Origin of the sequence: Streptomyces sp. 3MP-14 (assembly GCF_006334905.2) — a bacterium.
GTDB lineage: Bacteria > Actinomycetota > Actinomycetes > Streptomycetales > Streptomycetaceae > Streptomyces > Streptomyces triticirhizae.
In genome coordinates this window covers 282,328-339,106 of sequence record NZ_VDLZ02000007.1, presented here as the reverse complement: position 1 = coordinate 339,106, position 56,779 = coordinate 282,328, and the positions used below count along the sequence as shown (strand labels likewise).

At 74.0% G+C, this 56,779-nt stretch carries 48 protein-coding genes, 2 tRNA genes, 1 pseudogene and 1 riboswitch (2 of these 52 running past the window's edge); of the genes and pseudogenes, 18 read left to right on the top strand and 33 right to left on the bottom strand.

Features of this window, described 5'->3' with window-relative positions:
• Positions 1-527 carry the 5' portion of a TetR/AcrR family transcriptional regulator gene (locus tag FH609_RS14510; RefSeq protein ID WP_193318103.1) on the bottom strand. The gene continues 133 nt to the left of window position 1, outside the view, so the window shows 527 of its 660 coding nt (coding positions 1-527); the start codon lies at positions 525-527; the stop codon falls past the left edge of the window.
• Positions 528-671: 144 nt separating this feature from the next.
• Between FH609_RS14510 and FH609_RS14505 the strand changes: the two genes are divergently transcribed.
• Together FH609_RS14505 and FH609_RS14500 are read left to right on the top strand one after the other, a co-directional pair.
• Positions 672-1,616, top strand: coding sequence for a zinc-binding dehydrogenase (locus FH609_RS14505; protein ID WP_139674318.1), 945 nt, complete (start codon positions 672-674; stop codon positions 1,614-1,616).
• Between the two features lie 57 nt (positions 1,617-1,673).
• Entirely contained in the window at positions 1,674-2,342 is a 669-nt protein-coding gene (locus FH609_RS14500; RefSeq protein ID WP_139674321.1) for an MOSC domain-containing protein, read from the top strand.
• Positions 2,343-2,902: 560 nt separating this feature from the next.
• On the opposite strand, the pseudogene FH609_RS31660 reads toward FH609_RS14500, so the two are convergent.
• Positions 2,903-4,159 (bottom strand): annotated as a pseudogene (locus FH609_RS31660) (MFS transporter); the annotation flags it as partial.
• A gap of 214 nt (positions 4,160-4,373) precedes the next feature.
• On the opposite strand from FH609_RS31660, the gene FH609_RS14490 reads away from it, so the two are divergent.
• Positions 4,374-5,138: a hypothetical protein gene (locus tag FH609_RS14490; protein WP_139674328.1), complete on the top strand. Its 765-nt coding sequence runs from the start codon at positions 4,374-4,376 to the stop codon at positions 5,136-5,138.
• Here FH609_RS14490 and hutI read toward each other — a convergent pair.
• The 4 genes from hutI to hutU form a co-directional block, all read right to left on the bottom strand.
• A complete protein-coding gene (hutI, locus tag FH609_RS14485; RefSeq protein WP_139674475.1) occupies positions 5,078-6,247 on the bottom strand; it encodes an imidazolonepropionase in 1,170 nt (389 codons plus the stop codon). The two genes, FH609_RS14490 and hutI, sit on opposite strands and share 61 nt — an antisense overlap.
• Before the next feature lie 146 nt (positions 6,248-6,393).
• Complete coding sequence (locus tag FH609_RS14480) at positions 6,394-7,746, bottom strand: formimidoylglutamate deiminase (RefSeq protein ID WP_139674330.1); 1,353 nt, start codon at positions 7,744-7,746, stop codon at positions 6,394-6,396.
• Positions 7,737-8,924 carry an allantoate amidohydrolase gene (locus FH609_RS14475; protein WP_139674478.1) on the bottom strand — a complete coding sequence of 396 codons (1,188 nt, stop codon included), beginning with the start codon at positions 8,922-8,924 and terminating at the stop codon, positions 7,737-7,739. The genes FH609_RS14480 and FH609_RS14475 overlap by 10 nt, the downstream gene beginning before the upstream one ends.
• 149 nt (positions 8,925-9,073) lie before the next feature.
• Positions 9,074-10,906 (bottom strand): urocanate hydratase, encoded by a 1,833-nt coding sequence (gene hutU, locus FH609_RS14470; RefSeq protein WP_226961665.1) that lies wholly within the window; start codon positions 10,904-10,906, stop codon positions 9,074-9,076.
• Positions 10,907-11,116: 210 nt separating this feature from the next.
• Here hutU and FH609_RS14465 point away from each other — a divergent pair, with 210 nt between their 5' ends.
• The gene (locus tag FH609_RS14465) at positions 11,117-12,424 is read left to right on the top strand and encodes a diaminopimelate decarboxylase (RefSeq protein WP_139674332.1); all 1,308 of its coding nucleotides are present in this window, start codon (positions 11,117-11,119) and stop codon (positions 12,422-12,424) included.
• Between the two features lie 179 nt (positions 12,425-12,603).
• On the opposite strand, the gene FH609_RS14460 is transcribed toward FH609_RS14465, so the two are convergent.
• Entirely contained in the window at positions 12,604-13,446 is an 843-nt protein-coding gene (locus tag FH609_RS14460) for a MurR/RpiR family transcriptional regulator (protein ID WP_139674335.1), read from the bottom strand.
• A 146-nt stretch (positions 13,447-13,592) separates the two neighbouring features.
• Between FH609_RS14460 and FH609_RS14455 the strand changes: the two genes are divergently transcribed.
• On the top strand, positions 13,593-14,027 hold the full coding sequence (locus FH609_RS14455) for a hypothetical protein (protein ID WP_139674338.1): 435 nt from the start codon (positions 13,593-13,595) through the stop codon (positions 14,025-14,027).
• 420 nt (positions 14,028-14,447) lie between these two features.
• On the opposite strand, the gene FH609_RS14450 is transcribed toward FH609_RS14455, so the two are convergent.
• Positions 14,448-15,878, bottom strand: a complete 1,431-nt coding sequence (locus FH609_RS14450; RefSeq protein ID WP_139674341.1) for a cystathionine beta-synthase — start codon at positions 15,876-15,878, stop codon at positions 14,448-14,450.
• Between the two features lie 130 nt (positions 15,879-16,008).
• On the opposite strand from FH609_RS14450, the gene FH609_RS14445 reads away from it, so the two are divergent.
• The 4 genes from FH609_RS14445 to FH609_RS14430 all read left to right on the top strand — a co-directional run bounded on the left by FH609_RS14445 (position 16,009) and on the right by FH609_RS14430 (position 20,057).
• Complete coding sequence (locus tag FH609_RS14445; protein WP_139674344.1) at positions 16,009-17,097, top strand: SGNH/GDSL hydrolase family protein; 1,089 nt, start codon at positions 16,009-16,011, stop codon at positions 17,095-17,097.
• 69 nt (positions 17,098-17,166) lie between these two features.
• Entirely contained in the window at positions 17,167-18,375 is a 1,209-nt protein-coding gene (locus tag FH609_RS14440; protein ID WP_139674347.1) for an acetyl-CoA C-acetyltransferase, read from the top strand.
• A 311-nt stretch (positions 18,376-18,686) separates the two neighbouring features.
• Complete coding sequence (locus FH609_RS14435; RefSeq protein ID WP_139674350.1) at positions 18,687-19,622, top strand: hypothetical protein; 936 nt, start codon at positions 18,687-18,689, stop codon at positions 19,620-19,622.
• A gap of 108 nt (positions 19,623-19,730) precedes the next feature.
• Positions 19,731-20,057, top strand: coding sequence for a hypothetical protein (locus FH609_RS14430; RefSeq protein ID WP_139674353.1), 327 nt, complete (start codon positions 19,731-19,733; stop codon positions 20,055-20,057).
• 125 nt (positions 20,058-20,182) lie between these two features.
• Here the strand turns inward: FH609_RS14430 and FH609_RS14425 are convergent, their stop codons facing one another.
• Both FH609_RS14425 and FH609_RS14420 read right to left on the bottom strand, forming a co-directional pair.
• Complete coding sequence (locus FH609_RS14425) at positions 20,183-21,037, bottom strand: Bax inhibitor-1/YccA family membrane protein (RefSeq protein WP_139674357.1); 855 nt, start codon at positions 21,035-21,037, stop codon at positions 20,183-20,185.
• 583 nt (positions 21,038-21,620) lie between these two features.
• Positions 21,621-21,702, bottom strand: a tRNA-Leu gene (locus FH609_RS14420).
• 409 nt (positions 21,703-22,111) lie between these two features.
• On the opposite strand from FH609_RS14420, the gene FH609_RS14415 reads away from it, so the two are divergent.
• Positions 22,112-22,900, top strand: coding sequence for an ABC transporter ATP-binding protein (locus tag FH609_RS14415; protein WP_193318104.1), 789 nt, complete (start codon positions 22,112-22,114; stop codon positions 22,898-22,900).
• 44 nt (positions 22,901-22,944) lie between these two features.
• Here FH609_RS14415 and FH609_RS14410 read toward each other — a convergent pair whose 3' ends face one another.
• The 12 genes from FH609_RS14410 to FH609_RS31645 all read right to left on the bottom strand — a co-directional run bounded on the left by FH609_RS14410 (position 22,945) and on the right by FH609_RS31645 (position 36,060).
• Positions 22,945-24,237: an SAM-dependent methyltransferase gene (locus FH609_RS14410; protein ID WP_139674363.1), complete on the bottom strand. Its 1,293-nt coding sequence runs from the start codon at positions 24,235-24,237 to the stop codon at positions 22,945-22,947.
• 225 nt (positions 24,238-24,462) lie between these two features.
• Positions 24,463-25,884 carry an NAD(P)/FAD-dependent oxidoreductase gene (locus FH609_RS14405; protein ID WP_139674366.1) on the bottom strand — a complete coding sequence of 474 codons (1,422 nt, stop codon included), beginning with the start codon at positions 25,882-25,884 and terminating at the stop codon, positions 24,463-24,465.
• A 418-nt stretch (positions 25,885-26,302) separates the two neighbouring features.
• Positions 26,303-27,259 (bottom strand): Ppx/GppA phosphatase family protein, encoded by a 957-nt coding sequence (locus FH609_RS14400; RefSeq protein ID WP_139674481.1) that lies wholly within the window; start codon positions 27,257-27,259, stop codon positions 26,303-26,305.
• Between the two features lie 2 nt (positions 27,260-27,261).
• Entirely contained in the window at positions 27,262-27,798 is a 537-nt protein-coding gene (locus FH609_RS14395) for a DUF501 domain-containing protein (protein WP_226961650.1), read from the bottom strand.
• Between the two features lie 96 nt (positions 27,799-27,894).
• Entirely contained in the window at positions 27,895-28,410 is a 516-nt protein-coding gene (locus FH609_RS14390) for an FtsB family cell division protein (RefSeq protein WP_139674370.1), read from the bottom strand.
• A gap of 153 nt (positions 28,411-28,563) precedes the next feature.
• On the bottom strand, positions 28,564-29,844 hold the full coding sequence (eno, locus tag FH609_RS14385; RefSeq protein ID WP_139674373.1) for a phosphopyruvate hydratase: 1,281 nt from the start codon (positions 29,842-29,844) through the stop codon (positions 28,564-28,566).
• A gap of 284 nt (positions 29,845-30,128) precedes the next feature.
• Positions 30,129-30,788, bottom strand: coding sequence for a transglycosylase family protein (locus FH609_RS14380; protein WP_139674376.1), 660 nt, complete (start codon positions 30,786-30,788; stop codon positions 30,129-30,131).
• Between the two features lie 3 nt (positions 30,789-30,791).
• Positions 30,792-30,940: riboswitch (cyclic di-AMP (ydaO/yuaA leader) on the bottom strand.
• A gap of 360 nt (positions 30,941-31,300) precedes the next feature.
• Positions 31,301-32,197, bottom strand: a complete 897-nt coding sequence (locus FH609_RS32290) for a transglycosylase family protein (RefSeq protein WP_139674379.1) — start codon at positions 32,195-32,197, stop codon at positions 31,301-31,303.
• Between the two features lie 102 nt (positions 32,198-32,299).
• Positions 32,300-33,595: a cytochrome P450 family protein gene (locus FH609_RS14370; RefSeq protein ID WP_139674484.1), complete on the bottom strand. Its 1,296-nt coding sequence runs from the start codon at positions 33,593-33,595 to the stop codon at positions 32,300-32,302.
• A 43-nt stretch (positions 33,596-33,638) separates the two neighbouring features.
• Positions 33,639-35,018: a sensor histidine kinase gene (locus tag FH609_RS14365; protein ID WP_139674382.1), complete on the bottom strand. Its 1,380-nt coding sequence runs from the start codon at positions 35,016-35,018 to the stop codon at positions 33,639-33,641.
• Between the two features lie 101 nt (positions 35,019-35,119).
• On the bottom strand, positions 35,120-35,497 hold the full coding sequence (gene crcB / locus FH609_RS14360; protein WP_139674384.1) for a fluoride efflux transporter CrcB: 378 nt from the start codon (positions 35,495-35,497) through the stop codon (positions 35,120-35,122).
• A complete protein-coding gene (locus tag FH609_RS31645) occupies positions 35,494-36,060 on the bottom strand; it encodes a fluoride efflux transporter FluC (RefSeq protein ID WP_405379144.1) in 567 nt (188 codons plus the stop codon). Before FH609_RS31645 ends, crcB begins: the two co-directional genes overlap by 4 nt.
• A gap of 258 nt (positions 36,061-36,318) precedes the next feature.
• On the opposite strand from FH609_RS31645, the gene FH609_RS14350 reads away from it, so the two are divergent.
• A tRNA-Gln gene (locus FH609_RS14350) sits at positions 36,319-36,390 on the top strand.
• A gap of 20 nt (positions 36,391-36,410) precedes the next feature.
• On the opposite strand, the gene mfd is transcribed toward FH609_RS14350, so the two are convergent.
• Entirely contained in the window at positions 36,411-39,953 is a 3,543-nt protein-coding gene (gene mfd / locus FH609_RS14345; protein ID WP_139674390.1) for a transcription-repair coupling factor, read from the bottom strand.
• Between the two features lie 133 nt (positions 39,954-40,086).
• Positions 40,087-40,566 (bottom strand): OsmC family protein, encoded by a 480-nt coding sequence (locus tag FH609_RS14340; protein ID WP_139674393.1) that lies wholly within the window; start codon positions 40,564-40,566, stop codon positions 40,087-40,089.
• 293 nt (positions 40,567-40,859) lie between these two features.
• Between FH609_RS14340 and FH609_RS14335 the strand changes: the two genes are divergently transcribed.
• Positions 40,860-41,513 (top strand): HNH endonuclease family protein, encoded by a 654-nt coding sequence (locus FH609_RS14335; RefSeq protein WP_139674396.1) that lies wholly within the window; start codon positions 40,860-40,862, stop codon positions 41,511-41,513.
• A 138-nt stretch (positions 41,514-41,651) separates the two neighbouring features.
• A complete protein-coding gene (locus FH609_RS14330) occupies positions 41,652-42,092 on the top strand; it encodes a VOC family protein (protein WP_139674399.1) in 441 nt (146 codons plus the stop codon).
• Positions 42,093-42,267: 175 nt separating this feature from the next.
• Here the strand turns inward: FH609_RS14330 and FH609_RS14325 are convergent, their stop codons facing one another.
• Complete coding sequence (locus FH609_RS14325; protein ID WP_264372792.1) at positions 42,268-43,107, bottom strand: NAD(P)-dependent oxidoreductase; 840 nt, start codon at positions 43,105-43,107, stop codon at positions 42,268-42,270.
• Between the two features lie 201 nt (positions 43,108-43,308).
• On the opposite strand from FH609_RS14325, the gene FH609_RS14320 reads away from it, so the two are divergent.
• On the top strand, positions 43,309-43,755 hold the full coding sequence (locus FH609_RS14320; protein ID WP_139674405.1) for a winged helix-turn-helix transcriptional regulator: 447 nt from the start codon (positions 43,309-43,311) through the stop codon (positions 43,753-43,755).
• Here FH609_RS14320 and FH609_RS14315 read toward each other — a convergent pair.
• A complete protein-coding gene (locus FH609_RS14315) occupies positions 43,710-43,940 on the bottom strand; it encodes a hypothetical protein (protein WP_139674408.1) in 231 nt (76 codons plus the stop codon). The genes FH609_RS14320 and FH609_RS14315 overlap by 46 nt on opposite strands.
• Before the next feature lie 97 nt (positions 43,941-44,037).
• A complete protein-coding gene (locus FH609_RS14310) occupies positions 44,038-44,652 on the bottom strand; it encodes a dihydrofolate reductase family protein (protein WP_139674411.1) in 615 nt (204 codons plus the stop codon).
• 211 nt (positions 44,653-44,863) lie between these two features.
• Here FH609_RS14310 and FH609_RS14305 point away from each other — a divergent pair, with 211 nt between their 5' ends.
• The 3 genes from FH609_RS14305 to FH609_RS14295 are packed head-to-tail and all read left to right on the top strand — an operon-like array spanning position 44,864 to position 47,099.
• Complete coding sequence (locus tag FH609_RS14305) at positions 44,864-45,460, top strand: SRPBCC family protein (RefSeq protein WP_193318107.1); 597 nt, start codon at positions 44,864-44,866, stop codon at positions 45,458-45,460.
• Positions 45,457-45,783, top strand: coding sequence for a YciI family protein (locus tag FH609_RS14300; RefSeq protein WP_139674417.1), 327 nt, complete (start codon positions 45,457-45,459; stop codon positions 45,781-45,783). The genes FH609_RS14305 and FH609_RS14300 overlap by 4 nt, the downstream gene beginning before the upstream one ends.
• A complete protein-coding gene (locus FH609_RS14295) occupies positions 45,783-47,099 on the top strand; it encodes an RNA polymerase sigma factor (RefSeq protein WP_139674420.1) in 1,317 nt (438 codons plus the stop codon). Before FH609_RS14300 ends, FH609_RS14295 begins: the two co-directional genes overlap by 1 nt.
• Positions 47,100-47,847: 748 nt before the next feature.
• On the opposite strand, the gene FH609_RS14290 is transcribed toward FH609_RS14295, so the two are convergent.
• From FH609_RS14290 to FH609_RS14270, 5 genes are all read right to left on the bottom strand, one after another.
• Positions 47,848-48,894 (bottom strand): methyltransferase, encoded by a 1,047-nt coding sequence (locus FH609_RS14290; protein ID WP_139674424.1) that lies wholly within the window; start codon positions 48,892-48,894, stop codon positions 47,848-47,850.
• Positions 48,895-49,004: 110 nt separating this feature from the next.
• On the bottom strand, positions 49,005-50,006 hold the full coding sequence (locus tag FH609_RS14285; protein WP_226961662.1) for a BtrH N-terminal domain-containing protein: 1,002 nt from the start codon (positions 50,004-50,006) through the stop codon (positions 49,005-49,007).
• A 59-nt stretch (positions 50,007-50,065) separates the two neighbouring features.
• Positions 50,066-50,263: a hypothetical protein gene (locus FH609_RS14280; protein WP_139674430.1), complete on the bottom strand. Its 198-nt coding sequence runs from the start codon at positions 50,261-50,263 to the stop codon at positions 50,066-50,068.
• A gap of 65 nt (positions 50,264-50,328) precedes the next feature.
• Positions 50,329-51,558, bottom strand: coding sequence for a D-mannonate dehydratase ManD (gene manD, locus FH609_RS14275; protein WP_139674487.1), 1,230 nt, complete (start codon positions 51,556-51,558; stop codon positions 50,329-50,331).
• A 173-nt stretch (positions 51,559-51,731) separates the two neighbouring features.
• Positions 51,732-53,738, bottom strand: coding sequence for a cellulase family glycosylhydrolase (locus FH609_RS14270; protein WP_139674433.1), 2,007 nt, complete (start codon positions 53,736-53,738; stop codon positions 51,732-51,734).
• 219 nt (positions 53,739-53,957) lie between these two features.
• Between FH609_RS14270 and FH609_RS14265 the strand changes: the two genes are divergently transcribed.
• Positions 53,958-55,037 carry a LacI family DNA-binding transcriptional regulator gene (locus FH609_RS14265; RefSeq protein WP_139674436.1) on the top strand — a complete coding sequence of 360 codons (1,080 nt, stop codon included), beginning with the start codon at positions 53,958-53,960 and terminating at the stop codon, positions 55,035-55,037.
• A 1,497-nt stretch (positions 55,038-56,534) separates the two neighbouring features.
• On the opposite strand, the gene FH609_RS14260 is transcribed toward FH609_RS14265, so the two are convergent.
• A protein-coding gene (locus FH609_RS14260) for an alpha/beta fold hydrolase (RefSeq protein WP_139674439.1) crosses the window boundary here: on the bottom strand, positions 56,535-56,779 show its end. The gene runs 511 nt beyond the window's last position; only the last 245 of its 756 coding nucleotides appear in the window; the start codon falls outside the window, past its right edge — the gene reads right to left on this strand; the stop codon is at positions 56,535-56,537.

Below are 56,779 nucleotides of genomic sequence, written 5' to 3'. Positions count from 1 at the left end.
GCCCACCGCCAGGCCGACAGCACCAGTTCCAGCAGCAGCCGCAGGCGCACCGCGTCCTCGGGGACGGCGGCCGGGTGTCGGGAGGCGGTCAACTCCAGTACGCGCTCGGTGGTCTCGGCGCAGTTGCGCAGGCTGTGCCCGGCCAGCGCCGGAGTCCGCTCGGCCAGCGTCCGGCTGGCGCGGAACCGGGCGGCCCAGCCCTCGTCCATCGCCGCGACGGCGGCGAAGAGCGCGTCCTGGAACTCGACCAGCGGGGCAGCCCCGGCCGGGCGCTCCTCGAACGCCGCCGCGTAGGCCGCCCACAGCTCCTGCTCGGGGGCGAGCGCGACGTCCTCCTTGGAGGCGAAGTTCCGGAAGAAGGTGCGCTGGGAGACCTCCACGGCCTCGACCAGCTCGTCCAGCGTGGTCTCGGCGAAACCCTGGGCGGTGAACCGGCGCAGGGCCTCCGTCACCAGGGCCCGCCGGGTGCGGAGCTTCTTGCGCTCGCGCAGGGGCAGCCCGGCCTCCGAAGTCTCCCGATCGGTCACCCGGGCAGCTTACCGAGCGGGCACCCCAGGTCGGGAGGCCAGGCCCCATCAGACGCCGGCGAGACGCGAAGGTTGGTCAGTGGCTTTTGCCGGTCACCGGCATTATGCTCCGGAGGCGAACTCACCCAGCGAACGGAGACCCTGATGCGCGCCTGGACGACCGACCCCGAGGCGGCCCGGGGAGGGCTCACCCTGACCGAGGTCCCGGACCCGCGCCCCGCCGCCGACGAGGCGCTGATCCGGGTGGCGGCCTTCTCGCTCAACTTCGGCGAGGTGACGCATCTGGTGCCGAACAGCCCGCCGGGCACGGTGCTCGGCTGGGACGCGGCCGGCGTGGTCGCCCGGGCGGCGGCCGACGGCTCGGGGCTGCCGGAGGGAACCCGGGTCGTCACCCTGGGTGCGGCCGGCGCCTGGGCCGAACTGCGCGCGGTGCGGACCGACGCGATGGGCGTCGTGCCGAACGACCTGGACCTGGGCGCGGCCAGCGCCCTGCCCGTCGCCGCCGGCTCGGCGCTGCGCGCGCTGCGCCGCCTGGGCCCGATCCTGGGGCGGCGGGTGCTGGTCATCGGGGGCGGCAGCGGGGTGGGGCGGTTCGCGGTGCGGCTGGCCGCCCTGGGCGGGGCGCGGGTGATCGCCAGCACCACCGACCCCGAGAAGGAGGCGTTGCTCACGCAACTGGGCGCGCACGAGGTGGTGTTCGGCGCCGCCGGCGTCGAGGAACTGGCCCGGCGCCCGGTGCACGGGGTGATCGACATGGTGGGCGGCGACCATCTGGTCGCCGGCTACCGGGTGTTGGCGCCGGGCGGCGTGCTGATCGCCCTCGGGCACACGGCGGGGCAGCCCGAGGCGTTCCGGGTGGGCGACTTCGAGGGCCCGCTGGGGCACGACCGGATGATCACCTCCTTCTATCTGCTCGACGACCGGGTGGGGATCGGCGCGGATCTCGGCTGGCTGGCGGGGCTGTTGGGGAGCGGCGAGCTGGGCGCGAACATCGGCTGGCGCGGCGACTGGACGCGGCTGCCGGAGGCCACGGCCGCCCTGACCGACGGGGCGGTCGCCGGCAAGGCCGTGCTCGACGTGACCGGTTGACGGGGGCGTGGGGAAACCCCCGTGCGGGCCGGGAGAAGGCCCCGTTAGGGTGCCGACATGTCACCCATACTGCTCACCGTCAACGCCGGCAAAAGCGCCGCCGTCGCCCGCACCGACGCCCCCAGCGGGCTGACGGGCATCGACAAACGCCCGGTCGACGGCGAGGTCGCGGTCAGCGCGCCGGGGCCCAGGGGAGTGGGCGGCAGCGGGCTCGCCGGGGACTCCATCGCCGACCTGCGCCACCACGGGGGCGATGACCAGGCGGTGTACACCTACGCCAGGGAGGACCTGGACCACTGGGCCGCCGAGTTGGGCCACCCCCTGGAGAACGGGGTCTTCGGCGAGAACCTGACCACCGAGGGCATCGACGTCAACGACACCCGGGTCGGTGAACGGTGGCGGGTGGGCGACGAGTTGCTGCTGGAGGCCACCTCACCGCGCATCCCCTGCGCGACGTTCGCCGACTGGATCGGCGAGCGCCGCTGGGTCAAGCGGTTCGCGGAGGCCGCCCGCCCCGGGGCGTACTTCCGGGTGCTGCGCCCGGGCACGATCCGGGCGGGGGACCGGATCGAGGTGGTGCACCGGCCGACCCACGAGGTGTCCGTGGCCTTCGCCTTCCGCGCGCAGCTCGGCGAACGGTCGCTGCGGCCCCGCGTCCTCGCGGCCGGACCCGCACTGCACTCGGAGCTGTACCGCAACGCCACCGCCTGGGCCGAGAACGCCTGACTCACCGCTCCTTCCGGTCGTTCTCCCGGCTCTTCCGGCTCCCCCGGTTCCCGGTGTGCTGGTCGTGGGCCTCCTTTGTCGTCCGTGGCTGGACCGGTATCTCCGCTCGGTTCTCGTCTCGGGCCTCGTCTCGGTTGTCGTCTCGGGCCTCGGGTGTCTCCGTCCGGCTCTCGTCCCGATGGTCCGCACGGCCGTCCCCTCGGCCCCGGGGGTAACTCCGTTCGGCTGTCCGCTCCCCTGTCCGCTCCCCTGTCGGACACTCCGCCGTCGGGCAGGCCCCTGTCAGGTCCGTTCCCGTCGGGCGCGCCACCGTCACGCTCGTCCTCGTCAGGTGCGTCCCCGTCAGGTGCGTCCCCGACGGCCTCCGCGATGGAGGCGTCGATCAGCCGCTCGGTGAGCCGGCGGCGCACATAGACCGCGAGGACCGCCAGCACCAGCCCGGTCAGCAACAGCGGGGAGCGCAGCGCTGCCTCCCGGCCCCAGTGCGGCTCGGCCAGCGTCACCAGCAGGCCGCCCAGCGCGGCGCCGAGCGGGATGGTGCCCCAGCCCAACAGCCGGTAGACGCTGTTCACCCGGCCCAACAGTCGGTCAGGTATGAGGGTTTGGCGCAGCGAGACGGTGGTCACGTTCCACAGGACCACGACGAAGCCCAGCACGCTCATCACCGAGCCGACCAGGAACGCGTTCGAGGCCAGGCCGGTGATCGCGAAGACCAGCGTCTGCACCACCGCCAGCAGCGTCAGGCTCCGGGCCCGGCCGATCGCCCGAACGACGCGACCGGCGAGCAGGCCGCCGACCAGGGCGCCGACGCCGGTGACCGAGGAGAGCAGCGCGAAGCCGACCGGCCCGAGCCCCAACACCTCCTGGGCGAAGAGCACATAGGTCACCATGGCGCCCTGCGAGGCCATGTTGGAGATGGCCAGCGCGATCGCCAGCCGGCGCAGCAGCGTGTGCCCCCACAGCCAGCGCACCCCCTCCCTGGTCTCCGCCCAGAGGGAGGTCCCCGCCGGCTGTGCCTCGCCGGTGCCGTCGGAAGCGGCGGCGGCCGACGCCGGACCCCCGGCCGAGTCGGCCGCGACCGGCGCGGCGACGGCGGCCGGCGATGTGCCCCCGGGCGTCGCCGCCGCTGCCGCCGAGGCGGCGACCGGCGGCGCGGGCGGGCCCGCGCTCCTGGCGCGGAAGGTGCCGCGCAGCGTGAGCAGCAGTGCCCCGGCCACCACGGCGGTCACCGCGTCGAAGGCGAACGGCGCGGCCAGTGTCAGCGCGAGCAGCACGCCGCCGAGCGGTCTGGCCAGAAAGTCGTCGGCGACGATCTGGGCGGCCATCAACCGGCCGTTGGCGCTGTCGAGTTGTCGCCGCTCCACCACGGAGGGCAGCAGGACCTGCGAGGTGTTGTCGAAGAGCACCTCGGAGAAACCGAGGGTCAGCGCGCAGGCGCAGAGCAGCGGCATCGTCATGGCGTCGGCCGCGACCAGCAGCGCGACGGCGCCGACGACCAGGGCGCGGGCCCCCGTCATCCACACCATCACCAGCCGCCGGTCCAGCCGGTCGGCCAGCGCCCCGGCCGGCAGGCTGAACAGCAGCCAGGGCAGTCGGTTGGCCATCGCGACAAGGGCGATCAGAAACGCCTGGTCGGTGAGGGTGCTGGCGAGCCAGGGGAACGCGATGGCGCTCGCCCCCTGCCCCAGGTTGGAGACCGTGCTGGCGGACCACAGGCGCCAGAACTGCCGGCCCAGGCCCCCACGTCGGCGCCGGGCGGCACCGGGTGCGGCGGTGGCCTCGGGGGCGGCGCCCCGCTCGCGGCTTCTGCTCTTCATGCTGGGCATTCTGCCTCTCGTCACTGACAGTGACAATCGATCGCGTCGCGCGGTGATGCCAATTCGCCGCCGCACGCCCCCCGTTGGCCGCCGCGCGCCCCCGGTTGTGCGCCCCGCGCGAAACCCGCCGGTAACTCTTGTGAAGCTCCCGGTGTGATCGGGAACGGCCGAGCACCATATGGACACGGAGCACACGATCGACAACGCTCAGGGCATGACCCTCCCCACGCCTCCACAACCCCCACACCCCACACAAGGGGCGCACGCGCCCCCTTCAAGCGCCCCGCCCGACTCCCTGGCGCTGCTGATCGCGCTGATCGGTCTGGTCACGCTGATCGTCGGCTCCGCCACCACCTCCTGGATCGCGCTCCGATTCGACGAGGGGCAGGCCGAGTTGACCCTCAACGAGGTGGCCCGGCTGCTGCCCTCGGCGGAGCGCGGCAGCGTGCTGGGCGGGTTCGCGCACGCCTATCTCCAGTACTGGAGCGCCCCCACGGCGCTGGTCGCGGCGCTGGCCTCGCTGGGCGCCACCTGGCCGCGCCCGGGGCACGCGCCCCGGCGCGTCCTCGGCCGACTCGCGACCGCGGCCGGTCTCTTCGGGATCGTCGCGACGGTCCTGCTCGCGGCGTCGCTCAACGGGCTTGGCGTCAGGGAGGGTTACTGGACCGAGTGCCGGGTGCTGGCCGGCCCGTGGGTCGCGGTGGCCGGGCTGGCGCTGATGCTCGCCGGCGTTCGCCTGAGCCAGCGGCCGGGCCGGGCGGCGCGAAGCTTTTCCGCCAGGCCCGGGGCCGGGGCCGAGGCGACGCGGGACGCGTTCGCCGCGCCCGCCGGCCTCGACGCGGGGGCGACCACGCCGAGTTGGGCCGAGGTGGCGCGGGTGCCCGGCGAGGTGCCCGAGGCGCTCGGCGAGGCGCGCCCTCAGGCGACGCGCGCCCCGTCCCGCCAGACGGCCGAGACCAGCGGGACGCCCGGCCGATAGGCGAGGTGAACCGGGTCGGGCGCGGCCAACAGCGCCAGGTCGGCCCGGGTGCCGGGCGCCAGCCGCCCGATGTCGGCGCGGTCCAGCGCGGCCGCCCCGCCGGCGGTCGCCGACCAGAGCGCCTCGTCCGGCGTCATGCCCATCTCGCGGACGGCGACGGCCAGGCAGAACGGCATGGAACTGGTGAAGGACGAACCGGGGTTGCAGTCCGTGGCAAGCGCGACCACGACCCCGGCGTCCAGCAGCCGGCGGGCGTCCGGGTAGGGGGCGCGGGTCGAGAACTCGCAGCCGGGCAGCAGCGTGGCAACGGTCGTCCCGTCGGCGAGCGCGGCCACGTCGGCGTCCGTGAGATGGGTGCAGTGGTCGGCGGAGCGGGCGCCCAGTTCGACGGCGAGCGCGACCCCCGGCCCGTGGCCGAGCTGGTTGGCGTGGACGCGCAGCCCCAACCCCCGGGCGCGGCCGGCCAGGAGGACGGCGCGGGCCTGCTCGGCGTCGAACGCCCCGCGCTCGCAGAAGACGTCGATCCACCGGGCGTGCGGGGCGCAGGCGTCGAGCATCGGGCCGGTCACCAGGTCCACATAGGCGGCGGGTTCGTCGCGGTACTCGGGCGGCACGATGTGGGCGCCGAGGAAGGTGACCTCCGTCAGCTGTCGGGCGGCGACGCGCAGCGCCCTCGCCTCGTCCTCGACGGTGAGCCCGTAGCCGGACTTGGTCTCCACGGTGGTGGTGCCCTGGCGGGCCATCTCCTGGCGGAAGTGGGCCAGCCGCCGGGCCAGTTCGGCGTCGGTCGCGGCGCGGGTGGCCGCGACGGTGGTGGCGATCCCGCCGGCCTCGTAGGGCTGTCCCGACATCCGGGCGTGGAACTCGGCGGTGCGGTCGCCGGCGAAGAGCAGATGCGCGTGCGAGTCGACGAAGCCCGGAATCACGCTCCGTCCGGCCGCGTCGAGGTGACTGTCAGTGGCGGGTGCTCTACTGGACGCACCGATCCAGACGACGCGGTCGTCCTCCACCACGAGGGCCGCGTCCCGGAGTCGGCCGAGTGGTCCACTGCCCAGGGAGGGGTCGTTGGTGACAAGGGTGTTGATGTGGGTGATGGCGATGCTGGGCATCGGGGGCGCCTCCCGGTGCGGGGTGCTGGTGCGGCTCATGCGGCTGGTGCGGCTGGTGGGAACGGCGGGGACGGTGCGGGCGGTGGGAACGGCCGGGGCCGGGCCGGGGTCGCGGCCGTGGGGCGCGACGCCCCCACCGGGCGGGGTCAACGGCGGGCGTGCAGCGCCGCGATGGCCCGGCGCAGCGCGCGGGGGGCGTCGTGCACCAACTGGTGACTGCCGTGGCGCACGATGTGCCGCCCGCCCACCACGGTGTGCCGGACGTCGGCGCCCGTGGCGGCGAAGATCACCGCCTCGGCGGCGAGGCGGGGCGGCGGCCCCGCGGTCCGCACCGTGTCCAGGGAGACGGTGGTGAAGTCGGCGAGCGCGCCGGTCTCCAGCCGCCCCGCCTCGGGCCAGCCGAGCGCGGCGTGGCCGTTCTCGGTGGCGCAGCGCAGCAGTTGGTCGGCCGTGAAGTGGCCCCTGGCATGGGTGCGCACCCGTTCACCCAGCTCCACGGCCCTCGCCTCCTCGAAGAGGTCGATCACCGCGTGGCTGTCGCTCCCCAGGCTCAACGGGCAGCCGGCGTCCCGCAGTCGCACGGCGGGGCCGATGCCGTCGGCCAGGTCCCGCTCGGTGGTGGGGCACAGGCAGGCTCCGGTGCCGGCGGCGCCGAGGAGGGCCACGTCGGCCTCCTCCAGGTGGGTCGCGTGGACGGCCGTGGTCCTCCGGGTCAACACCCCGTGGTCGGCGAGGAGTTGGGTGGGGCTGCGGCCGTGGGCCGCCAGGCACTCCTCGTTCTCCCCGGGCTGCTCGGAGAGGTGGACATGGAGCGGCGCGCCGTGGCGGGCGGCCCAGTCGGCCACGGTGGCCAGCGCCTCGGCGGGCACCGCCCGCACGGAGTGCACGGCGGCGCCGATCCGGGCCAGGTCGGTGGCGCGCAGGGCGTCGGCGCGCTCGGCCCAGGCGTCCACGGTGCCGTCGGAGAAGCGCCGTTGGTGCCGGTCCGGCGGTCGGCCGAAGCCGGCGGAGAGATAGCAGGTGTCAAGGAGGGTGATGCGGATGCCGGCCTCGCCGGCGGCGGCGATCAGCGCCTCGGCCATCGCGTTGGGCTCGTGGTAGGGGGTGCCGTCCGGCTGGTGGTGCACATAGTGGAACTCGCCGACGCAGGTGATGCCGGCCAGCGCCATCTCGGCGTAGACGGCGCGGGCCAGCGCGTAGTAGCCGTCGGGGTCCAGCAGGAGGGAGAGGTCGTACATGGCGTTGCGCCAGGTCCAGAAGGTGCCGCCGCCGACCTGGGCGGTGGAGCGCAGCGCCCGGTGGAAGGCGTGGCTGTGGACGTTGGCGAGCCCGGGGACGGTCAGGCCCCGCAGCGAGACGGCGCCGATCGGGGGCTCGTCGACCCCGGGGCGCACCTCGGTGATGGAGCCGTCGAGCGCGGTGGCGATCACCACGCCGGGCTCCACCGTCCCGTTGAGCCAGGCGTGTTCGGTCCAGTACGTCTGGGCGGTCAGCGACATACCAGCCCCTCCAGTACCTCGGCGAGTGCGGCGACTCCGGCCAGACAGTCCCGCTGGTCGGCGTGTTCGGCCGGGGCGTGGGAGACCCCGGTGGGGTTGCGCACATAGAGCATCGCGGTGGGCACCACGGCGGAGAGCACCCCCGCGTCGTGACCGGCACCGGTCGGCAGCACGGGCGCGTCGTCCAGCCGCGCCGCGACGCTGTCCCGGAGCGCCGGCGTGAACCACTGCGCGCCGGTGTGCGACTCACGGGTCACGGCGAGTTCCACGCCGTCCCGGGCGGCACGCTCCGCCGCGCCGGCCTGGATGGCGGCGACCAGCTCGGTCAGGGTCGGGCCGTCGGGCGCCCTGGCGTCCAGCCAGCCGGAGACCCGGGACGGGATGGCGTTGACGCCGCCGGGTTCGACGGTGACCTTCCCGAAGGTGGCGAGCGCCCCGGCCAGCCGGGCCCGCTTGCGGGCGGCCAGCACGGTGTGCGCGTAGCTGAGCATCGGGTCCCTGCGGTCCGTCAGCCGGGTGGTGCCGGCGTGGTTGGCCTCGCCGGTGAAGTCGAAGCGCCAGCGGCCGTGCGGCCAGATCAGCGAGCCCACGCCGACCGGCCGGTCCAACTCGGCCAGGGCGCGCCCCTGTTCGATGTGCAGCTCGACGAAGACCCCGACGCGGCGCAGCCGTTCGGGGTCGGGCCCGAGCCCCTCGGGGTCGTGCCCGGCGCTGAGCATGGCGTCGGCGAGGGTGACGCCATCGGCGTCCGTCAGGGCCCTGGCCCGCTCCGGCTCCAGCGCGCCCACCGCCAGCCGGGAGCCGACGCAGGCCACGCCGAAGCGCGCGCCCTCCTCGTCGGCGAACGCGACGACGCCCAGCGGCCGGCGCCCGGTGCGCCCCCTGGCCCGCAGCTCGTCGAGCGCGGCGAACGCCGAGACCACGCCGAGCGGCCCGTCGAACGCGCCGCCGTTCGGCACCGAGTCGAGATGGGAGCCGGTGACCACGGCGTCGCCCGCCGTGGGATCGCCGAGCCAGGCCCACTGGTTGCCGTTGCGGTCCACCTCGTGGGTCAGGCCGCGCGCCAGCGCCTGGACGCGGAACCACTCGCGCAGTTCGCCGTCCACCGGCGTCCAGGCGTGCCGGCGGTAGCCGCCGGTGCGCGCGTCCCGCCCGATGGGCGCCAGTTGCTCCCACATGGCGGCGAACGAGCCGACGCCGCCGCTCGGTTCGGCGGCCGGCGCGGCCCCCGCCCACGCGCCGCCGCTCTCCGGCGCGCCGCCGCCCTCCGGCGCCGGCGACGCCGGGGGCGCCAGCGGCTCCGGGCGCTCCAGGGGCTCGGCCTCGGTCACCGCGCGCCTCCCGCCGAGTCGCCGGAGCCGGTCGCGCCGGGACCCGAGTCCCCGGAGCCCGGGCCACCGGGACCTGCGGCGCCCGGCCCCGGGCCGCCCGAGCCCGGGCCGCCCGAGCCCGACGAGTCCGACGTGGCCCCGTCGCCGGAACCGGCCCCCGCCGCCCCGCCGCCCGGCTCCTCCCGCATGGGCACCCGGACCCCGTCCCGTTCCGCCACCTCGACGGCCCGCTCGTATCCGGCGTCCACATGCCGGAGCACGCCCATCCCCGGGTCGTTGGTCAGCACCCGCAGCAGCTTGCGGCCGGCCAGTTCGCTGCCGTCGGCCACCGTGACCTGTCCCGCGTGCAGCGAACGCCCCATGCCGACGCCGCCGCCGTGGTGCAGCGACACCCAGGAGGCGCCCGAGGCCACGTTCACCATGGCGTTGAGCAGCGGCCAGTCCGCGATCGCGTCCGAGCCGTCCCGCATCCCCTCGGTCTCCCGGTACGGCGAGGCCACCGAGCCGCAGTCCAGGTGGTCCCGGCCGATCACCACCGGCGCTGCCAGCTCGCCCGAGGCGACCATCTCGTTGAACCGCTCGCCAGCCAGGGCCCGTTCCCCGTGCCCCAGCCAGCAGATCCGCGCCGGCAGCCCCTGGAAGCGCACGCGCTCCCCGGCCAGCCGCAGCCAGCGGGTCAGCGCGTCGTTCTCGGGGAACAGGTCCAGCACCGCGCGGTCGGTGGCCGCGATGTCCTTCGGGTCCCCGCTCAGCGCCGCCCAGCGGAACGGCCCGCGCCCATCGCAGAAGAGCGGCCTGATATAGGCGGGAACGAACCCGGGGAACGCGAACGCCCGGGCGTAGCCGGCGAGTTGGGCCTCGCCACGGATCGAGTTCCCGTAGTCGAAGACCTCGGCCCCCGCGTCCTGGAAGCCGACCATCGCCGCCACATGGCGCGCCATCGACTCCCTGGCCCGCTCCGTGAACTCGGCCGGGTGCCGGGCCGCGTAGTCCGCCATGTCGTCCAGTTCCACACCCAGCGGCAGATAGCTGAGCGGGTCGTGGGCGCTGGTCTGGTCGGTCACGATATCGATGGGCGCGATCATCTCCAGCAGCCGGGGCACCACGTCGGCGGCGTTCCCCAGCAGCCCGACCGACAGCGGCCGGCGCTCCTGCCGGGCGCGCACCGCCAGCGCGAGCGCTTCGTCGAGCGTGGCCGCCTGCACGTCGAGGAAGCCGTGCTCGATCCGCCGCACGATCGCCCTGGGGTCGCAGTCGACGCACAGCGCGACGCCGCCGTTCATGGTGACGGCCAGCGGCTGGGCGCCGCCCATCCCGCCGAGCCCCGCGGTCAGGGTGAGCGTCCCGGCGAGGCTGCCGCCGAACCGCTTGGCGGCGACGGCGGCGAAGGTCTCGTAGGTGCCCTGGAGGATGCCCTGGGTGCCGATGTAGATCCAGGAGCCGGCGGTCATCTGCCCGTACATGGTCAGGCCCAGCGCCTCCAGGCGGCGGAACTCCTCCCAGTTCGCCCAGTCCCCCACCAGGTTGGAGTTGGCGATCAGCACCCTGGGCGCCCACTCGTGGGTGGTGAGCACGCCCACCGGCCGCCCCGACTGGACCAGCAGCGTCTCGTCGTCCGCCAGGGTGGTCAGCGTCGCGGCGATCGCGTCGAAGGAGCGCCAGTCCCTGGCGGCCCTGCCGGTCCCGCCGTAGACCACCAACCGGTCCGGGTGCTCGGCCACCTCGGGGTCGAGGTTGTTGTGCAGCATCCGCAGCGCGGCCTCCTGCGGCCAGCCCCTGGCGGTCAGGGTGGTCCCGGTCGCCGCCCGCACCGGGCGTGCCCCGGGCAGCGCGCCCGACGCCCCCGACGTTCCTGCCGGCTCTGACGGTCCTGCCATGGCGCCTGCCTCCCCGATGTGGGCGGAATATTCAATCACTCTAGGGGCTGAATAGATTCGCTCAACAGGGCGCGCTTCCCCTTTCCCAACGGGTTTCTCACTCACCTGCCCCGGGTCCGCACGGGCCTGACCCGGGCCGCCCGGTCGTGTTTGGCTGGGTGCATGGTGCTCCCAACCCGACGCGACCAGGCCGTCCGAGCCCTGCTCGCCCACGGCCTCCTCACCGACGACCAGCCACTGGCCGCCCTGCTCGACCTGCGGGGCGTCCAGGAGTCGGCCTCCGCTCTCCATGCTGCCTTCGATGCGGTCACCGCGCCCGGTCAACGGGTGCTGCACACGTTCGCCGTCAAGGCCGCCACCCTGGTGCCGGTGCTGCGGCTGCTGGACGGGTTCGGCATCGGCAGCGAGGTGGCCAGCCCGGGCGAGCTGGCGCTGGCCGAGGCCGCCGGCCTCGCCGCCGACCGGATCGTGCTCGACTCCCCCGCCAAGACCGGCGCCGAGCTACGCCGCGCCCTGGACCTCGGCATCGCCTGCAACGCGGACAACCCCCAGGAGCTGGAACGGCTGGACGCGCTGCTTCCCGACCACCCCGGCCATGGCCCGATCGGGCTGCGGGTCAACCCGCAGCTGGGCGGCGGCACCATCGACGCGATGAGCACCGCGACCGCCACCAGCAAGTTCGGGGTCGCGCTGCGCGACCCGGGGGCGCGCGACTGGGTGGTGCGCGCCTTCCTCACCCGCCCCTGGCTGACCCGGCTGCACTGCCATGTGGGCTCCCAGGGCATGGCGCTGGAGACGATGGCGGACGGCGTGCGGGAGACCTACGAGCTGGCCGAGGAGATCAACGCGGCGGCCGGCCGGCGGCAGGTCGACACCCTGGACATCGGCGGCGGGCTGCCGGTCAACTTCGCCTCCGACGAGATCACGCCCGCGTTCGCCGACTACGCGCGGCTGTTGAGAGAGACGGTGCCCGGCCTCTTCGACGGGCGGTACGGGCTGGTCACCGAGTTCGGCCGGGCGCTGCTCGCCAAGGCCGGCATGGTGGTGGCCCGCGTCGAGTACACCAAGGAGTCCGGCGGCCGCCCGATCGCCGTCACCCACGCCGGCGCCCAGGTCGCGACGCGGACCGTCTTCGCGCCCGCCTCCTGGCCGCTGCGGATCGCGGTCTACGACGCGGGCGGCGAACCCAGCGCCGAGCCGCTGGTCAGCCAGGACGTGGCCGGGCCCTGCTGCTTCGCCGGGGACCTGGTCGCCATCGACCGCCCGCTGCCGAGGCTCCGGCCGAACGACCTGGTGGCCCTGCTGGACACCGGCGCGTACTACTTCTCCACGCCCTTCGGCTACAACGCGCTCCCCCGCCCGGCCGTCTACGGCTACTCGGTCGACGGCCGGGGCCCCGCCGTGCTGACCCCGCTGCGCCGCGCGCAGACCCTGGCCGAACTGGTGGCGGAGGCGGGCGGCTCGCTCTGACGGCGGGCGCGAATGGAACGAAGCGGCACGGAACGGAGCGGCACGGAACGGAGCGGAACGGAGCGGCACGGAACGGAGCGGCGCACGCGCAACGGTGCGGTCGCGCGACGGGCCGAGAAACGGCGCGCGACGGGCGGAACGCGCCGGTTGGGGCGGCGCGCACGGGCAGCACGCGCCGTTCAGTCCAGGAAGACGCCCCGCGCGGCGGCCCGTTCGTCGAACCGTTCCAGCCGCGCCTGCGCGTCCGGCAGCGCGTCGCACATCGCCTCCAGCAGCGCCCGCCCCAGCAGCAGCGGCGCGCACGCCGTGTCGAAGGAGAGCGCCGTGCTCACCGGCGCGACAAAGAGCTGGTCGGTGGGCGCGGCGACCGGCGCCAGCGGGCTGTCGGCCACGGTCACCACCGCCAGCCCCAGCTCCCTGGCCACCCCGAGCGCAGCCGGCAGCTCACGCGGGTAGCGCGGCAGCGCGAAGCAGAGCAGGGCGCGCGCCCCCGCGTCGGCGGCCTGCTCGATCCGGTCGGCCAGGTGCGAGCCGCCCTCGTCCAGCAGCCGGACGTCCGGGTGCACCTTGGCGGCGAAGTAGGCGAAGCCGCGCGCCTCGGCCGCCGCCGCCCGCAGGCCCAGCACCGGGAGCGGCCGCGAGGCCGCCAGCAGCCGGCCGGCCCGCTCCAGCCGCGTCGGATCGCCCAGTTCGTCCGCCAGCGCGCGCAGCCGCGCCACCTCGGCCCACACCGCCTGCTGGTAGACGTTGGGCTCGCCGCCCTCGCCCGCCGGCGCGCGCTCCCCGGCGCGCAGCGCCTCGCGCAGCCGCCGGCGCAGCCCCGGATAGCCGTCGAAGCCCAGCGCCACGGCGAACCTGGTCACCGACGGCTGGCTCACCCCGGCCAGCCCGGCCAGCTCCACGCTGGACAGGAACGGCGCCTCCTCGGCCCGCCGCACCAGCACCTGCGCGATCCGCCGCTGAGTCGGGGTCAGCCGGTGCCCCTCGAACAGGCCCGCCAAGCGCGCGCTCGCCTCACTCATCCGCGTCAGTCTAGGCAGCGTCCCGAACGGGCGGACCCGAGCCGCCCGGCCGAACCTCCCCCGGGCCGCCGCACCCGGGGACCCCCGGTCCCATAGGGGGGTTAGCCCCCGTGCCGCCCGCCTCGGGAAGGCCGTACCGTGGCGCCATGAAGAGTGGCCGTGATCCTGAGCTGACCCGAGACACCGACCTGAAACGGGATCTCGAAGCAGCCGTGCAGACCCGCAAGGAGCTGGGTGAGGGGTACGAGGCCGAGCTGGTCGACTCGTTTCTCGAAAAGGTCGAGCAGCGCATCGAGAGCACCGTGGACAAGCGCGTCCGGCGCCAACTCGCCGAGCAGCAGATGGTGATCGCCCGGGGCGGTCGGCCCTCGCAGAGCGCCGACGCCCAGGGCCCCGGGGTGGCGTTCGGCCTGGCCGCGCTCTCCCTGGTGCTGGCGATCCCGCTCTCCGCGATCGCCGCCGTGCAGACCGGCCTGGCCGGGCTGTTCGTCTGCTGGGCCGGCGTGGTGGGCGTCAACGCGTGCTTCCTCGGGCACACCAAGCTGCGCGGCGACGGCGAGAAGAAGTCCGACTGGGACTAGAGACCGCTCCCGACCGTCGGGTCCCCGCACGACAGGCGTCGAGCCCCTCGGGCGGGTGGCCCGAGGGGCTCGACGGAGGACTGGCGGGGGCCGCCGCACCCCGGCGCGAAGCCGAGGGCGGGACGACGGCGGCCCCCGCGGGGACACGGGCCGGGTCGGGGCCTCGTGTCCGGGCGACCAGGGAGGTCCGGGAGCCGCTCCGGAGGTCCTTGGTGCCGACATCCAGAACTCTGCCGGAGCGGTGTTAACGACGCGTTGCCCGGCCGTGACACTTCGGGATCTCTTGGTGCACCCGCGCGTTCAACGCCGGTCGCACCCGCACCCGCGCGTTCAACGCCGGCCGCACCCGCACCCGCGCGTTCAACGCTGGTCGCACCCGCACCCGCGCGTTCAACGCCGGCCGCGCCCGCACCCGGGCCGTCACGCCGGCGCGGTCCCGGTCCCCGTTCCCACGCCGGCACCGGTGCCGGCGCGCTCGCCCGCGAGGAAGGCCAGCAGGTCCTGCCGGCTGACGACGCCCGTCGGCTTGCCCTCGACCAGCACCACGGCGGCGTCCGCCGCGTGCAGCGTGCTCATCAGGTCGGCGATCGGCTCGCCCGAGCCGACGTGCGGCAGCGGCGGGCTCATGTGCGCGTCCAGCCGGTCGTCGAGCGCCGCCTTGGTGGTGAACAGCGCGTTCAACAGCTCCTTCTCGACGACCGAGCCCACGATCTCGGCGGCCATCACGTCGGGGTGTCCCGCCCCCGGCTTGACCACCGGCATCTGCGAGACGCCGTACTCGCGCAGCACCTCGATCGCCTCCCCCACCGTCTCGTCCGGGTGCATGTGCACCAGCGACGGCAGCCCGCCCGACTTGGCGCGCAGCACGTCGCCGACCCGGGTCGCCGGCTCGCCGCCCTCCAGGAAGCCGTAGTCGGCCATCCACTCGTCGTTGAAGATCTTGCTCAGATAGCCGCGCCCGCCGTCCGGCAGCAGCACGACCACCACGTCGTCCGGGCCGAGTTCGCGCGCCACCTCCAGCGCGCCCACCACCGCCATCCCGCAGGAGCCGCCGACCAACAGCCCCTCCTCTCGGGCGAGTCGGCGGGTCATCTGGAACGAGTCCTTGTCCGAGACGGCCACGATCCGGTCGGCCACGCCCCGGTCGTACGCCTCCGGCCAGAAGTCCTCCCCGACGCCCTCCACCAGGTAGGGGCGGCCCGAGCCGCCCGAGTACACCGAGCCCTCCGGGTCGGCACCGACCACCCGCACCCGGCCGCCGCTGACCTCCTTGAGGTAGCGCCCGGTGCCCGAGATGGTGCCGCCGGTCCCGACGCCGGCCACGAAGTGCGTGATCCGCCCGTCGGTCTGCTCCCACAGCTCGGGCCCGGTGGTCTCGTAGTGGGAACGCGGGTTGTCCGGATTGCTGTACTGGTCGGGCTTCCAGGCGCCGGGCGTCTCGCGCACCAGCCGGTCGGAGACGTTGTAGTACGAGTCCGGGTGCTCGGGGTCCACGGCGGTGGGGCAGACCACCACCTCGGCGCCGTAGGCCCGCAGCACGTTGATCTTGTCCGTGGAGACCTTGTCCGGGCAGACGAACACGCAGCGGTAGCCCTTCTGTTGGGCCACGATGGCCAGGCCGACGCCGGTGTTGCCCGACGTCGGCTCCACGATCACGCCACCGGGCCGCAGCGCGCCCGAGCGCTCGGCGGCCTCGATCATCCGCACGGCGATCCGGTCCTTCACCGACCCGCCGGGGTTGAAGTACTCGACCTTGGCGAGGACGGTGGCCTCGATCCCCTCGGTCACTCGGTTCAGTCTGACCAGCGGGGTGTTGCCGACCAGTTGGATCATGGACTCGTGATACTGCACCTGGGTCTCCGCATTTCAGGGGCGGGTTCTTCCGCTGTGAACGGCGATGGAGAGCACCCTATTGCGTTGCGGGGTGGGCCGGGTTGGGCACCACACAAGTGACGGGGTGGTCGACGAGAGGCGTGGGTGGATGTCAAGAGCGCGCGTGGCACGGAGAATCGCGACGGCGGCCGCCTTCGGGGGCGGCGGCGTCAGTCTGCTGGGGGGAGCCGCCGTGGGACTGCTGCTCACCGAGGCCAGGTACGCCAGGCGGCAGGTGCGGGACGGCTCCTCCGACACCGAGCCGCCGGTCGCCGACGGGGTCTACGGAACGGCCTTCGCGGCGGCGGCCGGCATCCCCTGGCGGCTGGCGATCCTGGGCGACTCGACGGCCGCCGGACTCGGCGTCGAGCACGCCCGCCAGACCCCGGGCGCGCTGCTGGCCTCCGGGCTCGCGGCGGTCTCCGAACGCCCCGTCGAGCTGCACAGCGTGGCGCTCTCCGGCGCCCGCTCCCTCGACCTGGAACGCCAGGTGTCGCTGCTGCTCACCGAGCCGGGGCGGGCCCCGGTGCCCGACGTGTGCGTGATCATGATCGGCGCCAACGACATCACCGGCCGGGTCTCGCCCGCCGAGTCGGTGCGCCACCTCTCGGACGCCGTCTCCCGGCTGCGCACCGCCGGCTGTCAGGTGGTGGTGGGCACCTGCCCGGACCTGGGCTCGGTGGAGCCGGTCGGGCAGCCGCTGCGCTGGGTGGCGCGGCGGCTGTGCCGGCAGCTCGCGGCGGCGCAGACCATCGCCGTGGTGGAGCTGGGCGGCCGGACGGTCTCGCTGGGCACGCTGCTGGGGCCCGAGTTCGCCGCGCACCCACGGGAGTTGTTCGGGCCCGACCGCTACCACCCCTCCGCCGCCGGCTACGCCACGGCGGCCATGGCGGTGCTGCCCACGCTCTGCGCCGCGCTCGGCGTGTGGCCGGAGGAGCGGCGGCCGGGGATGCCGCGCGGGGAACGGCTGCTGCCGGTGGACCGCGCGGCGGCGCGCGCGGTGCTCGAAGGGGGCACGGAGGTCAGCTCGGCGGAGCGCGGCACCCGTCGCGCGCCCTGGGCGCTCCTCAAGCGCCGGCGCAGGCGCCCGCTGCCCACCGAGGCGACGGAGCCCGTGGGACACCAGGACGAGGAGGGCGCGCCGGCGTCCGACCGCTCGCGGGGGCGGGCGGGCTGGTCGAGCGAGCCCGTGACATAACCTCTACCTGCCGGTAACTTCGACCCGGGCGAGCCGCCCGTCCGTCCCCGTTCCGCCCCGGAGGAAGCCGTGCCCGAAGCAGTGATCGTCTCAGCAGCCCGCTCGCCGATCGGACGGGCCGGCAAGGGCTCGTTGAAGGAGATGCGGCCCGACGACCTGACCGCCACGATCGTCCGCGCCGCGCTCGACCAGGTCCCGCAGCTCGACCCGACCGAGATCGACGACCTGATGCTCGGCTGCGGCATCCCCTCCGGCGCCCAGGGCAACAACCTCGCCCGCGTCGTCGCCGTCCAGCTCGGCATGGACCACCTGCCGGCGACCACCATCACCCGGTACTGCTCCTCCTCCCTCCAGACCACCAGGATGGCGATGCACGCCATCAGGGCCGGCGAGGGCGACGTCTTCGTCTCGGCCGGCGTCGAGATGATCTCCGTCAACCCCAGGGAGGGCGCCGAGACCCACAACCCGCTCTTCGCCGAGGCCGAGGCCCGCACCGCGCACCGCGCCGAGCACGGCGGCGAGGGCTGGCACGACCCGCGCGAGGACGGTCAACTCCCCGACATCTACATCGCGATGGGCCAGACCGCCGAGAACCTGGCCCGGGCGAAGGGGATCACCCGCCGGGAGATGGACGAGTTCGGGGTGCGCTCGCAGCAGCTGGCCGAGCGGGCCATCGCCGACGGCTTCTGGCAGCGCGAGATCACCCCGGTCACCACGCCCGACGGCACCGTGGTCGCCGCCGACGACGGCCCGAGGCCCGGCGTGACGCTGGAGGGCGTCTCCGCCCTGAAGCCGGTCTTCCGCCCCGACGGCCTGGTCACGGCGGGGAACTGCTGCCCGCTGAACGACGGCGCCGCCGCGCTGGTGGTGATGTCCGACACCCGCGCCCGCGAGCTGGGCATCACGCCGCTGGCCCGGGTGGTCTCCACCGGCGTCTCCGCGCTCTCGCCCGAGATCATGGGCCTGGGCCCGGTGGAGGCGTCCCGCAGGGCGCTGGCCCGCGCCGGCCTGACCATCGACGACATCGACCTGGTGGAGATCAACGAGGCGTTCGCGGCCCAGGTGATCCCGTCCTACCGGGAGTTGGGCATCGACCTGGACCGGCTGAACGTCAACGGCGGCGCCATCGCCGTGGGCCATCCCTTCGGGATGACCGGCGCCCGGATCACCACCACGTTGCTCAACTCGCTGCGCTGGCACGACAAGCAGTTCGGCCTGGAGACCATGTGCGTGGGTGGCGGGCAGGGCATGGCCATGGTGCTGGAGCGACTCAGCTGAGGAGACCGAGGAACGGAGGAGCGGACGGCGGCGACCCCGGGTGGCGGGGTCGTCACCCGGACGGGGGGCGTGCGCCGGCGGGCGCGGCCCGGTCCGTCCCGACCCGGCGGTATATCCGCGCGATACCGAAGCGGACCCGGGATGTGATCCACGCCCGCTCGACGGGACGAAGGCGCAGGTCAACGCCGACAGGGGGGCGCGTAAAGGACCAAATACCTGTCCACTTCATGACGTTTTGCACTGCACGCCGTGTCCGCGCCCCGGAAACCTGAGATAAGAAGTCAGGGACCAACAGCACTGGGAGCGAGTCCGTGAGCGCCATATCCGTCATCCTGCTGGTGAGCGCCGGCACCACCGTTGCCCTGGGCGGCCTGTCCCTGTACACCGTGCGTGCCCTGCGCGGGGAGTTGGCCGCGCTGCGGTCGGAGCTGGCCGCCGGCGCGGCGCGGGTACCGGGGGCGCGGCGCGAGGTCTCCCCCGACGACGTCAGAACGGCCGTGGTGACGGCGCTGGCCGAGGAGCGGGAGCGGGAGCTGGCGGAGGCCAGGGCGTACTGGGCGGAGCAGGACGCCAGGGACGACGAGGGCCCGGGCGCGCTGCTGGCCGGCCGTGGCCTGAGCTATGTGGTCGCTGACGACGACGAGGAGCTGCTGGACGCCCTCTTGGAGCGCTATCTGCTGAGCGACTCGACGCTGCCGCCCACCATCCGCGAGGGCTCGCTGTTCCTGCCCCGGCAGGCCGACGAGGGCGCCGAGGACACCCACGAGGAAGCGGGCGGGGCCCCCGGCGACGCGCCCGGCGGCGAGGAGGACGCGCAGGCGGACGAGTCGGCCGCGTTGGCCGCCGCCCGCCGCCGGCACCCCTCGCACCCGGGGTTCACGCTCTCCGGCGAGCCGGTGGACCGCTCGGACGCCGGCGGCCGGCGCCACCGCGCCGACCACGGCGACACGGCCGACCGGCTGACCCAACTCGCGGCCTCCCGCGTCCCGTTGGCGGACGTGCGGCCGGGCCCGCTGGGCACCCTGGACGTCTTCCTCTTCGCCGACGGCACCACGCTGTGCCTCACCCCCAGCCACCAGGAGGCCGCCGAGCGGCTGGCGTCGGCGCTGCGCGCCGGCGAGCCGCCGGTGCTGATGGGCGGCTCGGCGGTCTCCGGCGCCTATGCGCTGACCTTCTCCTGCGGCGCGGAGGAGAACGTCTATCTGCTGGCCGACCGGGTGGTCGCCTCCACGCTCCCCGGCGAATAGCACTCCGGCGAGTAGCACTCCGCGCCGGGAGCGCGCGGGGCGCGCGTCCGGCGGCCCCGGCGCGCGTGAGATGCTCCGGGACGGAACGACCGCACGGAGGCGAGCGAGATGGCGGTGGAGACGGCGGAGTTGCACGCCGCGCTGGAGCGGGTCGTGGAGCGGCTGCGGCGGCTGCCGGAGAGCCGGCTGCGGCGCGGGGCGGCGGCCGAGGGGCGCGCCCTCGCCGACGCGTTGACGCGCCGGGCGCAGCTGCTGGAGGAGCCCCACCTGGGTGGCACCCGGCGGGTGCCCGACGCGGGCCTGTGGGCGGTGGGCGACCAGATCACGGTGACCGGACACGACCTCGCCCGCGCCATCGAGGCCGCCGACGACCCGGCCCGCGCGGAGCGCGAACTGGCCGAGGCGCTGCGGCTGCTGGCCGCGTTCAGGGTCTGAACGCAGGCCGCCGCGCGCCCCGTTCACGGTCCGAACGCGGCCCGGACGCCGCCGGGCCCCGACGAGAGGTCTCGTCGGGGCCCGGTGAGTGAAGCGGTGGACGGCGCCCGGGAGGGCGCCGGCGGTCAGTCGCCCTGAAGGATGGCGATCAGCCGCAGGAACTCCATGTAGATCCAGACCAGGGTCAGGGTCAGGCCGAAGGCGGCCAGCCAGGACTCCTTCTCCGGGGCGCCGTAGGCGACGCCGTCCTCGACCATCTTGAAGTCGAGGGCGAGGAAGCAGGCGCCCAGGATGATGCCGATCACGCCGAAGGCGACGCCGAGCATCCCGTCCCGCAGGCCCAGGCCGTTGCCGCCGCCGATCATCGCGACGACGAGGTTGACCAGGGACAGCAGGATGAAGCCCACCGCGGCGGCGAGCACGAACTGGGTGAAGCGGGCGGTGACGCGGATGATGCGCTGCTTGTACATGAACAGCACACCGGCGAAGACCGCCATGGTGCCGATGACCGCCTGCATCGCGGCGCCGGGCGCGTACTGGTTGATCGCGTTGCTGATGGCACCGAGGAAGATGCCCTCGGTGACGGCGTAGGCCAGAATCAGCGGCGGCGAGGGCTCACGCTTGAACGACTGCCACAGGCCGAGGCCCAGCGCGATCAGCGCGAAGACCACGCCGACGCCCACCGGCAGGTCGGTGATCCAGGCGACAGCGGCGGCGGCGACCACGGCACCCAGGGTGATCGCGGTGCGCGAGACGACGCTGTCGATCGTCATCACATTGGGGCGGGTGGGGGCGACATATCCGCCGTCGGGGCCCACCTGCGGCTGCGCATACGGGTTCCCCGGCTGCGGCGCGTAGGGGTTGGCAGGGCTCCCCGCGTACGGATTCCCGGTCTGCGGCTGCGGTCCGGCGTTGAAGCCGGCGTAGCCGCCGTCCCGACTGAACCCCCGACGCGTGAAGACCGGGTTGCTGCTCCTCATCTCACTCCTCCATGGGCCGCACGGCACGGCCTTGCTACCAGAGTAATGCGTTAGCAAAGTCCGCACGGTAGTGCACCCAAGGAAACTACTGGAAGAGCCGCATTGTTCCCAGCCCTTCAAGAGCCCCGCCCCGGCCGGCGGGAGGTGCTGCTCAGGGGTGTCCGACCCGGGTGGTGCCGCGCTCGGCGACGGCCCCGGCCTGGGGCGCCGGGGCCCGCACCCGGGCGGGCACCCAGGGTGGCTCCCCCGGGCAGGTCCGCCGGATAGGTGCGGGCCTCCTCGTTGACCGAGAGCAGCCCGCCGGAGGCGTCGAGGAGCAGCGGTCCAGGACCGGGTGAGCCCTCGGGGGGTGGATTGACCGTCGGCTCGGCGAACAGCCCCGGGATGTCCGGCGCCTTCGCGGTGCGGACGAGCAACCGGGCCGCGCCGGGCGGGCGTTGGCCGACTCCGGTCGCTGGCCACCACACTCGCGGTCGTCGCCGGATTTCCGCTGCTGGGCGCCGCACTGGCGCCGACCCTGGCCGAACGGGGTCGACGGCGCCAACGGCCCTGATCCGCCTCGGCGTTGGGAGGAGGCTCTGGGTGCCCGGAGCCGGACTTGAACCGGCACGGCCCGAAGGCCAGCGAGTTTTAAGCTCACCGTGTCTGCATTCCACCATCCGGGCACAGATCCCAAGCCGTACCGGGCGCCGGGGCGCCGAGGGAGTCATCCGAGCTTAACGGCCGGATTCGACCCGAACACCGGTGCCCCAGCGCGATGTTGTCTGATTTTATGAGCTGTTGACGACGCGTCAGTACGCGACGGGGCTGTTACAGGCAGCTTTGGCCCGGACGGGGTGCCGCCGTCGCGCGAAGGATGACGCAAATCAACCCTCCGCATCCTTCCGCACACTCAGGGATCATCTCCTCCTCAGGTAGGACGACGGACCGTCCCGTCTCCGACCCGAGGCCGTCCGCCCCGGGAAGGCGGGAGGAGTTGGCGGCCGGAGGGATCACAGACGGGCGGTTTCGGCTCAGGATGGAGGAGTCCTTCCCGCGTCCCGGCTGGAGTACGCCGTGTCCCATGAAGCGCCAGTGCCGCACACCGATTCGACCGGCAGCACGCCCGAGGCCCCCGGCGGCGAGGTGGCCGCCAGGGCCGTGGACCTGACCAAGGTCTACGGCACGGGCGAGACCAGGGTGGTGGCCCTCGACCAGGTCAGCGTCGCCTTCGAGAGGGGGAACTTCACCGCGATCATGGGCCCGTCGGGCTCAGGGAAGTCCACGCTGATGCACTGCATGGCGGGCCTGGACTCGATATCCGCCGGCTCCGCGCGGCTCGGCGACACGGAGCTGAACGGGCTGAGCGACCGCCGGCTGACCCAACTCCGCAGGGACCGCGTCGGGTTCGTCTTCCAGACGTTCAACCTGCTGCCCACACTCAACGCGCTGGAGAACATCACGTTGCCGATGGGCATCGCCGGGACCAAGCCCGACCGGGAGTGGCTGGACCAGGTGATCTCCACGGTCGGGCTCGGGGACCGCCTCAGGCACCGGCCGGCCCAGCTCTCCGGCGGCCAGCAGCAGCGGGTGGCGGTCGCCCGCGCGCTGGCCGGCCGGCCGGAGATCGTCTTCGCCGACGAGCCCACCGGCAACCTGGACTCGCGGGCCGGCGCCGAGATCCTGGGCTTTCTGCGCAACTCCGTCCGGGAGTTGGGGCAGACCGTGGTGATGGTCACCCACGACCCGGTCGCGGCCGGCTACGCGGACCGCGCGGTCTTCCTCGCCGACGGCCGGGTCGTGGACGACATGCCGGCCCCCACGGCGGAGCGGGTCCTGGAACACATGAAGCGGTACGACGCCAGGGGCCACACCGGTCCCTGAGCGGCGGGGGCTCCCGGCCGGCGGCCGGCCGGGAGGTCAGCTCGTCAGCTCGTCAGCTCGACCCAGGAGCGCGGCCGCAGCGGCAGCCCCGAGGCGCCGTCGTCCGGGGTGCGGACCGCGAGGATCTGGTTGACGCCGATCCGGCCGCGCTCGAACTGGAGCGCGGACGCGGCCATGTAGAGCCGCCAGATCCGCGCCCTGGCCGGGCCGACCAGCCGCACCGCCTGGTCCCAGCCCTGCTCCAGGTTGCGCACCCAGCGGCGCAGCGTCAGCGCATAGTGCTCGCGGAGCGACTCGACGTCCCGCACCTCAAGGCCCGAACGTTCCAGCAGGTTCACCGTGCGCCCCACCGGGGCGAGTTCGCCGTCGGGGAAGACATAGGCGTCGATGAACGGGTCGATCCGGTAACTGCCCTCGTCGGCCAGCGGCCGGCGGGCGATCTGGTGGTTGAGCAGCCGGCCGCCGGGGCGCAGCAGCCGGAAGAGCCGGTCGGCGTACTCCTGGTAGCGGGCGGTGCCGACGTGTTCGGCCATGCCGACGGAGGCGACGGCGTCGAAGGGGCCGTCGGTCACCTGGCGGTAGTCCTGGACCCTGATCTCGACGCGGTCGGTCAGGTCCTCCTTGGCGACGCGCTCCCTGGCGTACTCGGCCTGCTCGGCGGAGAGCGTCACGCCGACCGCCCGCACGCCGTAGTGCTGGGCGGCGTGCAGCACCAACGAGCCCCAGCCGCAGCCGACATCGAGCAGTCGTTGCCCCTCGCGCAGCCCCAGCTTGCGGCAGATCAGGTCGAGCTTGGCGGCCTGGGCGTCCTGGAGGTCGTCGGTGCCGGGGCCCCAGACCGCGCAGGAGTAGACCATGGAGGGGCCGAGCACCAGCTCGTAGAACTCGTTGCCGACGTCGTAGTGGTGGCTGATGGCCCGGCGGTCCCGGCGCTGGGAGTGCGCGGTTCCCGGCCGGCGGCGGCGGTCCTCCTCGCGGGGCGGGCGGACCGGCAGCGGCAGCGGCCCGGAGAGGGCGAGGAGTTCGGGGACGACGGACAGCATCCGGGTGCGCGGGACGGCCGGCGCGTCCGCGCGGTCCCAGACCAGTTCGGAGAGCGCGGCGAGCGCCTCGTACAGGTCGCCGTCGACGTCGATGTCGCCGGCCACCCAGGCGCGGGCGAGGCCGAGTTCGCCGGGCCGGAAGAGCATCCGACGCAGTGCCCGGCGGCGTCGGACCACGATGACGGGCCCCTCGGTCGGCCCGGCCTCGCTGCCGTCCCACGCCCGGAGGCGGAGCGGAAGCGGGGAGCCGAGGAGCTGTTCGGTGAGAGCGGCGAGGCGGGGAGCGACAGTCACGAGACAAACCTCCGCAGATTTGGACAAACTGCCCACGGTTACCTTGGCGTCCAGCTCTCGTTGAACGCCGCCGATCCGCCGCCGATTCCGCGCGATTCCCCCCACACCGCCCCCTCGATTGGGCCGCCCGGCCCACCCCGTGACCCGAACACGCTGCGGGCGGGCGACCGCGTGGGTCGCCCGCCCTCGGCGTGCGGTGGATCGGGGCCTCGAAGGGCCCTTCGGTCAGCCCGCGCGGGCCTCCGAGCGCTCCCTGGCCGGGCGCTCCTCGGCCGCGCCGGCCGGCCGCTCGACCGGCCTGGCCGGGGCCGGGACGGGCGCCGCCGCCTCGTGGAACTCGTCGCGCGGGTGCTCCATGGCGCCCAGCGAGACGACCTCGCGCTTGAGGAAGAGGCCCAGCGTCCAGTCGGCGAAGACCCGGATCTTGCGGTTCCAGGTCGGGACGGCCATGCCGTGGTAGCCACGGTGCAGGTACCAGCCGATGCGGCCGCGGAAGCGGAGCGACAGCCGGCCCAGCTTGATCATGGCCACGCCCTTGTGCAGGCCGAGGCCGGCGACCGCGCCCATGCTGGCGTGCTTGTACTCGTGCTGCGGGAAGCCGCGCATCCCGGCGATGACGTTGTCGCCGAGCACCTTGGCCTGGCGCAGGGCGTGTTGGGCGTTCGGCGGGCACCAGGCGTTCTCCACCCCGGCCTCGCGCGCGGCCAGGTCGGGGACCTGGGCGTTGTCGCCGGCCGACCAGATGTGGCCGGTGCCCTTCACCTGGAGGGTGGGCTCGGTGTCCACGTGGCCCCTGGGGCCCAGCGGCAGCCCGAAGTCGGCGAGCGCCGGGTTGGGCTTGACGCCGGCCGTCCAGACCAGGGTGTTCGAGTCCAGCTCGACGCCGTTGCTGAGCACCACGTGGCCGTCGACGCAGGACTTCAGGGAGGTCTTGAGGTGCACCTCGATGCCGCGCTGCTTGAGGTGTTCCAGGCCCCACTCGCCGAGCTTGGGCCCGACCTCGGGGAGGATGCGCTCGGCCACGTCGACCAGCACGAAGCGCAGGTCCGCCGGCTTGATGCTCGGGTAGTACTTCGTGGCGTCCCTGGCCATGTCCTCGACCTCGCCGATGGTCTCGGCTCCGGCGAAGCCGCCGCCCACGAAGACGAAGGTCAGCGCCTTGCGGCGGATCTCCTCGTCGGTGGTGGAGTCGGCCTTGTCCAACTGCTCCAGGACGTGGTTGCGCAGGCCGATGGCCTCCTCGACGCCCTTCATGCCGATGCCCTGCTCGGCCAGGCCGGGGATCGGGAAGGTGCGGGAGACGGCGCCGAGCGCCACCACCAGGTAGTCGAAGGGGACCTCGTAGGACGAACCGACGTGCGGCGCCACCGTGGCGACCTGCCGGTCCTGGTCGATGGTGGTGACTCGGCCGGTGAGGACCTCTGCCTTGGGCAGCACGCGACGCAGGGGCACCACGACGTGCCGCGGGGAGATGCTGCCGGCAGCGGCTTCGGGAAGGAAGGGCTGGTAGGTCATGTAGGAGCGAGGGTCGACGACGGTGACGGTGGCCTCGCCATACCGCAGCTTCTTCAGGATGCGGCGGGCCGCGTACAGACCGACGTAACCCCCGCCTACGACGAGGATGCGCGGACGCTCCGTGGTGCTCATGCCATCGAGTATCCACCCACCCCCGGGGGCGACCTCGTGAGGCCCTTCACAAGCGTCGGGCGACTTTGTGCTACACTTCGCGCCCCACTGCGCCGGGCGCCTCGTCCCCACCGGGCCCAACGACCCCTCAGAACCCGGGAGTCGGGCCCCTCACAAGAGAACGAGCCAGGTCGAGAGGGTGCCCCCCGGCGCGACCCGGCCGACGCCGCCGGCCGTCCCGCGCCTTCCGCGTTCGCCGCCCCGGGGCCTCCGACCGCCGGGCACCGCTCGGCGTCCACCGTTCGGAACACTTTCGGGGCCTGTCGGCACCCCGGTCATGTGAATAACTTCACGAAGTTCGTCACCGCCCCGCCGGGCGGCGGCCGCAGCCGGCCTCGGCCCGGCGGGAGAGCCGGCGGAAAACCCGGAAACGCCCCGCTCAGCGGGCCAGCACGCTCCACAGCAGGCCGTCCAGGATGTCGTGCTCGGAGACCGTGACCCGGGCGACGTCCGCCCGTTCCATGGCGCGCAGCAGCACCAGGGCGCCGGCGCCGATCACGTCGACCCGCCCCGGGTGCATCGAGGGAACGGCCGCGCGCTCGGCGTGGGTCGCGCGCAGCAGCCAGTCGACGATCTCCCGCACCCGCTCCCGCTCCAGCACCGCGTGGTGGATGGCGGCCGGGTCGTACTCGGACAGCTCCAGGGCCATGGCCGCCACCGTGGTGACCGACCCGGCCAGCCCCACCAGCGTGCCGGCGCGCTCCAACGGCACGCGCTCGGCGGCCAGTTCGAGGGCCGCGTCGATGTCGGCGGTCAGCGCGGCCAGCGCCTCGGGCCCCGGCGGGTCCGCCACCGCGCCGTCGGCCGTCGTCAGATGCCGCTCGGTGAGCCGGACGCAGCCGATGTCCACGCTGCGCGCCGCCGACACCCGATCGTCGCCCAGCACGAACTCGGTGGAGCCGCCGCCGATGTCCATCACCAGGAACGGCCGCGCCACCTCGGGCCGGCCGGCCAGCTCCCGCGTCGCGCCGGTGAAGGAGAGCGCGGCCTCCTCGTCCCCGGTGATCACCTCGGGCACCACGCCCAGGATCTCCTTGACGCCCCGCACGAAGTCGTCGCGGTTCTCGGCGTCCCTGGAGGCCGAGGTGGCGACGAACCGCAGCCGGTCGGGGGTCACCCCGTGGGCGGCGATCGCCGCCGCGTAGTCCCGGCACGCCGCCAGGGTGCGGGCCAGCGCCTCGGGCGCCAACCGGCCGGTGCGGTCCACGCCCTGGCCCAGCCGGACGATCTCCATCCGCCGCTCGCGGTCGACCAGTTGACCGGTCTCCGGGTCGGCGTCGGCCACCAGCAGCCGGATCGAGTTGGTGCCGCAGTCGATGGCGGCGGCGGTCGTCAGGCTCATGCGTTCTCTCCTCGCGCGGGGTGCGGGCCGGCCTTGGCCTCGGCGGCGGCTCCGGTGGCGCAGCGGCCGGCGCGCCACCACTCGGGCAGCATGGCCAGGGCCTCGTCGCCCAGCGGGTTGACGCCGGGTCCCGCGACCAGCGCGTGCGCGACCAGCACATGGAGGCACTTGACCCGCTCCGGCATCCCGCCGGCGCTGGGGAAGCCGGCCAGCACCTCGATCGCGTCCCGCCGCGCCAGGTAGTCCTCGTGGGCCGCCCGGTAGGCGGCGGCCAGCTCCGGGTCGGCGGCCAGCCGCTCGGTCATCTCCCGCATCACGCCGTTGGCCTCCAGGGTGCCGATGGCGGAGGCGGCGCGCGGGCAGGTCAGGTAGTAGGTGGTGGGGAACGGGGCGCCGTCGGGCAGCCGGGGCGCCGTCTCCACCACGTCGGGGTTGCCGCACGGGCAGCGGTGCGCGACCGCGCGCAGCCCGCGCGGGGGGCGGCCGAGCTGCTCCTCGATCACCGCAACGTCGGTCGGGGTCGGGGTTTCCACGGGTGAACTCTTCTCAGGGGGACAACTCACGGGAGGGCGCGGCGAGCGGCGCCTCCCAGGGAACAACGAGTGTCGCGGACGCGGCGGCCGGGCCGCTCACCGGGGCCGGTCGGCCCGGTCGACGCCGTCCCACAGGTTCTGGTGCCAGGGGCGGGGCGCCAACGTCCCCCGGGTGCGCAGCCGTTCGTCACTGCCGGCGTCCGCGCCGGGGGCGCCGTCGGGCAGGACATAGCCGATCTCGCCGGGCCGCACATAGCGCAGCCGCTCCCTGGCCTGCCGTTCGACATAGGCCTCGTCCTGCCAGCGGGCCTTGGCGTCCCGCAGCTCCTCGACGCGGTCGGCGGCCTCCTTGGCCAGCCGCCGCTGCTCGGAGATCTCCGAGCGCTGCTGCACGTACTGGCGCAGCGGATAGGCGAGGGCGACCACCAACGAGCAGACCACCAGCGCCAGCAGCGCGGCCCTGCCGGTGAGCCGGCCGCGCCGCTGCTGGCCGCCGCCCCGGCGCGGCCGGGCGAGCCGGCGGCTCTGCGCCCGGTAGACCCGGGCGGCGGCCTGCTCGCCGAGCGCCCGCAACCGGGTGGCGGTGGAGAACCGGTCCCGCTGCGCGGCCACATCGCCTCCCTGTCGCCCTCGCGTGGACTGCCCACGACTCGTCCCCGCCACCGTACGGGACGGACGGCGGGGACCGGTCGGGGGACACGAACGGGCGGCCGAGGAGCGCCGGGCGGGCGGTGCGCGCCGGGCGCCGGGGCCGCCCGCGCGCGGTCAGCCCTTGAAGCGCGGGAAGGCGCTGCGGCCGGCGTAGACGGCGGCGTCGTCGAGGATCTCCTCGATGCGCAGCAGCTGGTTGTACTTGGCGACCCGCTCGGAACGGGCGGGGGCGCCGGTCTTGATCTGGCCGCAGTTGGTGGCGACGGCCAGGTCGGCGATGGTGACGTCCTCGGTCTCGCCGGAGCGGTGGGACATCATGCACTTGAAGCCGTTGCGCTGGGCCAGCTCCATGGCGTCCAGGGTCTCGGTGAGCGAGCCGATCTGGTTGACCTTCACCAGCAGCGCGTTGGCGGACCGGTTGTCGATGCCGCGCTGGAGCCGCTCGGGGTTGGTGACGAACAGGTCGTCGCCGACGATCTGCACCTTCTCACCGAGCCGCGCGGTCAGCGCCTGCCAGCCGTCCCAGTCCTCCTCGGACAGCGGGTCCTCGATGGAGACCAGCGGGTACGCCTCCACCAACTCCTCGTAGTAGTCGGTGAGCTGCTGGGCGCTGAGGGACTTGCCCTCCAGGGTGTAGGAGCCGTCCGAGTACAGCTCGGTGGCGGCCACGTCCAGGGCCAGCGCGATGTCCTGGCCGGGGGTGTAGCCGGCCTTCTGGATGGCCTCGACGATCAGGTCGAGCGCCTCGCGGTTGGAGGACAGGTTGGGGGCGAAGCCGCCCTCGTCGCCGAGGCCGGTGCCGAGGCCGCGCTCCTTGAGGACCTTCTTGAGCGTGTGGTAGGTCTCCGCGCCCCAGCGGACGGCCTCGGAGAAGGACTCCGCGCCGATCGGGGCGATCATGAACTCCTGGATGTCGACGTTGGAGTCCGCGTGGGCACCGCCGTTGAGGATGTTCATCATCGGCACCGGCAGCAGGTGCGCGTTGGGGCCGCCGAGGTAGCGGAAGAGCAGCAGGTCGCGGGACTCGGAGGCGGCGTGGGCGACGGCCAGCGAGACGCCGAGGATGGCGTTGGCGCCGAGCGAGGACTTGTCCGGGGTCGCGTCCAGGTCGAACATCGCCTGGTCGATCAGGCGCTGCTCGGTGGCGTCGTAGCCGACCAGCTCGGGGCCGATCTGCTCGATGACGGCGAGCACGGCCTTCTCCACGCCCTTGCCGAGGTACCGGTTGGCGTCGCCGTCGCGCAGCTCCAGCGCCTCGAAGGCGCCGGTGGAGGCGCCGGAGGGGACGGCGGCGCGGCCGGTGGAGCCGTCGTCGAGGCCCACCTCGACCTCGACCGTGGGGTTGCCTCGCGAGTCCAGGATCTCGCGGGCTACGACGACGTCGATGGACGGCACGAGGTTCTCCTTCGGGTCAGAGTGTGTGGTCGACCTGCGCGTGACCTGTGCCGGCCCGCCCCGTCGACCTCATCCAAGGTGACGCCCTGAGCCTAACCGCCTCGCGGCCCGCCGCCGTCATCCAGCGCCCGTCACGCGCCGGGAGGCCCGGTGAAGTGCCTGGTCAACCGGGGTTGCGGGACGGCAAAGCTTTTTGTTTAACCACTGAAGAAAACGGGGTGCCCGGCCGGTGAACACCGGCCGGGCACGGGGACGCGTCCGTCAGGTCCGGGGACGGTGACGGATCAGAGGGACAGCTCCTGACCGGGGCGGATCAGGTTGGGGTCCTCGCCGATCACGTCGACGTTGTCGGCCCAGATCTGCCGCCAGGTGGTGTCGTGCTCCTCGGCGATGGCGGAGAGGGTGTCGCCCTTGACGACGGTGTAGGTCTCGCCGTCCCCGGCCTCGGCCGAGCGCGGCTGGGCCTCGACCGGCTGCTCCGGCTCGGGCTGCGCCTCCGGGGCCTGCTCCTCGGGCGCGGACTGCTCGGCGGAGCCGCCGGAGGTGTCGAGTTCGGGGGCCGGGCCGCCGGAGGTCAGCCCGGCCTGGGCGCCGCAGACCGGCCAGGCGCCGGGGCCCTGCATCGCCAACAGCTCCTCGGCGGCGGCGATCTGCTGCTCCTTGGTGGCCTGGTCGGCGCGCGCCGCGTACTGGGTGCCGCCGGCCGCCTCCCAGCTGGACTGGGAGAACTGGAGGCCGCCGTAGTAGCCGTTGCCGGTGTTGATGGACCAGTCGCCGCCGGACTCGCACTGGGCGACGGCGTCCCAGGTGTCCACGGAGGCGGCCGAGGCGCCGGAGGCGCCGATCAGCGGGATGGCCACGGCGGCGCCGGTGACGCCGGCGGCGGTGGCTATGCGGGTGGGCTTGCTGGGACGGCGGTGCCGCCCCGTGCCGGAGAACAGCATGACGTTCCTTCTCACCGGACGCCTGCGAGGTGAGCTGTCGGGTTCGGGATCAGGTGAGTTGCCCGGCCGACAGGGGCAGTTGGGCTGGTCTGTCGGCTTCACCCCGAGCCGTCCACGGCGCCCGAAGGGCGCCGGTCCGGCGGACACGGTCGACACGTCGGCCAGGGGCGGCCGTTGACCGTGCTGGGTCCCCCGCTCCTGTCTGCGGTGGTGCGCGTGGTGGCCCGGGTCGGCGACAGGATTCGGCGTAACGCCCCGGACGCCCGGCGGAAAACCGGGCGAGGGGACACTAAACACACCCGCGCTAACGATTCAAGAACGATGAAGATCGTCGCATCGCCCCAACTTGACCGACTTTGGCCGGAGGGCGACACCTTCTCGCAGGTCAGCGAGGAAAAGGGGTGGTTGGGAGGAGCGGGACACTCCGCGACGGACCGAGAGGATCGTCACACACCAGGCGCTCGCGGGCCGGGGCGCGCCAGGCGACCCAAGAGCCGCCCGGCGCGCGCCGCTTAGCGACCGCTGGCGGTCAAGTCCAGCTGCTGGCCGGGGAGAATAAAGTCTGGGTCGTCCCCAATGACCGATTCGTTCGCCCGGTAGAGGGCGGGCCAGCCGCCCGAGATGTCATGGTCCAGGGCGATCTGCGAGAGGGTGTCGCCCGGAATCACCCGATAGTCGCCGTTCGTTCCCCCACCCGCGTCGGCCCGCTCGTCGGACCGGTCGCCGCGCGCCTCGTCGCGCTGGCGCTCGGCCTCGCCGGCCTCGCCAGTCTCCGCCGGGTCGGGGTCGCCCCGGTGCCGGCCGTTGCCCTCCGACTCGGGCCGCTCGTCCGGCAGATCGCCGGCCCGCCCCTCGTCCGGCTGGTCCCCCGCCTCGGGGGTCTCCTCGACCGGCTCGGGCTCCGGCGTCGCGTCCCCCGGGCGCTCGTCGGTGCCGTCCGACGAGTCCTCGGGCGAGGCGCCGATCTCCTCCTCCGCCTGGGCCTCCTCGGCCTCCTCGGCGCGGTCGATCTCCTCGCGCTGCTCCTGGCGGTACTCCTGCCACACCCCGCTGGCCAGCCCGCAGCCGGGCAGCGCGCCCCGGCCCATCCCGGCCATGATCCGCTCGGCCACGGATATCTGCTGGGCGCGGCTGGCCAGATCGGGCCGGATCGCGAACTCCAACCCGCCGTACTCCTCCCAGAGTTCGATCGTCAACTGGAAGCCTCCGTACTGACCGTTGCCGTCGTTGGCGCTCCACCGGCCGCCGGACTCGCACTCCGCCGCCCGGTCCCACGCCTCGTCGCCGACCGCCGAGGCCGAGCCGGCGCTCAGCAGCGGCATGGCGATGCCGGCGCCGGTGACGCCCGCTGCGACGATGAAGGCAGGAGCCTGCCGTGGGCGACGATGACGACCTGTCCCGGAGCGCATCTGCGGACCCTCCCAAACGAACACTGTTGCGGTTGAGGGGAACCTAGCCGTCCCCACCGCACGATCACAAGCCGATCCCACGCAGATCACGCGCGGATCACACTACTGACGCCCCGTCACGCGCGCCGGCGTGAACTCCACGGGCAGCGAGCGCAGTCCACGCATGATCAGCCCACCGCGCCAGCGCGGCTCGGGCGCACCGCTCGCCCACCGCAGATCCGGCAGCCTTCGCAGCAGCACCGCGAAGGCCGTTCGCGCCTCCGCCCTGGCCAGGGGTGCGCCCAGACAGTAGTGGATGCCGTGGCCGTAGCCGAGATGGGGGTTGTCAACTCGGCGCAGATCCAGGGTGTTCGGGGCCTCGAAGCGCTCCGGGTCCCGGTCGGCCGCCGCGAGCACCACCAGCACCGGCTCGCCGGACTCCACCAACTGCCCGCCCAGGGTGAGCCGTTCGGTGGCGAAGCGCCAGGTCGCCAGCTCGACGGGGCCGTCGAAGCGGAGCAGTTCCTCGACCGCCGTGGCCAACAGCCGCTCGTCGCCGGCCGCCAGCCCGGCGCGCAGCAGGGCCAGTTGCTCAGGGTGACGCAGCAGCGCGTGCACGCCGTTCCCGATCAGGTTGACCGTGGTCTCGAAGCCGGCGAAGAGCAGGATGAACGCCATCGCCGCCGCCTCGTCCTCGGTCAGCTGCTCGCCGTGATCGGAGGCGCGGATCAGCCCGGAGATCAGGTCGTCGCCCGGCGCCAGGCGCTTACGGTGGATCAACTCCGCGAGATAGCCGCGCATCCGCTTCACCGCGCGCCCCACGCCGCCCCGCTTGCCGCTGGTGTGCAGCATCATGCCGGCCCAGGAGCGGAAGTCGTCCTGGTCCTCGGCCGGCACGCCCAGCAGGTCGCAGATGGCGTAGATGGGCAGCGGGAACGCGAACTCGTCGATCAGGTCGGCCGATCCGCGCTCCGCGAAGCCGTCGACCAGCCGCTCGGTCAACTCCCGCACCCGGGGCTCGAACGCGGCGACCCGGCGCGGGGTGAACGCCTGCGAGACCAGTCGGCGCAGCCGGGTGTGGTCGGGCGGGTCGATGTTGAGGAGGTGCGTCATCAGCCCGGCGCCGCGCTCGCCGGGGATGCCGACCCGGCCCGCGGCGTGCCGGTCGGCGCTGTGCCGGGACGGGTTCTTGCTGAGCCTGGGGTCGGCCAGGGCCGCGCGGGCGTCCCGGTAGCGGGTCACCAGCCAGGCCTCGACGCCGCTGGGCAGGGTCGCCCGGTGCACGGGCGCGTGCTCGCGCAGCCACGCGTAGGCGGGGTAGGGGTCGGCCAGGAAGTCGGGTCCGAACAGCGCCGGTCGCTCCCCCGCGCCGGCGTGCGCGGGGCAGGGGTCCGCGCCCGCGTGCGCGCCGTCCCGCACGCCGGCTCGTTCCCGTTCGCGGGCACGCTGCCCGGCGGCGCACTCAGCCACCCGCGCGCTCCCCGGGCCGGTCCGGGATCACCGCCGAGACGCGGAAGCCGCCCTCGTCGGTCGGGCCGGAGACGAAGCCGCCGCCCAGCGCCGTCACCCGCTCCCGCATCCCGACCAGGCCGTTGCCGCCGCTGGGCAGCCTGGCCTCGTCGGGGCGGCGGGCGGCGCCGTCGGGGGCCTCGTTGCGCACCTGCACGGCGACCTCGCCGTCCCGGTGCGCCAGCCGCACCCAGGCGGCGGCGCCGGCCGCGTGCTTGTGCACATTGGTCAGCGCCTCCTGGACCACCCGGTAGGCCGTCGACTCCACCTGCTCCGGATAGTCGCGGTGCTCGCCCTCGACGGCCAGCTCCACCCGCATCCCCGCCGCCCGCGACTCCTCGACCAGGGCGCGCAGCCCGGTGAGCCGGGGCCCCTCGCCGTTGCCGGCGGGCCCGGGCGGCTGGCGCCCCTCGTCGGGCGTCCGGGCCTCCGCCGCCTCGCCCTGGCCGGCGCCCGAGGCGATCTCGGCCAGCCGGGAGGCGCGGGACGCGTCCGAGGCGCCGGTCGGTCCGGCCGGCGCGGCGCGGAGCACGCCCAGCATGGTGCGCAGCTCGGTCAGCGCCTGGCGGCCCATGTCGCCGATCAGCGAGGCGTTCCGCGCGGCCTTCTCCGGGTCCTTGGGCGCCACCGCCTGCACGGCGGCGGCGTGCACCACCATCAGGCTCACCCGGTGCGCCACCACGTCGTGCATCTCCCGGGCGATGCGCCGCCGTTCCTCGTCGCGCGCCCACTCGGCGCGCTCCTCGGCCCGCTCGGCCAGCAGCCCCAGCTCGCGCTCCAGGCCGAGCGCCCGGTCGCGCAGGGTCTCCACCAACCGCCGCCTGGCCCGGACATACATCCCCAGCAACACCGGCGGCACCACCGAGGCCACGCCGAAGAGCAACGCCACCAGCGGCCGGAACCAGACCGGGACGGCCTGCTCCCTGATCGCCGGGTCGTTGTCCAGCAGCAGATAGGTGACGATGACCGTGCCCAGGCCCTCCATGCAGGCCAGCGCGGCGATCACCCGGCGGGGCGCGTCCGTGGTGGCCAGCGTGTAGAGGCCGACGAGCGCCAGCACGGCGCCCATGTTGGCCGGCAGCACGGCGATCGAGATGAGGATCACGGCCAGCGGCCAGCGCCGCCGCACCAGCAGCGCCAGCCCGGCCAGCGCGCCCGGAACCACGACCAGCCCGACCGGGAGTCCGGTCCGGTCGGCGAAGCCCACCCCCTGGACCGCGCACTCGACGGCCGAGACCACCGCGAGCCCCGCGTCCAGCGCCACGCTGCGCCGTCGCGTCCACCACAGCAGGCGGAAGTCCCCTCCGGCCGTGGGCGCCCCCTTCGCATCCATGACGACCAGCCTACGGGCGCGGGCGGCGCGGTTTTCCGTCGGGCGGAAACCCGGCCGGCAACGGGGCGGCGGGCGCGTTCACCGGCGGGACGCCGCGACGTTCACCCCCACCACAGCAGCCCCAGCGCGTGGCCGGCGTACGCGGCGCCGAGCCCGCCGCCGACCGAGGCCAGCACATTGCCGAACGCCGCCGGCCGGCGGCCGGTCTCGGCCAGCCGCAGGGTCTCGTAGGAGAACGTCGAGTAGGTGGTCAACGCGCCGCAGAAGCCGGTGCCCAGCAGCAGCCCGAGCCGTTCGCCGGCCGCCCCGGCGAGCAGCGCGCCGGTGAGCGCGCCGAGCACCAGCGAGCCGGCGAGGTTGACCAGCAGGGTGCCCCAGGGAAAAGGACCGTCGTGCCAGCGCCGCAGCCCCCGGTCCACGGCGTAGCGCAGCGGCGCGCCCACCGCGCCGCCCAGCGCCACCAGCAGCCAGCCGCTCATCGCGCGCCCCCGTTCCCGCCGCCGGCGCGCGCTCCCCGGCGCGCGAGAAGTGGGCGCGCCAGCCGGCGGGCGCCCCAGGCGCCCAGGGTGACGGCGAGCAGCGCGAGGACCAGGGTGCCGCCCAGCACCCCGAGGCCGGCCGCCACCCGCCCGTCGCGCAGCAGCGTTTCGACCTCGACGGCATAGGTGGACAGGGTGGTGAACCCGCCCAGCACCCCGGTGGCCAGAAACGGCCGCAGCAGCGGGTGGGCCGCCCAGACCTCGGTGAGGGCGACCAGCAGGCCGCCGATCAGCAGGCAGCCCAGCACGTTGACGACCAGCGTGGTCCAGGGGAAGGCGCCGGGCGGCGTCGGCCAGCGGAGCGCGGCGCCGTAGCGGGCCAGCGCGCCGAGCGAGCCGCCGACGGCGACGACCGCGAGCACGGTCGGCAGCGGCGGAACGGGCGGCGGCGCCGGCAGGTCCGGGTCGATCGGCTCGGGCTCGACGGCCCGGCGGCCCTTGTCCGACGGGCCCCGGTGCGACGGGCCCAACGGGCCCTCGGCGAACGGCTCTTCGGCGGTCACGGTGCGACTCCCCACACGTCGATGTCGCGCCCGGCGGGCGGGCGCGATGATCACGAGCAGGGACCGTTGGCGGCGCCGGTGCCGCGGTTGGGATCGGGAGGGCCCCACCTCCCGGGGCCGGCGCGGGCCGGCCACCGCCCAGGGTACGCCCGGTGCGCCCCAGCCAGGGGTATGCCGTCGCGACGCGGGCCGCCGGGCTGGCATAGTGTGGGGGTCGTTCGGGCGGCCCCGGTCAACCGGCGCCCCGTGGACGCGCCTTCCCCCGTGGTGTAATTGGCAGCACATACGACTTTGACTCGTAGTGTCCAGGTTCGAGTCCTGGCGGGGGAGCCCGGCTCCCGGTTCTCCGCTCAGCTCCCCGGGATCGTGGTGAGGAACTCCCCGGTCCAGGCCAGCAGTTCCCGCCCCGTCAGCGGCTTGCCGCCCACCCGGGCCGTCGTCGGCCGGGGCACCAGCACCTGCCTGGTCGCCGCCTTGATCACCGCGCCCGGGTAGAGCCGCTTCAGCCGCAGTTCCTGGGACTCCCGCAGCTCGACCGGCGAGAACCTGATCCGGCTGCCCTGGAGCGTGATGTCGCCCACACCGCACGACCTGGCGAGCATCCGCAGCCCGGCCACCAGCAGCAGGTTCTCCACCGGCTCCGGCAACGGGCCGTAGCGGTCGGCCAGTTCCTCGCGGACCGCGGCGATGTCCTCCTCGGTGTTGGCGGCGGCGATCGAGCGGTACGCCTGGAGCCGCAGCCGTTCGCCCGGCGCGTAGTCGTGCGGAACGTGCGCGTCCACCGGCAGCTCGACCTTCACCTCCAGCAGCGTCTCCTCCGGCTCGCCGCCGGACTCCAGCGCCGCCCGGTAGTCCGCGACCGCCTCGCCGACCATCCGCACATACAGGTCGAAGCCGACGCCCGAGATGTGCCCGGACTGCTCGCCGCCCAGCAGGTTGCCCGCGCCCCTGATCTCCAGGTCCTTCATCGCCACATACATGCCGGCGCCCATCTCGGTGTGCTGGGCGATGGTCGCCAGCCGCTCGTGCGCGGTCTCGGTCAGCGGCTTCTCCGGCGGGTACAGGAAGTAGGCGTAGCCCCGTTCCCTGCCCCGGCCGACCCGACCGCGCAGCTGGTGCAGCTGGGAGAGGCCGAAGGTGTCGCCGCGCTCCACGATCAGGGTGTTGGCGTTGGAGATGTCGATCCCGGACTCCACGATCGTGGTGGAGACCAGCACGTCGAACCGCTTCTCCCAGAAGTCAACGACAACCCGCTCCAGGGCCGCCTCGCCCATCTGCCCGTGGGCGGTGGCGATCCGCGCCTCGGGCACGATCTGGCGGAGCCTGGCCGCGACCCGGTCGATGGAGTCGACCCGGTTGTGGATGTAGAACACCTGGCCCTCGCGCAGCAGTTCACGGCGGATGGCCGCGCCGATCTGCCTCTCCTCGTAGGGCCCCACGAAGGTCAGCACGGGGTGCCGCTCCTCGGGCGGCGTGGTGATCGTCGACATCTCCCTGATGCCGGTGACCGCCATCTCCAACGTGCGCGGGATCGGCGTCGCGGACATCGTCAGCACGTCCACGTTGGCGCGCAGCTTCTTCAGCTGCTCCTTGTGCTCGACGCCGAACCGCTGCTCCTCGTCGACGATCACCAGGCCGAGGTCCCGGAACTTCACCTCGGAGGAGAACAGCCGGTGGGTGCCGATCACCACGTCGACCGAGCCGTCGGTCAGCCCCTCCAGGGTGGCGCGCGCGTCCGCGTCGGACTGGAACCGGCTCAACGGGCGGACCTTGACCGGGAACTGCGCGTACCGCTCCGAGAACGTGCCGAAGTGCTGCTGCACCAGCAGCGTGGTGGGCACCAGCACCGCGACCTGCTTGCCGTCCTGCACCGCCTTGAACGCCGCCCGCACCGCGATCTCGGTCTTGCCGTAGCCGACGTCGCCGCAGACCAGCCGGTCCATCGGGACGGAGCGCTCCATGTCCTCCTTGACCTCGCCGATGGTGGTCAGCTGGTCCGGGGTCTCGGCGTAGGGGAAGGCGTCCTCCAGCTCCCGCTGCCAGGGGGTGTCGGCGCCGAACGCGTGGCCGGGCGCGGCCATCCGCGCCGAGTAGAGCTTGATCAGGTCGGCGGCGATCTCCTTGACCGCCTTCCGCGCCCGCGCCTTGGTCTTCGTCCAGTCGGCGCCGCCCAGCCGGTGCAGCGTGGGCGCCTCGCCGCCGACGTACTTGGTCACCTGGTCCAGCTGGTCGGTCGGCACGAACAGCCGGTCGCCCGGCTGCCCCCGCTTGGCCGGCGCGTACTCCACCAGCAGGTACTCGCGGGTGGCGCCCTGCACGGTGCGCTGCACCATCTCGATGTAGCGGCCCACGCCGTGCTGCTCGTGGACGATGTAGTCGCCGGTCTCCAGGGTCAGCGGGTCCAGCGCCTTGCGGCGGCGGGCCGGCATCCGCGCGCCCTCCCGGCCCGCGGCGCGCTGGCCCGTCAGGTCGGTCTCGGTGAGCACGACGAGGGAGGACTCGGGCGCCAGGAAGCCGTGTTCCAGCGCGCCGCAGGAGACATGGACGACGGAGGGCGCGATCTCGCCGGTCAGCTCCGGGTCGAGCCGGGCCGGGACGCCCTCGCCGCCCAGCACCTCGACGGTCCGCGCGGCCGGGCCCTGGGCCTCGGTGAGATAGACCACGCGCCAGCCGTCGGCCAGCCAGCCCTTGGTGTCGGCCAGCGCGCGGGAGACGTCGCCCCGGTAGCTCTCGGGCGCCCGCAGGCCCAGCCGCACGGTGTCCTGGTCCAGCTCCTCGTCGGGCGAGAACGGCGAGACCGACCACCAGGGCAGGCCGAGTTCGCCGGCCCGCTCCCGCACCTCGGCGAGGCCACGGAGGCTGGCGGCGCCCACGTCGATCGGGGCGTCCCCGCTGTCCACCATCGCGGCGGCGGCCCAGGACGCCTGGAGGAACTCCTGGCTGGTGGCCACCAGGTCGGCCGCGCGGGACCGGATGCGCTCGGGGTCGCAGAGCATGACCAGGCTGTTGACCGGCAGCACGTCCAGCAGCAGCTCCATCTCGTCGACCAGCACCGGCGCCAGCGACTCCATGCCCTCGACGGCGACGCCCTCGGCGATCTTCCCCAGCAGCTCGTCCAGTTCGGGGTGCGCGACGGCCAGCTCGGCCGCGCGCCGGCGGACCTCGTCGGTCAGCAGCAGCTCCCGGCAGGGTGGCGCCCACAGCCCGTGCTCGGCGACTTCGAGGGAACGCTGGTCGGCCACCTTGAAGTAGCGGACCTCCTCGACCTCGTCGCCCCAGAACTCCACCCGCAGCGGGTGCTCCTCGGTGGGCGGGAAGACGTCGAGGATGCCGCCACGCACCGCGAACTCGCCGCGCTTCTCGACCAGTTCGACCCGGCTGTAGGCGGCGGCCGCCAGCGCCTCGGTCACCCGGGAGAGGTCGGCGGTCTGCCCGTTCCGCAGCGCGACCGGCTCCAGGTCGCCGAGGCCGGCGACCTGCGGCTGGAGCACCGAGCGCACCGGGGCCACGACCACCGAGACCGGCCCGGCACCCGGGTCGTCCGCCTTGGGGTGGGCGAGCCGGCGCAGCACGGCGAGCCGGCGGCCGACGGTGTCGGCGCGCGGCGAGAGGCGTTCGTGCGGCAGCGTCTCCCAGGAGGGGAACTCCACGACGCCGTCGGCGGGCAGCAGCGAGCGCAGCGCGGCGGCCAGGTCCTCGGCCTCCCGGCCGGTGGCCGTGACGGCGAGCACGGTCCGCCCGGCCGACCTGGCCAGCGCCGCGACGGCGAGCGGCCGGGCGGCGGGCGGGCCCACCAGGTCGAGGTGCGGGCGGCCGCCGTCGCGGGCGGCGGAGACCGCCTCGCCCAGGGCGGGCTCCTGGATGACGGCGTCGAGCAGGCCGTGCAGGCTCATGAGGTATCCATCCCGGTTGGCCGGGCCCGGCGCGCGGTGGCCCCGGTGGGAGGGCCGGCGCGGCGGGCAACACGAAGCACCCGGCACGCGCTGCGGGCCGGGGGTCTACCAGGGTACGCGTGCCCTCGGACGATCAGCTTCCGGCAACGGTGATGGTCGGCAGGTGCCGCACGGGGAAGCCGACCGAGCGGGCGATGAAGCAGTCCCGGTGGGCGTCCTCGTGGAGCGCGCTGGCCAGATCGATCATGGACTCCTCGGCCACCTCGACGACCGGGTTGAGCGTGACCTCGACGAACTCGCCGACCCCGGCCGACTCCCGCATCAGCCCCTCGGCGGCGTCCCGGTAGTCCACCACCCGCACCCGCTTGAGGGAGCAGAGGGCCAGATAGGTGAGCATGTGGCACTGGGCGAGCGAGGCGACCAGCAGCTCCTCGGGGTTCCAGCGGGCGGGGTCGCCGACGAACGAGGGGTCGGCGCTGCCCTCGATCAGCGGCTTGCCGGAGACGGTCACCCGGTGGTCGCGGGCGAACTTCCGGTAGCCGGCCGTTCCCTCGCCGGTGTTCCCGGTCCAGGTGACCCCGACCGAGTAACGGTGCTCACGCGGCTGACCCATCCGTCCGACCTCCGGTGCTCGTTGCTGTTCCTCTCCCATCTTCGCCCCATCCCCACCCCGGTCCGGCCCGGGCGGGCCGCCGGGCGGGGCGGGGACGCCCGTCCGGTCCACAACTCCGTTGGGGGAAGCCGGAGAAGCCGGCACGGGTTCGCCACATCCCACACCTGACGTGTCCATGCCCCCGACTTGTAACCTGGGCCATGCCAGGCGGAAACGTTACGGCGACATGCTGAGCCGGTCGTGCCCGCGCGGTTCCGCCGGGCCGAAGTCACCCCCACACCAAGGGAGTTCGCGTGTCACGCACCCCCAGCGTCTACGCGCGTCGCAGGTTGTCCCTGCTGGCGGCGCTCACCGGACTGATATCCCTGGCGGCCCTGTTCACCGGACCATCGGCACAGGCCGCCCTCCCCACCCCCATCGCCGCTTCGACGGCCCGCACCTATCTCTCCCAGCTCACGGTCACCGCCGAGGACCGCACCGGCTACGACCGCGATCTCTTCCCCCACTGGAGCAGCCAGGGCGGCAACTGCAACACCCGCGAGGTCATCCTCCAGCGCGACGGCAGCAACGTGGAGACCGACAACAGCTGCGCCGCGGTCAGTGGCAGTTGGTACTCCCCCTACGACGGCGCCACCTGGTCCGCCGCATCCGACGTGGACATCGACCACCTGGTGCCGCTGGCCGAGGCCTGGGACTCGGGCGCCGACTCCTGGACCACCTCGCGCCGCGAGGCCTTCGCCAACGACCTGACCAGGCCGCAGCTGTTGGCGGTGACGGACAACGTCAACCAGTCCAAGGGCGACCAGGACCCGGCCGAGTGGCTGCCGCCGAGCAGCTCCTACCACTGCGTCTACGCCCGCGCCTGGGTGCAGGTGAAGCACTACTACGGGCTGTCGGTCGACTCCTCGGAGAAGAGCGCGCTCAGCGGCATCCTCAACGGCTGCTGACCGCACGGCCGTTCCGCGCGGCCGTTCCGGGCGCCCATGGGCGTCGCGCGTGTTCCGCACCGGCCTGGCCGGTGCGGAACACGCCCCCGAGGCCGGCACGTTGAGTGACTGTCAGTGGCTCGCTGTAGTGTCCGGGGCATGGAACAACGCATCAGCCTGATCACCCTGGGCGTCGCCGACGTGGCCCGCGCCCGCGCCTTCTACGAGCGGCTCGGCTGGCGGGGGCAGGAGGTCCAGGAGACGGTCTTCTTCCAGGCCGGCGGCTTGGCCCTGGTCCTGTGGGGCCGGGCCGAGGCCGCCGCCGACGGCGGCCTCTCGGACACCCCGGTGCCGCCCGGCGGCTTCGGCGGGATCACCCTGGCGCACAACGTGCGCTCCCGGGCGGAGGTCGACGCGCTGCTGGCCGCCGCCGAGCGCGCCGGCGCCACGGTCACCGCGCCGGCCGCGCCCACGGACTACGGCGGCTACGCCGGCACGTTCACCGACCCGGACGGCCACCCGTGGGAGATCGCGCACAACCCGGGCTTCCCGCTCGCCGACGACGGCTCGTTGACCCTCCCCGATTTCGGCGCGGCGTAGGGCCTCTCTTTCGGATCTTCGCGGGCTCGCGACGCCATACACGGCACCTCGCCGCGTTACCGAATCGCGCGAATACGACCAAGTATGGGCTGCGATCCGGCGCCTTGCGATGCACCGCGTCTGACGCCGCTCGCTGATCCACGAAGATCCAAAAGAGAGGCCCTAGGGGTGATGCTCAGTGCGCGGTCAGCAGCTCCACCAGCACGGAGCCGTCGCGATCGCCGTGGCCCTCGGCGACGGCCCGCTCCATCAGCTCCATATAGGGGGTCAACAGCTCGGCGCTGACGCCCTGTTGCTCGGCCGTGCGCAGCAGGGTGGCGTTGCCGGCCACCTGCATCGCCAGGTTCGACGCCACATCGCCCTGGTCCTCGCCCTGCTCCGCCTTCTGCGCGTGCTGGTCCTCCGTCACCGCCACCCGCGCCATCGCCACCAGCCAGTCGGCCAGCAGCCCGGAGAATCCTCCGAGGTCCACGTCGGCCTCGCGGACCAGCGCGAAGGCGTGGGTGATCCCGGCGAACATCCCGCTCATGGCGCTGAGCAGCGCGACGTCGTGGAGCGCGGCCAGGCCGGCGTCCTCGCCCACATAGCGGGCCCCGGCGGGGACGGCGAGGATCTCCTGGTGGGCGGCGAAGAGTTCGGCCGAGCCGGAGTAGAAGACATAGCCGCCGGCCTCGGGCACGCCGATCATCGGGGGAACGGCCATGATCCCGCCGTCGAGGAAGCGCGCGCCGGCCGCCTGCGCCCGGTCCGCCCAGACCCGGGCGTCGGCCGGCGTCGAGGTGGTCAGGTTCACCAGGTCGCGGCCGGCCAGCTCGGCCCCGGCGAGGGTCTCGCCGACGGAGGCGTCGTCCAACAGGCAGAGCACCACGAGGTCGTTGGCGGCCACGGCCTCGGCGGCGCTGCCGGCGACGGTGGCGCCCAGCGCCCGGAGGGGCTCGGCGCGGGCGGGCGTCCGGTTCCAGACGGTCACCCGGTGGCCGGCGGCCAGCCAGGTCCTGGCCAGCGCGGTGCCCATGGCGCCCAGGCCCAGCAGCGAGAGGGACCGGGGGCGGTGTTCGCCGGGCTCGGCGGCCCGGGCGACGGCAGGGGAGGATGCGGAGACGGAGGGGGTGTTGGTCATGCCGCCTAGGCTTGTCCCGGTCGGGACGAGCGACAAGTACGCACTTCGGAGTGGGTGGTTACGCCGAGGTGAGTGAGCAGGTGGGAGGGCTGACCGATGACGACCACACCGCGCCCGAGGTACACGTGCGGGATCGACGCCGCGATGGATGTGATCGGCGGCAAGTGGAAGGTGCTGATTCTCTGGGCCCTGGACGAGCGCCCCCACCGCTTCGGCGAGCTGCGCCGGGCGCTGCCCGGCGTCTCGGAGAAGGTGTTGGCCTCGCACCTGCGGGAGTTGGAGACCGACCGGATCGTGCGCCGGGAGGTGCGGGACGAAATTCCCCCGCATGTGAGCTACTCGCTGACGCCGCTGGGCCGTTCGCTCAACGAGGCGCTGGGCCCGCTCGGTGCCTGGGGCCAGGAGCACGTCCTGGGCGGCGCCACGCACCGGACCGCGCCGGCAGGCGACGCGGCGGGTGGCGATGCGGCCGACGCGGCCGGTGACGCGGCGGGCGGTCAGCCGGCCACCGGGGTCACGCAGCGGAAGGCCGCCACGCAGTAGAAGCCGTGGCCCGCGCAGTGCCAGCAGACATGGGGCGCGGCCACGCCCTGGGCCTGCCCCGAAGCGGCCAGATAGAGGGTCTCGCGGATCTCCACCCGCTGGCCGCTGCACGCCTGGCACTGTCGATGCGGCCCGTCGCAGTCGTCATCCCCTCCGTCGAACTCCCCGTCGATGTCTCCGCCCATGCTGAAACTCCCCGAGTTGGGCCAGGGTTGCGCGTCCCGTCACAACCACGGCACTCAACGTTACCTCCCGGCCTCGGGGGTCGGTCGACCGGGCTGGTCAGGGCGTGGGGTGATCCTGTGGACGCGTGCGGTCATAGGTGAGGAAGAGCGCGCCGCCCGCCAGCGCGTGGTGGTTGGTGAGGTCCCAGACGGCCGGGTTGAACTCGGCCTCCTGGGAGAAGAGCGGCAGGCCGGCGCCGATGGTCAGCGGGGCCAGCTTCACCACCAGTCGGTCGATCTCCGGGTAGAGCGACCTGGCCAACCCGGCGCCGCCGATCAGCCACAGGTCACGTCCGGGCTCGCGCTTCAGCTGGCGCACCCGCTCGACCGGGTCGGTCGACACCAGTTCGACCGCGGCGGCCGGCACCCGTTCCAGCGTCCGCGAGAAGACGAGGTGCCGCAGGTGCGGGAAGGCGTCGTCCACGCCGGCCCTGAGGCCGATCTCGTAGCTGCCGCGCCCTTCGAGGACGGTGTCGAAGTGCCGCCCCTCCGCCGTCACCCCCAGCGCCTCCCTGGCCGGCCCCGGCAGGGTCTCCGGATACTCCTCGCGCAGATGGTCCACGTAGTCGGGTGGAATCGGCCAGAACCCGGCCGGTCCGGTGGGATCGCTGCCGTCGGGCCCGGCGATGAACCCGTCGATGGTGCTGGCGACGAGATAGACGAGCCTGCGCATGGTTTCCCTTCCACAACGGCCGTTCGGCCGCCCCGCGATGAGCCACCACCCTAGGCCGTGTCCGCCGCGCGAATTTTCTTCGCCTTTTTTCTTCCGGAGGTGTCGATCCGGGCCGGTCCCGTTCGTCGTGGTGGTGAAACGCGCCGCGAGGGCGTGCGGAACACCCGGCGGGGAACGTCGGGCGAGCGAGGAACGGAAGGGCGTCGGCACGATGATCGACACGGCATACGAGACCGGCTACGGGACGGCACACGACACGGGCAGCGGGGCCGACCCGGTGACGGGGGCGCGGGCTGAGGTGACGTTGACCGTGGGCCTGCCGGCCGGGGCGCTGTGGGACCTGCTGGCGGATGTGACCCGGGTCGGCGAGTGGAGCCCGGAGTGTCTGGGCGCCCGCTGGTTGGGCGGGCCGGCGCCGGCGACGCCGGCGGCGATCCGGGCCGGGGACCGGTTCGAGGGGCGCAACCGCTACCCGGACGGCTCGACCGTCTCGGTGGTCTGCCAGGTCACCGAGGCCCGGCGGCCGGGGCGGTTCGCCTGGGTGGTGCTCGACGAGCGCGCCGATCCCGAACGACCCGGTTCGCTCTGGTGTTATGACCTCACACCGGACGCGCTGCCGGGCAGGACGGTGGTGCGGCAGTCCTTCGTCCACGGCCCCGGCCTGACGGGCGCCAGGGAGGCCGCGCTCCGCTCGCCCGGCGCGCTCGACGGCCGGTTGTCCCAGCTGCGGGACGGGATGAGGCGCACACTGCTGGCCCTGGCGCGTTCGGCCGGGGCGACCGCGAGCGTGATGGGAGAGGACCGATGAAGTATCTGCTGTTGATCTGTTCGGAGGGCCCGATCGAGGCCGAGGAGGGCGAACTCGACCCGACCGCCTGGGTCGAGGAGACCGAGGCCAGGGGCGTCCGGCTCTTCGGCGACCGGGTCCGGCCGGCCGAGGACGCCACCACGGTGCGGGTGCGGGGCGGCGAGACGCTGCTCACCGACGGCCCGTTCGCCGAGACCAAGGAGCAGATGGGCGGCTTCGACGTGATCGAGTGCGCCGATCTGGACGAGGCGATCCAGGTGGCCGCCCGGCATCCGATGGCCCGCTTCGGGATGATCGAGGTGCGACCGTTCTGGACCGACTGATGGTCGAGGGGCATCCCCCGGAAGAGCGCGGCGACGCGGTGGCCGATGCGGTCGCCGAGGCCGGGCGGGCGGAGTGGGGTCGGGTGGTGGCCGCCGTGATCCGCGCCACCGGCGACTGGGAGTTGGCGGAGGAGTGCGCGCAGGACGCGTTCGCCCGCGCGCTGGAGCGCTGGCCGCACGACGGGGTGCCCGAGCGGCCCGGGGCGTGGCTGACCACCGTCGCCCGCAACCGGGCCGTGGACCGGCTGCGCCGGGCGGCCACCGAGCGGACCAGGCTCCGCGAGCTGGCCGGCCAGCCCGGCCCGGGTGGCGAACGCGGCCCGGGCGGGGAACCGGTCGCGCCGGCACCGGAGTTGGCGGAGGAGGAGGGGCCGGCGGACGACCTGCTGCGGCTGGTCTTCACCTGCTGCCACCCGGCGCTGCCGCTCGCCGGCCGGGTGGCCCTCACGCTGCGCGCGCTCACCGGCCTGACCACCGCCGAGATCGCCCGCGCCTTCCTGGTCCCCGAACCCACCATGGCCCAGCGGCTGGTGCGGGCGAAGAGCAAGATCCGGCACGCCGCGATCCCGTTCCGGGTTCCGACCGGTCGGCTGCTCGCCGAGCGGCTGCCCGGTGTGCTCGCCGTGGTCTACCTGCTCTTCAACGAGGGCTATCTGAGCGGAACTGATCGGGAGGGGCCGCCCGTTCGCGTTGATCTCTGCGCGGAGGCGATCAGGTTGGCTCGGCTGCTGACCGAGTTGCTGCCGGACGAGCCGGAGGCGGCCGGGCTCCTGGCGTTGGCGCTGCTCCATGACGCGCGGCGGCCGGCGAGGTTCGACGCGGCGGGCGAGCTGGTTCCGCTGGAGGAGCAGGACCGCTCCCGCTGGCGGCGGGCCGGGATCGAGGAGGGGCTGGCCGTGCTGGACGCGGCGCTGGCGCGCCGCCGGCCTGGCCCGTACCAGATCCAGGCGGCCGTCGCCGCCTGCCACGCCTCGGCCCGGCGGGCCGAGGACACCGACTGGCCGCAGATCGCCCTGCTCTACGCCGAGTTGGCGCGGGTGGCCCCGAGCCCCGTGGTCGAGCTGAACCGGGCGGTCGCGGTGGCCTTCGCCGGCGATCCGCCGGCCGCGCTCGCGGCGCTGGACGCGCTGGCCGCCTCGGGCGCGCTCGCCGGCTACCACCTGCTGCCGGCCGCCAGGGCCGACCTGCTGCGCCGGCGCGGCCACCGGCGGGAGGCGGCCGTTCACTACCGGGAGGCCCTGGCGCTGGCCCCGCCCTCGGCCGAACGCCGCTATCTCGCCGGCCGGTTGGCCGAGTGCGAGGCGGCCACGAGCTGAACCCGGCGCGCGCGGGGCGCGCGCCGGACGAGAGCCGCGCGGGGCGGGGCGCGGGGCGGGGGCGAGGAGCGCGGGGGCGCTCCGCGCCGAACGGGCGGGCGCGGGACGGACCAGCTCGGTGGGGGCGCGGGGAACTGCGCGGGTGATGGGGTGGGTCTGAGGGCGACAGCGGAGCTGCGGTCGTCCGTTGGGGTGTCGGGTGCGGGGACGTGGTGGGTCGCTCGCGCGGTTCCCCGCGCCCCTGGGCCGTCGGTGGGCGCCGACCAGCCCAGAGCGAGCCCGCATAGTGTGAACCGACGCTGACGGGCCGACACCAACCGGACCAACATCGAGCCGTCGCACAGCAGATCAACGCGGTCGAGGGCGACAGCGGAGCTGCGGTCGTCCGTTGGGGTGTCGGGTGCGGGCGCGTGCTGGGTCGCTCGCGCAGTTCCCCGCGCCCCTGGGCCGTCGGCGCCGACCAGCCCAGAGCGAGCCCGCATGGTGTGAACCGACGCTGACGGGCCGACACCAACCGGACCAACATCGAGCCGTCGCACAGCAGATCAACGCGGTCGGGGGCGACAGCGGAGCTGCGGTCGTCCGTTGGGGTGTCGGGTGCGGGGACGTGGTGGGTCGCTCGCGCGGTTCCCCGCGCCCCTGGGCCGTCGGTGGGCGCCGACCAGCCCAGAGCGAGCCCGCACGGCCGAACGGATCTGCGCGGGCAGATCGACGCGGACCAGGCCGTGCGGCGGAGCGCCCCGGTGGGCTACCGTGCCGCCGCCTCGATCAGGGAGAACGTGCTGGGCAGCGGCAGCGGCACGAGCTGGGTGAGCGTGAGGCCGGCCGCCGTGAGGAGGGACTCGAAGTCGTCCCGGGTGCGTTCCCTGCCGCCCAGGTTGACGAGCATGTTGAGGTCGCTCAGATAGAACCCGGCGAGTTCCGGCGCGACCGTGGGCGGCAGCACCGGCTCCACCACCAGCACCCTGCCGCCGGGCGGCAGCGCGGCGCGGCAGTTGCCGAGCAGGGTGACGCAGCGCTCGTCGTTCCAGTCGTGGAGCACGCTCTTGAGCAGATAGAGGTCGCCGCCGGTCGGCACGGAGGCGAAGAAGTCGCCGGGCGCCTCGTCGAACCGCTCGGCCACCCCGGCGCGTTCCATGGTGGCCCGGGCCTGGGCCAGCCCCTTCGGGGTGTCGTGGACGACGCCCCGGAGTCCGGGGTGGGCGCGCAGGATCGAGGCCAGCAGCGTTCCGTCGCCGCCGCCGACGTCCACCACCGTGTGGCGGCCGGCGAAGTCGTAGGCGCCGGGCAACACATCGGCGGTGGAGCGGCTGCCCTGGCTCATGGAGGCGTTGAACTCCGCCGAGAGCGCGGGGCGTTCCTCCAGATACCCGAAGAAGTCCCGGCCGAAGACCTGCGGGAAGGTCGGCTCCCCGGTGCGCACCGCGTCGGCGAGGCGTTCCCAGGAGCGGACCATCAGCGGCTCGGTGAAGACCCGGGCCACGGTGGCGAAAGAGCCGGGGTGGTCGGCGCGCAGCACCCGGCCGGTCGCAGTGGCCCGGAACGCGCCGGGGCGCTCCTCCGTCAGCAGGCCCAGCCCGGCCAGGGCGCGCAGCAGCCGCAGCAGCGATCCCGGCTCGGCGCCGCAGTCGGTGGCCAACTCCTCGGCGGTGCGCTCCCGTTCGCCCAGCGCGTCCAGCACGCCGAGCCGCGCGGCGGCGCCGACGGCCTGGGCCGCCATGGTGCCGAAGATCAGCCGCATCACGTCCGCGCGGGCCTCGTTCTCCTCGGCGTTCGTCCCCTCGCCACTCGTCATCCGACGCTCCTTCCCCCACAGGCACCACTCGTCAAGTAAGGCGAGCCTCACCTAACTCGCGACGCGGGTCAAGGGGCGTCAACTCCCGTCACGCGCAAGCCCGTTTCTCATCACCCGTCGCCCAGCCTGCTCAGCGCGCGCATCGCCTCACGTTCGATGCCGGCCAACTCGCCGAGCAGGGCGCCCGCCCGGTCCAGGCACGCGGCCTCGCCCTTCTCGCCGGCCCTGGCGATCAGCGCGGCGACCTCGGTCCACAGCGTGGCCGCCTCGGCGTAGAGCCGGTGGCCGGTGGCCAGCGACGGGTCGGCGCGCGGCCCCAGGCGGTCGGCGCACTCGGCGAGGAAGTCGCGGTAGAGGTTGCGGAACAGGGCGCCGCCGGTGCCGGCCCGCTCCATCAGGCGGGCGACCCCCGGCAGGTCCCGCTCCGGCCGCTCGGCGCGCCGCAGCCAGCCCCGAACGAGCCGCCCGGCCTTCTCGATGCCCCGGTGGCCGAGGTTGGCGATCGGCGGATCGAGGAATGCCTCGGCGCAGGCGACGATGGCCGGCACGAGACGGTCCCGGGGGTCGGGCGGCCCGCCCGGCACATCGAGGGTGAACGAGCGGTGCCTGGCGGTCATCGGGCCGCGCTGGGCCCTGGCCCGGGCGAGGCTGTCCCGGCTGGTGGCGACCGCGCTGCCCTGCTGCTCGGTGTCCACCAGGAACGCGTCGCGGTCGTCGTAGCCGTACAGCGCGACGACATGGCCGCCGAAGTGCGCCCGGGAGCCGAAGTACTCCAGGTGGTGGCTGTCGAGTTGCAGCCCCACGGGGTGGCCTGCGTCGATCGGGCCCGCCACGTTCTCCCAGGCCCTGCGGGGCGAGGCGGTCTCCCGGACGGCGAGTTCGAGGCCCAGCCGGTCGGCCAGGTTCCGGGTGAGTTCGAAGGGTCTGACCCGGCCGCCGAGGAAGGGGAAGTCCAGGTACTTCGCGTCCCAGTAGACGAAGGACAGCCCGGCGCCGAGGCCGAAGAGCATCGGCTCCGACAGGTCGAGCCCCCGGTGCCGCAGCAGCACCCCGAGGGCCGTGGTCTCGCAGTGCAGCCCGCCCCTCGGCTCGACGCCGGGCACCCGCCGCACCGCCCCGGTGGCCCCGTCGCCGTCCCCGGTCGCGCCGTTCCCGGTCGCGCCGTCCCGGGTCATGCCGCGCCCTCCGGCAGCGGAACGGTCACCCAGGTCACCCGTTCCTCCGGCGGCGCCTCGGTCGGCCCCACCGGACGGGTCTCGCGCACCGGCGCCCCGGGGCGCGGCCCGCGCTCGTGGAGCGAGGCGAAGAGCGCGTGACAGGCCAGCGGCAGATGGGCGTAGGGCCCGATGGTGAGGAGTTCGTCGCGCACCCGCCCATGGTGGACCCTCCCACCGGGGGAGGGTCCACCACCGCGCGGATCAGGCGGGCCGGTGGTCACCAGTCGTGAACGGTGCCGTCCAGCAGCCGGTTCACCGGCAGATACGCCGCCTCGTACGGGAAGCGGCCGGCGGCCTCGTCGTCCAACTCGACGCCGAGCCCCGGGTTCTCGCCGGGGTGGAGCAGCCCGTCGGCGAAGGTGTAGGAGGTCCGGAAGACCTCCAGGGTGCGCGGGTCGTGCCGCATGTACTCCTGGATGCCGAAGTTGTGGATGGCCAGGTCCAGGTGGAGCGCGGCGGCCATGCCGACCGGCGAGATGTCCGTCGGCCCGTGGATGCCGGACTTGGCGCCGTAGACCGCCGCCAGGTCCAGCAGCTTCTTCATCGCGGTGACGCCGCCGGTGTGGGTGACCGCCGAGCGCACGTAGTCGATCAGCCGCTCGGTGAGCAACGTGGTGTAGTCGTGCACCGAGTTGAACACCTCGCCGATGGCCAGCGGCGTGGTGGTGTGCTGCCGGATCAGCCGCAGCGCCGCCTGGTCCTCGCCGGGCGTCGCGTCCTCCAGCCAGAACAGGTCGTACGGCTCGATCGCCTTGCCCAGCCTGGCCGCCTGGATCGGCGTCATCCGGTGGTGGCCGTCGTGCAGCAGCGGCAGCTCGGGGCCGAACTCGTTGCGCACCGCCTCGAAGACCGAGGGCACATGGCGCAGATAGGCGCGGGTGTCCCAGCTCTCCTCGACGGGCAGCGGGGTCCGGCGGGCCGGCTCGTAGTCGTAGCGCTCGCCGTCGCCGGCCGCCGAGGCGGCCACGCCGTAGACCGAGTCCAGGCCCGGGATGCCGGTCTGCACCCGGATCGCCCGGTAGCCGGCGTCCAGGTGCGCCCGGATCGAGTCCAGCAGCTCGGGCACGTCCCGGCCCGAGGCGTGGCCGTAGGCCAGGGCGCCGCTGCGCGAGGCGCCGCCGAGCAGCTGGTACAGCGGCATCCCGGCCGCCTTGGCCTTGATGTCCCACAGCGCGGTGTCCACGGCGGCGATGGCGGCCATCGTCACCGGGCCGCGCCGCCAGTACGCGCCCCGGTAGAGGTACTGCCAGGTGTCCTCGATCCGCGCGGCGTCCCGGCCGATGAGCAACGGCACGACGTGGTCGCGCAGATAGCTCTCGACGGCCAACTCACGGCCGTTGAGGGTGGCGTCGCCCAGGCCGGTGACGCCGTCCGCCGTGGTGATCCGCAGGGTGACGAAGTTCCGGCCCGGGCTGGTGACGATCGTCTCGGCGGACTCGATCCGCATGGGTGTCTCGATGCGTGACATGCGTCCCGCTCTCCCCTTTTTCTCCCGGCTTGTTCGGGTTGTTCGGGCTGTTCTCGGGTCTTCCTAGCCCGCGCTCGGGCGGTCACCCGGGCCCGGGCGCGGCGCCGCGCCCGGGTGACCGGGGGCGGCGCCGCGTCCGACCACGCGATCCGTCAACGCGGCCCGTCAACGAGTTCGGCGACCACCACGCCATAGGGTGCCAGGTCGACCGTGGACAGCTCCCCGCCGTCCCCGCCGTTCCCGCCGTCCAGGGCGCGGAGCCGGCCGCCGCCGGCCAGGGTCGGGGTCACGGACAGCGGCCCGTCGCTCTGGCTGACGAACCAGACGAACGACCGCCCGTCCTCGTGCGCCATCCGCGCCACCAGCACCCGGGGGTCGTCCACGGACACCTCGGGCGTCACCCCGGCCTCGGCGGCCAGCGCCGCGTACAGGCGCCAGGTCGGCTCCGGGTTGACCCGGGGCGTGACGGCCGCCATGTGCTCCAACGGGTAGGTGGAGAGGACCAGTTGGCCCTCCCCCACCCGCCGCGTCAGCAGCGCGGGGCGGCCGTGCGCGTCGGTGGCCACCACCTCGGCGCCGTCGGGCTCGACGGGCAGGTAGGACCGCGAGTTCTCGGTGCCGGCCACCGCGAAGACCAGCCGCTCGCCGGCCGCGATGGTGCCGAAGTCCCGCTGGAACGTGAGCACCAGCTCGTCGTCCTCGACGGGCTCGGTCAGCCCGTACCGCAGCTTCTTCACCACGCCGAACGTCTCGTCGAGCTTCGGCCACCACGGGCCGCGCTGCACGATGTGCTCGCCCATGAAGAACGAGGCGTAGACCGTCGCGCCCGCCTCGGCGCGCGCCACCAGGTGCCGCCAGCCGCCGGCGGTCAACTGCTTGGCGGACGGCAGCAGATAGAGCGCGCAGTCGTCCGGCAGGCCGTCCGCCTCGCGGGCCACGCCCACCGGCAGGTCCGCCTCGCGCGCCGCCACATACGCCTGCCGGGTGTGGTTGAGCACGCTGCTGGCGTCCTCGGGCTGGGTGAACGGGTACATCCTCTCCAGGAACGAGGAGACCACCAGCGCCACATCGGTGTCCGGCCGGCTCAGCCGGGGGAAGTCGACCCGCGCCAGCAGCTCGGTGAACCGCTTGACCTCGCGCAGCTGCTCCTTGGGCCGCCCGGCGTCGTCGGTGATGCCGAAGTGCATCTCGAACGGGTGGTGGCTGTAGGGCTCCTGGTCCCAGAGCGCGTCGTAGTCCGTGTTGTTCCACGGCATCCAGCCGGTGGCGCCGGCCAGCAGGGTGTTGTGCAGGATCTGCCGGTAGTAGTGGGCGGCGTTCTCCTCGGAGACATAGTCGGAGGTGACGCCGAACTCCTCCATGATCACCGGCTTTCCGCCGATGTCGAGCAGCTCGCAGACGAACGCGGCGCCCAGGTGCTGGCGGACCGGGTCGGTCTCCATCCGGTAGACGTGCGGGCCGTGGAAGTCGATCAACGGCTCCAGCTCGCGGACCCGGAACCCGTTGTCGGCGCCGGTCATCTCCACGCCCCAGGCGCCGTCGCCGACCGAGACCGGCTGGGTGGCGCCGGTGGAGCGGACCGCGTTCACCAGGGTCTTCGCCCAGGCGGTCACCGTGGTGGCGTCCAGCGTGCCGATGCCACGGGAGCGCCAGTCGCCGTAGATCGGGATCTCGTTGGTCAGCAGCCAGCCGGCGACCGCCGGGTGGTCCTTCCAGCGGGCGGTCAACTCGCGGACGTACCACTCCTGTTGGGCGACGAACGAGGGGTCGGCGAAGATGTCGCGCCCGCCGCGCCAGACCGGGTCCCAGTTCTGCCCCGACATGTGGCCGACGAGGAAGGTCGGGATGGTGTGCATCCCCTGGGCACGGTGCCGGTCCAGGAAGTCGTCGTAGTGAGCCAGCATCTCGGGGTCGAGGGTGTTCTCGGCCGGCATGAAGTCCGGCCAGAAGAAGAACGAGCGGGTCAGCGTGATGCCGTGCTCACGCATCGTGCTCAGCTCCTCGTCGATCACCTCGGGCCGGTAGTCCCGCCACATCAGCGGTCCGCCGGTGCGGGACCAGTAGTTGACCCCGATCCAGACGGTCGCCCCGTCCTCGCCGGCGGTGGGGACGGAGCTGGTCCCCGGGGTGATGCGGAGCTTGGCCGCGTTGCGCCTCATGCCTGTGATCCCTTGATCCCTTGTGTTCGGCCGCCCGGTCCTGTCGGCCCTCCACCGGTATATCGTTTTACCACGCGCCTGTCGAGGGATTGAGCGTCACGAGATGGCGCGCTACCATGCCGTACAATTCGCCGCTCGACAACGTTTTCTTCTGTGGCGGGGACGGGTTTCCGAAGCGCGGGGTTCAGGCGCGCCGAACGGGCAGGACGGACAGGACGCTTGGCAGCACAGCAGGGCCCTCGACGCGGGAAACGGTCCGACAAGCCGACGATCGCCGATGTGGCGGCGCTGGCCGGGGTTTCCGTCTCCGCTGTCTCCAAGGTCGTCAACAACCGTCCCGGCATCTCGCCCCCCACCCGGCAACGGGTGCTGGACGCGGCGGAGAAGCTGCGCTGGTCGCCCTCGGCCACGGCGGTGGCGCTGCGCGGGGCGCGCACCCGGGCGATCGGGATGGTCGCGGGTCGCGCGGCGGACGTGCTCGCCGCCGACCCGCACTTCTCCGTGCTGATCTCCGGCATCGAGGCCGAACTGGCGCCCGCCGACTACGGCCTGCTGCTGCACATAGTGGGCGAGGAACCGAGCGCCGAGGAACGCGCCTACCGGCGGCTCGCCGAGGAACGCCGGGTCGACGGGGTGATCCTCACCGAGAGCCGGATCGGCGACACCCGGTTCGAGCTGCTGCGGCAACTGCGGCTGCCCGCCGTGCTGGTGGGCACGCCCTGGCGGGACGACCCCGTAGTCTCCGTGCGCGCCGGCGGGGAACAGGACGCCGGGATCAGGGAGGCCGTCGACCACCTCGCGGACCTGGGGCACCGGCACATCGCCTACGTTTCGGGACCCGAGGACCGGGTGCACACGGTGTTCCGGCGGCGGGTGTTCGAGGCGGCGCTGGAGGAACGCGGGCTGCGGCCGACGCGGATCGTCGTCTCCGAGTTCACCGCCGACGCGGCGGTGCGGGCGGTGCGCCAACTCCTGGCCGAGCCGCAACGACGGCCGACGGCCGTGCTCTTCGCCAACGACACGATGGCCGTGGCGGGCATGAGCGCCGCCCGACGCCTGGGCTTCGAGGTCCCGCGCGACCTGTCGATCGTCGGCTACGACGACCTGCCGATCGGGGAGTTGGTCTACCCGAGGCTGACCACCATCGGGCAGGACCTCGTCCAACTCGGCCGCTCGGCCGCGACGGCGATGTTCGCCCTCCTCGACGGCTCCCCCGAGTCGGCCCAGCCGCCGCCGGTCCGCCCGCCGAGCCTGATCCCCCGCGAATCGACGGGGCCTGCCGGCGGGGTGGGTGGCTGATCGCTGGGCGCTGGCCGCTGGGCGCTGGCCGCTGGGCCTGAGCCGAGCCGCCGGCCTGCGGCCGGCGGCGGGGCGGTTCGCCTGGCGGCGGGGTGGTTGGCCTGCGGCCGGCTGGCGTGCATCGCCTCGCTCGCCTGACGGCGGGACGGTTGCCCTCCCGGCGGGCGGGGCGGTGGCCTGACGGCCGGCCAGCGTGCATCGCCTCGCTCGCCTGACGGCGGGACGGTTAGCCTCCTGGCGGGCGGGGCGGGGGGCGGTGACCTGGCGGCCGGCTGGCCTGCGACCGGCGGCGGGACGGTTGCCCTCCCGGCGGGCAGACCCGTTGTCTGATGGCGCAAGCGGGCGGGCTCACTCGGCAGCGAAACCAGCAGAGTTCACCTCGCGGCGGGACGGTTGGCCTGGCGGCAGGCTCGCATGCATCGCCTGAGGGCGGGGGGCGCCTCGCGGCAGGACAGTTCGCTTCGCGGCCGGCTGGCGTGCATCGCCTGGGCGGCGAGCGGGGCGGTTCGTCTCGTGGCAGGTGACGTAGTTCGCCCGACGGCGAGACCCTCGATCGCCCGCCAGCCAGGCCGACCTGTTCGCCACGGGCGGGCAGACCGGTTGCCTGATGGCGCGGGCAGGCGGGCCCACTCAGCGGCGAAACCAGCAGGGTTCGCATCGCGGCGGGGACAGTTCACCTCGCGGTGGGGCGGTTCGCATCGCGGCCGGCTGGCCTGCATCGACTGACGGCGGGCAGGGTGGTTCGCCTCGCAGCGGTTGTCTGTTGGGTGGTCGGGTGCGGGTGCGTGGTGGGTTGTTCGCGCAGTTCCCCGCGCCCCTGGATCGTTTGGGCGCGCGCCGTTGTCTTCGTGCGGGTGCGCATGGGGTGGGTCTGCGGGCGACGGCGGGACGATCGATCGCCCGCCAGCCGGGCCCCACCTGCTCGCCTCACGGCGAGCAGACCGGTTGCCTGAAGTCCTCGGCGGCGGAACCAGCAGAGTTCACCGCGCAGCGAGCCGACGCAACTCGCCCGACGGCGGGACTGTCGATTGCCCGGCCGCGCCGACCTGTTCGCCTCGCGGCGGAGCCAGGCGATTCGCTCGGTGGCTAAGCCGGTGGTTCACCTCACGTCGAGAGCGGGTCATTCACCTGGCGACACCCCCAACGCCCAGCGGCCGGCGTCCGCTGGGGGGTTGGCGCTGACTCCGAGGGGCAGAGCCGGGGGTACCACGGTGGGTCGTGAGACACCGGCCGCTGGCCTCCTCGCCTGAACGGCAGGGCCGTGGGCTGGCCTCGCCGCGCGGTGGCACAGCCAGGTCAAGGGCCCCGAGGGCGACGGTGTCAACTGCCGGCCGAACACCGGGTCATGAGGCGGAGGACGGTGGGCACCGAGCAGGCGCGGCGCTGCCCAACTCCCGGGCCGGTCACGGCCCCGCCAGGAAGGCCGCGCCGCACCCCAGCACCCCAGCGAAACACCGACCCGCCGGGTTCGTTCCGGCGAGCCGCCAGGCTCGCCGGTCACCGCCGGGCCAGGAAGCGTCGCACCTCGGGGAGGACGTCCGCCGAGCGGACCCAGCCCGCGAGGTGATCCGCGTCCGGCACGGAGAAGAACGTCGCTCCGACACGCGCCGCGACCCCGCGCATGGGCTCGTGCCAGGGGTCGGCCGTGCCGCAGTACATCAGCATCGGAACGCCGGTGGACGCCAGGCCGGCGTCCAGGTCACGGTCGCGGGAGAAGGCCTCGTAGTTGGCGCGCAGCGCGG

What these genes read in the sequence shown, in the direction of transcription:
- FH609_RS32290 (WP_139674379.1), bottom strand. Translation starts at nt 32,197, where the DNA reads ATGCGCTCCGGGACAGGTCGTCATCGTCGCCCACGGCAGGCTCCTGCC.
- FH609_RS14505 (WP_139674318.1), top strand. Translation starts at nt 672, where the DNA reads ATGCGCGCCTGGACGACCGACCCCGAGGCGGCCCGGGGAGGGCTCACC.
- FH609_RS14365 (WP_139674382.1), bottom strand. Translation starts at nt 35,018, where the DNA reads ATGGATGCGAAGGGGGCGCCCACGGCCGGAGGGGACTTCCGCCTGCTG.
- FH609_RS14475 (WP_139674478.1), bottom strand. Translation starts at nt 8,924, where the DNA reads ATGTGGGAGCAACTGGCGCCCATCGGGCGGGACGCGCGCACCGGCGGC.
- FH609_RS14480 (WP_139674330.1), bottom strand. Translation starts at nt 7,746, where the DNA reads ATGTCGCTGACCGCCCAGACGTACTGGACCGAACACGCCTGGCTCAAC.
- FH609_RS14465 (WP_139674332.1), top strand. Translation starts at nt 11,117, where the DNA reads ATGGTGCTCCCAACCCGACGCGACCAGGCCGTCCGAGCCCTGCTCGCC.
- FH609_RS14310 (WP_139674411.1), bottom strand. Translation starts at nt 44,652, where the DNA reads ATGCGCAGGCTCGTCTATCTCGTCGCCAGCACCATCGACGGGTTCATC.
- crcB (WP_139674384.1), bottom strand. Translation starts at nt 35,497, where the DNA reads ATGAGCGGCTGGCTGCTGGTGGCGCTGGGCGGCGCGGTGGGCGCGCCG.
- FH609_RS14500 (WP_139674321.1), top strand. Translation starts at nt 1,674, where the DNA reads ATGTCACCCATACTGCTCACCGTCAACGCCGGCAAAAGCGCCGCCGTC.
- FH609_RS14380 (WP_139674376.1), bottom strand. Translation starts at nt 30,788, where the DNA reads ATGCTGTTCTCCGGCACGGGGCGGCACCGCCGTCCCAGCAAGCCCACC.
- FH609_RS14445 (WP_139674344.1), top strand. Translation starts at nt 16,009, where the DNA reads ATGTCAAGAGCGCGCGTGGCACGGAGAATCGCGACGGCGGCCGCCTTC.
- FH609_RS14425 (WP_139674357.1), bottom strand. Translation starts at nt 21,037, where the DNA reads ATGAGGAGCAGCAACCCGGTCTTCACGCGTCGGGGGTTCAGTCGGGAC.
- FH609_RS14305 (WP_193318107.1), top strand. Translation starts at nt 44,864, where the DNA reads ATGATCGACACGGCATACGAGACCGGCTACGGGACGGCACACGACACG.
- FH609_RS14460 (WP_139674335.1), bottom strand. Translation starts at nt 13,446, where the DNA reads ATGAGTGAGGCGAGCGCGCGCTTGGCGGGCCTGTTCGAGGGGCACCGG.
- FH609_RS14290 (WP_139674424.1), bottom strand. Translation starts at nt 48,894, where the DNA reads ATGACGAGTGGCGAGGGGACGAACGCCGAGGAGAACGAGGCCCGCGCG.
- hutI (WP_139674475.1), bottom strand. Translation starts at nt 6,247, where the DNA reads ATGCCCAGCATCGCCATCACCCACATCAACACCCTTGTCACCAACGAC.
- FH609_RS14430 (WP_139674353.1), top strand. Translation starts at nt 19,731, where the DNA reads ATGGCGGTGGAGACGGCGGAGTTGCACGCCGCGCTGGAGCGGGTCGTG.
- FH609_RS14320 (WP_139674405.1), top strand. Translation starts at nt 43,309, where the DNA reads ATGACGACCACACCGCGCCCGAGGTACACGTGCGGGATCGACGCCGCG.
- manD (WP_139674487.1), bottom strand. Translation starts at nt 51,558, where the DNA reads ATGCGGATCGAGTCCGCCGAGACGATCGTCACCAGCCCGGGCCGGAAC.
- FH609_RS14405 (WP_139674366.1), bottom strand. Translation starts at nt 25,884, where the DNA reads ATGAGCACCACGGAGCGTCCGCGCATCCTCGTCGTAGGCGGGGGTTAC.
- FH609_RS14330 (WP_139674399.1), top strand. Translation starts at nt 41,652, where the DNA reads ATGGAACAACGCATCAGCCTGATCACCCTGGGCGTCGCCGACGTGGCC.
- FH609_RS14490 (WP_139674328.1), top strand. Translation starts at nt 4,374, where the DNA reads ATGACCCTCCCCACGCCTCCACAACCCCCACACCCCACACAAGGGGCG.
- FH609_RS14325 (WP_264372792.1), bottom strand. Translation starts at nt 43,107, where the DNA reads ATGGGCACCGCGCTGGCCAGGACCTGGCTGGCCGCCGGCCACCGGGTG.
- FH609_RS14455 (WP_139674338.1), top strand. Translation starts at nt 13,593, where the DNA reads ATGAAGAGTGGCCGTGATCCTGAGCTGACCCGAGACACCGACCTGAAA.
- mfd (WP_139674390.1), bottom strand. Translation starts at nt 39,953, where the DNA reads ATGAGCCTGCACGGCCTGCTCGACGCCGTCATCCAGGAGCCCGCCCTG.
- FH609_RS14270 (WP_139674433.1), bottom strand. Translation starts at nt 53,738, where the DNA reads ATGAGGCGCAACGCGGCCAAGCTCCGCATCACCCCGGGGACCAGCTCC.
- FH609_RS14300 (WP_139674417.1), top strand. Translation starts at nt 45,457, where the DNA reads ATGAAGTATCTGCTGTTGATCTGTTCGGAGGGCCCGATCGAGGCCGAG.
- FH609_RS14295 (WP_139674420.1), top strand. Translation starts at nt 45,783, where the DNA reads ATGGTCGAGGGGCATCCCCCGGAAGAGCGCGGCGACGCGGTGGCCGAT.
- FH609_RS14315 (WP_139674408.1), bottom strand. Translation starts at nt 43,940, where the DNA reads ATGGGCGGAGACATCGACGGGGAGTTCGACGGAGGGGATGACGACTGC.
- FH609_RS14340 (WP_139674393.1), bottom strand. Translation starts at nt 40,566, where the DNA reads ATGGGTCAGCCGCGTGAGCACCGTTACTCGGTCGGGGTCACCTGGACC.